The sequence below is a fragment of the Lactobacillus xylocopicola genome (assembly GCF_033096005.1).
In the GTDB taxonomy this organism is placed as follows: Bacteria; Bacillota; Bacilli; order Lactobacillales; family Lactobacillaceae; genus Lactobacillus; species Lactobacillus xylocopicola.
Window position 1 is genome coordinate 57,672 of record NZ_AP026803.1, and the last position, 57,671, is coordinate 115,342.

At 43.6% G+C, this 57,671-nt stretch carries 48 protein-coding genes, 3 tRNA genes, 3 rRNA genes and 4 pseudogenes (2 of these 58 cut by a window edge); 33 read left to right on the forward strand and 25 right to left on the reverse strand.

What is annotated here, in order from left to right; genetic code table 11:
• Positions 1–461, reverse strand: the 5' portion of a protein-coding gene (locus R8389_RS00310; protein WP_317637531.1) for an NAD(P)H-binding protein. It extends 184 nt beyond the left edge of the window; 461 of the gene's 645 nt are visible here — the first part of the coding sequence; its start codon is at positions 459–461; the stop codon falls past the left edge of the window.
• 184 nt (positions 462–645) lie between these two features.
• Between R8389_RS00310 and R8389_RS00315 the strand changes: the two genes are divergently transcribed.
• The 4 genes from R8389_RS00315 to R8389_RS00330 all read left to right on the forward strand — a co-directional run bounded on the left by R8389_RS00315 (position 646) and on the right by R8389_RS00330 (position 4,025).
• Positions 646–1,068 (forward strand): MerR family transcriptional regulator, encoded by a 423-nt coding sequence (locus R8389_RS00315; protein ID WP_317637533.1) that lies wholly within the window; start codon positions 646–648, stop codon positions 1,066–1,068.
• A gap of 114 nt (positions 1,069–1,182) precedes the next feature.
• Positions 1,183–2,046, forward strand: coding sequence for an NAD(P)-dependent oxidoreductase (locus tag R8389_RS00320; RefSeq protein ID WP_317637534.1), 864 nt, complete (start codon positions 1,183–1,185; stop codon positions 2,044–2,046).
• Positions 2,047–2,479: 433 nt separating this feature from the next.
• Positions 2,480–3,190, forward strand: coding sequence for a YjjG family noncanonical pyrimidine nucleotidase (locus tag R8389_RS00325; protein ID WP_317637535.1), 711 nt, complete (start codon positions 2,480–2,482; stop codon positions 3,188–3,190).
• Between the two features lie 70 nt (positions 3,191–3,260).
• Positions 3,261–4,025, forward strand: coding sequence for a pyrroline-5-carboxylate reductase family protein (locus tag R8389_RS00330; RefSeq protein ID WP_317637536.1), 765 nt, complete (start codon positions 3,261–3,263; stop codon positions 4,023–4,025).
• 97 nt (positions 4,026–4,122) lie between these two features.
• On the opposite strand, the gene R8389_RS00335 is transcribed toward R8389_RS00330, so the two are convergent.
• Positions 4,123–5,133, reverse strand: coding sequence for a D-2-hydroxyacid dehydrogenase (locus R8389_RS00335; protein ID WP_317637537.1), 1,011 nt, complete (start codon positions 5,131–5,133; stop codon positions 4,123–4,125).
• A gap of 321 nt (positions 5,134–5,454) precedes the next feature.
• Here R8389_RS00335 and R8389_RS00340 point away from each other — a divergent pair, with 321 nt between their 5' ends.
• Together R8389_RS00340 and R8389_RS00345 are read left to right on the forward strand one after the other, a co-directional pair.
• Positions 5,455–6,282, forward strand: a complete 828-nt coding sequence (locus R8389_RS00340; RefSeq protein WP_317637538.1) for an exodeoxyribonuclease III — start codon at positions 5,455–5,457, stop codon at positions 6,280–6,282.
• A 73-nt stretch (positions 6,283–6,355) separates the two neighbouring features.
• Positions 6,356–9,196, forward strand: a complete 2,841-nt coding sequence (locus R8389_RS00345) for a DEAD/DEAH box helicase (RefSeq protein ID WP_317637539.1) — start codon at positions 6,356–6,358, stop codon at positions 9,194–9,196.
• Positions 9,197–9,241: 45 nt separating this feature from the next.
• Here the strand turns inward: R8389_RS00345 and R8389_RS00350 are convergent, their stop codons facing one another.
• Positions 9,242–10,255, reverse strand: coding sequence for a serine hydrolase domain-containing protein (locus R8389_RS00350; RefSeq protein WP_425604676.1), 1,014 nt, complete (start codon positions 10,253–10,255; stop codon positions 9,242–9,244).
• A 728-nt stretch (positions 10,256–10,983) separates the two neighbouring features.
• On the opposite strand from R8389_RS00350, the gene R8389_RS00355 reads away from it, so the two are divergent.
• From R8389_RS00355 to R8389_RS00370, 4 genes are all read left to right on the forward strand, one after another.
• Positions 10,984–12,545: ribosomal RNA gene (locus R8389_RS00355) — 16S ribosomal RNA — on the forward strand.
• Positions 12,546–12,756: 211 nt separating this feature from the next.
• Positions 12,757–15,667 (forward strand): 23S ribosomal RNA (locus R8389_RS00360).
• 84 nt (positions 15,668–15,751) lie between these two features.
• Positions 15,752–15,868, forward strand: a 5S ribosomal RNA gene (gene rrf, locus R8389_RS00365).
• The 16S, 23S and 5S rRNA genes sit together here with 1 tRNA gene alongside, the layout of an rRNA operon.
• 11 nt (positions 15,869–15,879) lie before the next feature.
• Positions 15,880–15,952 (forward strand) — tRNA-Asn (locus R8389_RS00370).
• Positions 15,953–16,031: 79 nt separating this feature from the next.
• Here R8389_RS00370 and R8389_RS00375 read toward each other — a convergent pair.
• Positions 16,032–16,853 carry a triphosphoribosyl-dephospho-CoA synthase gene (locus tag R8389_RS00375; protein ID WP_317637540.1) on the reverse strand — a complete coding sequence of 274 codons (822 nt, stop codon included), beginning with the start codon at positions 16,851–16,853 and terminating at the stop codon, positions 16,032–16,034.
• 128 nt (positions 16,854–16,981) lie between these two features.
• Positions 16,982–18,172, reverse strand: a complete 1,191-nt coding sequence (locus R8389_RS00380; RefSeq protein ID WP_317637541.1) for a hypothetical protein — start codon at positions 18,170–18,172, stop codon at positions 16,982–16,984.
• 147 nt (positions 18,173–18,319) lie between these two features.
• Here R8389_RS00380 and R8389_RS00385 point away from each other — a divergent pair, with 147 nt between their 5' ends.
• Entirely contained in the window at positions 18,320–19,507 is a 1,188-nt protein-coding gene (locus tag R8389_RS00385) for a metal-dependent hydrolase family protein (protein ID WP_317637542.1), read from the forward strand.
• 10 nt (positions 19,508–19,517) lie between these two features.
• Positions 19,518–20,693 (forward strand): M20 metallopeptidase family protein, encoded by a 1,176-nt coding sequence (locus R8389_RS00390; protein ID WP_317637543.1) that lies wholly within the window; start codon positions 19,518–19,520, stop codon positions 20,691–20,693.
• 75 nt (positions 20,694–20,768) lie between these two features.
• Here the strand turns inward: R8389_RS00390 and R8389_RS00395 are convergent, their stop codons facing one another.
• From R8389_RS00395 to R8389_RS00420, 6 genes are all read right to left on the reverse strand, one after another.
• The gene (locus R8389_RS00395; RefSeq protein WP_317638217.1) at positions 20,769–22,163 is read right to left on the reverse strand and encodes an IS3 family transposase; all 1,395 of its coding nucleotides are present in this window, start codon (positions 22,161–22,163) and stop codon (positions 20,769–20,771) included.
• A 77-nt stretch (positions 22,164–22,240) separates the two neighbouring features.
• A complete protein-coding gene (locus R8389_RS00400; RefSeq protein WP_317637544.1) occupies positions 22,241–22,474 on the reverse strand; it encodes a cytochrome b5 domain-containing protein in 234 nt (77 codons plus the stop codon).
• Between the two features lie 88 nt (positions 22,475–22,562).
• Entirely contained in the window at positions 22,563–23,432 is an 870-nt protein-coding gene (locus R8389_RS00405) for a lysophospholipid acyltransferase family protein (protein ID WP_317637545.1), read from the reverse strand.
• Entirely contained in the window at positions 23,429–24,376 is a 948-nt protein-coding gene (locus tag R8389_RS00410; protein ID WP_317637546.1) for a glycosyltransferase family 8 protein, read from the reverse strand. The genes R8389_RS00405 and R8389_RS00410 overlap by 4 nt, the downstream gene beginning before the upstream one ends.
• Before the next feature lie 23 nt (positions 24,377–24,399).
• Positions 24,400–25,239, reverse strand: coding sequence for a glycosyltransferase (locus tag R8389_RS00415; protein WP_317637547.1), 840 nt, complete (start codon positions 25,237–25,239; stop codon positions 24,400–24,402).
• An 11-nt stretch (positions 25,240–25,250) separates the two neighbouring features.
• Positions 25,251–26,015: a lysophospholipid acyltransferase family protein gene (locus tag R8389_RS00420; protein WP_317637548.1), complete on the reverse strand. Its 765-nt coding sequence runs from the start codon at positions 26,013–26,015 to the stop codon at positions 25,251–25,253.
• A gap of 290 nt (positions 26,016–26,305) precedes the next feature.
• Between R8389_RS00420 and deoC the strand changes: the two are divergent.
• Together deoC and R8389_RS00430 are read left to right on the forward strand one after the other, a co-directional pair.
• A pseudogene (deoC, locus tag R8389_RS00425) lies at positions 26,306–27,012 on the forward strand (deoxyribose-phosphate aldolase).
• Positions 27,013–27,125: 113 nt separating this feature from the next.
• Positions 27,126–27,845 carry a GntR family transcriptional regulator gene (locus R8389_RS00430; protein WP_317637549.1) on the forward strand — a complete coding sequence of 240 codons (720 nt, stop codon included), beginning with the start codon at positions 27,126–27,128 and terminating at the stop codon, positions 27,843–27,845.
• 55 nt (positions 27,846–27,900) lie between these two features.
• Here R8389_RS00430 and R8389_RS00435 read toward each other — a convergent pair whose 3' ends face one another.
• The 5 genes from R8389_RS00435 to R8389_RS00455 form a co-directional block, all read right to left on the reverse strand.
• Entirely contained in the window at positions 27,901–28,626 is a 726-nt protein-coding gene (locus tag R8389_RS00435; protein ID WP_317637550.1) for a DUF4097 family beta strand repeat-containing protein, read from the reverse strand.
• A gap of 265 nt (positions 28,627–28,891) precedes the next feature.
• The gene (locus R8389_RS00440) at positions 28,892–29,674 is read right to left on the reverse strand and encodes a DUF4097 family beta strand repeat-containing protein (RefSeq protein WP_317637551.1); all 783 of its coding nucleotides are present in this window, start codon (positions 29,672–29,674) and stop codon (positions 28,892–28,894) included.
• A gap of 18 nt (positions 29,675–29,692) precedes the next feature.
• Positions 29,693–30,601, reverse strand: coding sequence for a DUF4097 family beta strand repeat-containing protein (locus R8389_RS00445; RefSeq protein WP_317637552.1), 909 nt, complete (start codon positions 30,599–30,601; stop codon positions 29,693–29,695).
• A complete protein-coding gene (locus R8389_RS00450) occupies positions 30,601–31,242 on the reverse strand; it encodes a DUF1700 domain-containing protein (protein WP_317637553.1) in 642 nt (213 codons plus the stop codon). The genes R8389_RS00445 and R8389_RS00450 overlap by 1 nt, the downstream gene beginning before the upstream one ends.
• The gene (locus R8389_RS00455; RefSeq protein WP_317637554.1) at positions 31,226–31,549 is read right to left on the reverse strand and encodes a PadR family transcriptional regulator; all 324 of its coding nucleotides are present in this window, start codon (positions 31,547–31,549) and stop codon (positions 31,226–31,228) included. The genes R8389_RS00450 and R8389_RS00455 overlap by 17 nt, the downstream gene beginning before the upstream one ends.
• Before the next feature lie 141 nt (positions 31,550–31,690).
• On the opposite strand from R8389_RS00455, the gene R8389_RS00460 reads away from it, so the two are divergent.
• Positions 31,691–32,089 carry a zeta toxin family protein gene (locus R8389_RS00460; RefSeq protein WP_317637555.1) on the forward strand — a complete coding sequence of 133 codons (399 nt, stop codon included), beginning with the start codon at positions 31,691–31,693 and terminating at the stop codon, positions 32,087–32,089.
• 143 nt (positions 32,090–32,232) lie between these two features.
• Here R8389_RS00460 and R8389_RS00465 read toward each other — a convergent pair.
• From R8389_RS00465 to R8389_RS00475, 3 genes are all read right to left on the reverse strand, one after another.
• Positions 32,233–32,308: transfer RNA gene (locus R8389_RS00465), tRNA-Lys, on the reverse strand.
• Positions 32,309–32,558: 250 nt separating this feature from the next.
• Complete coding sequence (locus tag R8389_RS00470; protein WP_317637556.1) at positions 32,559–32,840, reverse strand: SemiSWEET family transporter; 282 nt, start codon at positions 32,838–32,840, stop codon at positions 32,559–32,561.
• A gap of 63 nt (positions 32,841–32,903) precedes the next feature.
• Positions 32,904–32,976 (reverse strand) — tRNA-Lys (locus R8389_RS00475).
• Between the two features lie 137 nt (positions 32,977–33,113).
• On the opposite strand from R8389_RS00475, the gene yycF reads away from it, so the two are divergent.
• The 12 genes and pseudogenes from yycF to R8389_RS00535 all read left to right on the forward strand — a co-directional run bounded on the left by yycF (position 33,114) and on the right by R8389_RS00535 (position 47,003).
• Positions 33,114–33,839, forward strand: a complete 726-nt coding sequence (gene yycF, locus R8389_RS00480) for a response regulator YycF (protein WP_317637557.1) — start codon at positions 33,114–33,116, stop codon at positions 33,837–33,839.
• A gap of 63 nt (positions 33,840–33,902) precedes the next feature.
• Positions 33,903–35,759 (forward strand): cell wall metabolism sensor histidine kinase WalK, encoded by a 1,857-nt coding sequence (gene walK / locus R8389_RS00485; RefSeq protein WP_317637558.1) that lies wholly within the window; start codon positions 33,903–33,905, stop codon positions 35,757–35,759.
• On the forward strand, positions 35,749–37,074 hold the full coding sequence (locus R8389_RS00490; RefSeq protein ID WP_317637559.1) for a hypothetical protein: 1,326 nt from the start codon (positions 35,749–35,751) through the stop codon (positions 37,072–37,074). Before walK ends, R8389_RS00490 begins: the two co-directional genes overlap by 11 nt.
• A gap of 1 nt (position 37,075) precedes the next feature.
• Entirely contained in the window at positions 37,076–37,897 is an 822-nt protein-coding gene (locus R8389_RS00495) for a two-component system regulatory protein YycI (RefSeq protein WP_317637560.1), read from the forward strand.
• 14 nt (positions 37,898–37,911) lie between these two features.
• Entirely contained in the window at positions 37,912–38,709 is a 798-nt protein-coding gene (locus tag R8389_RS00500; RefSeq protein WP_317637561.1) for an MBL fold metallo-hydrolase, read from the forward strand.
• Positions 38,710–38,764: 55 nt separating this feature from the next.
• Positions 38,765–39,973 carry a S1C family serine protease gene (locus tag R8389_RS00505; protein ID WP_317637562.1) on the forward strand — a complete coding sequence of 403 codons (1,209 nt, stop codon included), beginning with the start codon at positions 38,765–38,767 and terminating at the stop codon, positions 39,971–39,973.
• Between the two features lie 488 nt (positions 39,974–40,461).
• On the forward strand, positions 40,462–40,941 hold the full coding sequence (gene rlmH, locus R8389_RS00510) for a 23S rRNA (pseudouridine(1915)-N(3))-methyltransferase RlmH (RefSeq protein WP_317637563.1): 480 nt from the start codon (positions 40,462–40,464) through the stop codon (positions 40,939–40,941).
• Between the two features lie 106 nt (positions 40,942–41,047).
• Positions 41,048–42,028: a LacI family DNA-binding transcriptional regulator gene (locus R8389_RS00515; protein WP_317637564.1), complete on the forward strand. Its 981-nt coding sequence runs from the start codon at positions 41,048–41,050 to the stop codon at positions 42,026–42,028.
• Between the two features lie 114 nt (positions 42,029–42,142).
• Positions 42,143–43,567 carry a family 43 glycosylhydrolase gene (locus R8389_RS00520; RefSeq protein WP_317637565.1) on the forward strand — a complete coding sequence of 475 codons (1,425 nt, stop codon included), beginning with the start codon at positions 42,143–42,145 and terminating at the stop codon, positions 43,565–43,567.
• A 6-nt stretch (positions 43,568–43,573) separates the two neighbouring features.
• Positions 43,574–44,992: pseudogene (locus R8389_RS00525) on the forward strand (PTS transporter subunit EIIC); the annotation flags it as partial.
• A gap of 105 nt (positions 44,993–45,097) precedes the next feature.
• Positions 45,098–45,481, forward strand: a pseudogene (locus R8389_RS00530) (PTS sugar transporter subunit IIA); the annotation flags it as partial.
• A gap of 103 nt (positions 45,482–45,584) precedes the next feature.
• A complete protein-coding gene (locus R8389_RS00535) occupies positions 45,585–47,003 on the forward strand; it encodes a glycoside hydrolase family 32 protein (protein WP_317637566.1) in 1,419 nt (472 codons plus the stop codon).
• Positions 47,004–47,035: 32 nt separating this feature from the next.
• On the opposite strand, the gene R8389_RS00540 is transcribed toward R8389_RS00535, so the two are convergent.
• A complete protein-coding gene (locus R8389_RS00540) occupies positions 47,036–47,689 on the reverse strand; it encodes an energy-coupling factor transporter transmembrane component T family protein (RefSeq protein ID WP_317637567.1) in 654 nt (217 codons plus the stop codon).
• Between the two features lie 10 nt (positions 47,690–47,699).
• Positions 47,700–49,061: an ATP-binding cassette domain-containing protein gene (locus R8389_RS00545; RefSeq protein ID WP_317637568.1), complete on the reverse strand. Its 1,362-nt coding sequence runs from the start codon at positions 49,059–49,061 to the stop codon at positions 47,700–47,702.
• A 271-nt stretch (positions 49,062–49,332) separates the two neighbouring features.
• On the opposite strand from R8389_RS00545, the gene R8389_RS00550 reads away from it, so the two are divergent.
• Entirely contained in the window at positions 49,333–50,271 is a 939-nt protein-coding gene (locus tag R8389_RS00550; protein WP_317637569.1) for a helix-turn-helix transcriptional regulator, read from the forward strand.
• Between the two features lie 34 nt (positions 50,272–50,305).
• Here the strand turns inward: R8389_RS00550 and htpX are convergent, their stop codons facing one another.
• From htpX to R8389_RS00565, 3 genes are all read right to left on the reverse strand, one after another.
• The gene (gene htpX / locus R8389_RS00555) at positions 50,306–51,196 is read right to left on the reverse strand and encodes a zinc metalloprotease HtpX (RefSeq protein ID WP_317637570.1); all 891 of its coding nucleotides are present in this window, start codon (positions 51,194–51,196) and stop codon (positions 50,306–50,308) included.
• Positions 51,197–51,210: 14 nt separating this feature from the next.
• On the reverse strand, positions 51,211–51,771 hold the full coding sequence (locus R8389_RS00560; RefSeq protein WP_317637571.1) for a LemA family protein: 561 nt from the start codon (positions 51,769–51,771) through the stop codon (positions 51,211–51,213).
• Between the two features lie 110 nt (positions 51,772–51,881).
• The gene (locus R8389_RS00565; protein ID WP_317637572.1) at positions 51,882–52,982 is read right to left on the reverse strand and encodes an SLC13 family permease; all 1,101 of its coding nucleotides are present in this window, start codon (positions 52,980–52,982) and stop codon (positions 51,882–51,884) included.
• Between the two features lie 184 nt (positions 52,983–53,166).
• On the opposite strand from R8389_RS00565, the gene R8389_RS00570 reads away from it, so the two are divergent.
• From R8389_RS00570 to R8389_RS00580, 3 genes are all read left to right on the forward strand, one after another.
• On the forward strand, positions 53,167–53,520 hold the full coding sequence (locus R8389_RS00570) for an iron-sulfur cluster biosynthesis family protein (protein WP_317637573.1): 354 nt from the start codon (positions 53,167–53,169) through the stop codon (positions 53,518–53,520).
• A 105-nt stretch (positions 53,521–53,625) separates the two neighbouring features.
• Positions 53,626–53,766 carry a hypothetical protein gene (locus tag R8389_RS00575; protein ID WP_317637574.1) on the forward strand — a complete coding sequence of 47 codons (141 nt, stop codon included), beginning with the start codon at positions 53,626–53,628 and terminating at the stop codon, positions 53,764–53,766.
• Between the two features lie 117 nt (positions 53,767–53,883).
• Positions 53,884–54,801, forward strand: a complete 918-nt coding sequence (locus R8389_RS00580) for an HNH endonuclease (protein ID WP_317637575.1) — start codon at positions 53,884–53,886, stop codon at positions 54,799–54,801.
• Positions 54,802–54,875: 74 nt separating this feature from the next.
• On the opposite strand, the gene R8389_RS00585 is transcribed toward R8389_RS00580, so the two are convergent.
• Positions 54,876–55,532 (reverse strand): DUF3862 domain-containing protein, encoded by a 657-nt coding sequence (locus tag R8389_RS00585; protein ID WP_317637576.1) that lies wholly within the window; start codon positions 55,530–55,532, stop codon positions 54,876–54,878.
• 224 nt (positions 55,533–55,756) lie between these two features.
• Between R8389_RS00585 and R8389_RS00590 the strand changes: the two genes are divergently transcribed.
• Positions 55,757–57,442, forward strand: coding sequence for a BspA family leucine-rich repeat surface protein (locus tag R8389_RS00590; RefSeq protein WP_317637577.1), 1,686 nt, complete (start codon positions 55,757–55,759; stop codon positions 57,440–57,442).
• Between the two features lie 43 nt (positions 57,443–57,485).
• A pseudogene (locus R8389_RS00595) lies at positions 57,486–57,671 on the forward strand (replication-associated recombination protein A) (it continues 1,136 nt past the right edge of the window).

The window sequence follows — 57,671 nt, forward strand, 5'->3', positions numbered from 1 at the left end:
TTGAGCCACGGTAAACGCAGGGTGGTATATTTGAGTCCGGAGTCAGCTAATAGCTGGTCGGAATGGATGGCCTCCTGCAAACCAGGCAGTACTTGCTTATAATTCCAGCGCCCAAACTCACCGCCGACTTCATTGTATATTCCGAGAATGTTGGAAAAGATAACCCGCTGGACATCGTGCTTGGTCATGGCTTCTATAACATTGTGCGTGATCACATTGTCAGGACTATGGTCAACCATCCCAACGAAAACTAGGTCTTGCCCGGCGACTGCACTGTCAACGTCTGGGGCACTCAATAAGTTGACTTCTAAGATGCGTGCCCGATCTTGCAAATCAATCAGCCGGCGCCTGTTGCGTAGCCCCAAAGTCAAGTGCACCTCTTTGAACTTAGGTTCCTGCGAAATGCGCTGTTCGACTAGCTGGGCAATTTGTCCGTTGGCTGCTAAAATCAATAAATTCATTATTTGCCTCCTGTTTTTTTAGATTGTATTTATCTTAGGTCATTAGCCTAACTATAAGGCAAGTGGAAAATATAAGGAGTTATTTTCTTTGTTTGATAGTATTAGTTAGCCTCGAAAAAATTTTTGCTTTCGAGTAACTTTACACTGTACTATAAAGATAAATTAAAAGAAGGGGAAAGAGCCAATGAAATATAATGTGCAAGAAGCAGCTGATAAAATGGGTTTGACGACTTATGCATTGCGTTACTACGATAACAATGGGATGTTGCCTTATGTGAAACGCGATGAAAATAATAATCGAATCTTTGATGATGTTGATCTCGAATGGATTCAAATCATTATTTGCTTGCGTGGAACGGGGATGCCGTTAAAGAAGATTCAATATTATTTGCAGTTAGTTACTCAGGGAGAACAGACGGTTCCCGAACGCTATCAAATTATGTTAGAACAACAGCAGCAAACGCTAAGAGAAATCACTGAGCTTAACCAACATTTGATGACGATCAATAAAAAGGTGGCCCACTATGCAGATATCCTAATTAACCCTAAACCGGATTCTTACGTGCCTTCTAATATAAAAACTAAGGCCGCTAAGACCACTACTTAAAACCAACTATGAGTAACTGCGACTTTCTTTAACTTGATAATTGCCGTATTAAAGCAGTGGTTTGGTGGTATGATGAAGCTTATCAGGATAGTATTGCTAAAGGGAGTGATTTTGATGAAAATTGGTTTTATCGGAACAGGCGTGATGGGTAATGCGATTTGCCTAAATTTGCTGAAGGCTCATCACCAATTGTGGATTTATAACCGGACCAAGAGCAAGACGGATAACTTAGTCAAGCATGGTGCAAATTGGTGCGCTAGCCCGCAGGCAGTAGTTGAAAAAGCTGACGTAATTTTTACGATGGTGGGCTTTCCGGCTGATGTTGAGCAAGTTTACCAGGGTACTGACGGTATTTTGGCGGGCGCGGTCAAGGGAAAGTACCTCGTTGACATGACCACCTCGAAGCCGGCTTTGGCCCAGCAACTATTTGATGCAGGTGAAAAAGTAGGCGCTAAAGTCTTGGATGCACCGGTCTCGGGCGGCGACCTGGGGGCCAAGAATGCTACCCTAACTATTATGGTTGGCGGTGATGAAGCGGCATATGAAGATCTGGAACCGGTGTTTAAGGACTTTGGCAAGACGGTGCACTACTTTGGTCCTGCCGGCGCGGGTCAAAACACCAAGATGGCCAATCAGATTATGATTGCGGGCACAATGACGGGGATGACCGAGATGCTGGTTTATGCCGAGAAGGCCGGGCTGGATTTGGCGACCGTTTTAGCAACGGTTGGTGCCGGTAGTGCGGCTAACTGGAGTCTGGCTAATTACGGTCCGCGCATTCTTAAAGGGGACTACACGCCCGGCTTCTTTAGCAAGCATTTCTTGAAAGACTTACGCATTGCGTTAGAAATGGCTCAAGAGATGGGGATAGAGTTACCGGCTACGCAAGAAGCCCAGCGTTTATATGAAATTCTGGTAGATGACCAGGGTCTGGGCGACTTAGGTACGCAGGGGCTGATCAAACTCTGGTGGAAATAACCGTAAATTAACCACAAAAGGAGCGACTTCGATGGAAGTCGCTCCTTTTTGAGTGGCCGGCAAATTTTATTCGGCTGATAGAGCCGGATTAATGTCTAATTAGTGCAAAGGCTAAGCAGCTTATCCCGCCAAGTAGCAGGAGTGGTACCAGCAGGTGAATCAAGAATACCGCCACCAGTCCACAAGCTAACAAGAAAAATAGTATTTTAATCAGGCCCAGACCGAGTTTAGCCAGTAGCCAGATAGAACAACAAAGCAGTATTAGTGTCAACATGCCCAATCACCCCTTCAGTATGTAGTAAGAGCAAGTATAGGATGTTTTGGGTAGAACGAATAGGGAGTAGCGATAAGTTTTAAAAATAATTAATTATCTTGCTCCAAGTTCAAAAATTGATATAATAGTCTTCCACGAAAAATTGGAAGGAGGAGCAATTTGCGTTTTAAACAAATAATTTTTGATGTCGATGACACGCTGATTGATTTTGCTGCTACAGAGCATTTTGCTTTGCACAGTCTTTTTAACGCACATCACTGGCAACTAACAGATGACTTGCAGCGCCGCTATCATGCCTATAACCAGGGATTATGGCGTCAGCTTGAACGGGATCAGATCAGTTATGACCAGTTAAGTCGGACGGTATTTAGGCATTTTTTTAAAGAAAATCTGGGGGTAGAAGTCGACGGCACGGCAATTATGAATGAATACCGGTCCTACTTCAGTCAAGCATACAAGCTGCTCCCGGGCGTTGAAGACACTTTGCATTTTGGGCAGCGGCATAACTACCAGCTGACCGTTCTCAGCAATGGTGAAAGCTATATGCAGCGGCAGCGTTTAGAACTAGCGGGCATCTGGAAGTACTTTTCTTTGATTGTCACTTCTGAAGAAGCGGGCTGCTCTAAACCAGATCCGCAGATTTTTGACTATTTTTTTAGTAAGGCCGAAATTGGCCCCGAAGAAACAGTCTTCTTTGGGGATGGTCTGCAGTCTGATATTTTGGGAGCAGAGAACTACGGTTTTGCCAGTGTTTGGTATAACCATCGTCACCGTAAAAACACGTTGAACTTACATCCACTAGCTGAAGTGGATAATTATCCGCAATTTGTTACCCTCCTCAAAAACGATTTTCGCACTAAACCGGTATAATAGAAGATAAGCGTAGTTAATAACTACCAAGAATAAAGTTGCTTTTAAGATTAGGAAAGTAGGGAAAACTATGAAAGTTGGATTCATTGGAACCGGTAAAATTGGCACGGCGCTTGTTAAGGGATTGTTGCATGCGGGGATAGCAGGACAGGAGATCTTTGTTTATGCTGGCGGTCATGAATCAGCTCGCCAGCTCGCTGCTCAAAATGATCTGCAGGTAGTCAATGATTATGCGGAATTTGCCACCTGCCAGGCGGTAGTTGTGGCGGTGGGCGGCCCGATTATTGAGACCATCATTAAGGAGCTGGGGCAAAGGTACCACGGCATTATCCTGTCAACGGGTGGCGGAGATCTGACTAAGGTCAACCAGGACTTACCAGCTGGTTCTTCTTTTGTTAAAATTGTTCCTAACACACCCGTACAGATTGGTGAGGGCATCACGGCCGTTAGCTTTGTTCCTAATGAACAGGCGGAAGTGGTCGAGCCGGTTAAAGCAATTTTGGCCTTGCTGGGTGAGGTCTATATTGTGCCAGAAAAGCTCTTGGGTATTTATGGGACTGTTGCGGGTTGTGCACCGGCTTATGTGGACTTAATGATTGAGGCCTTGAGTGATGCAGCTGTCCAAAATGGCGTCAACCGCGCTGAGTCTTACCCATTAATTGAAAAGATGCTGCTGGGTACGGCCAAGCTGGCCCTGGCTGAACACAAGTTGCCAGAAGAATTAAAAGACGAGGTTACTACGCCCGGTGGCAGCACCATTAGGGGCGTGGTGAAGCTGGAAGAAATGAACTTTCGCAACGCATTGATTCAAGCAATTAATGCATCAGCTAAGTAATAATTGCTAAACAAATGGCTGAGTCTAATTGGACTCAGCCATTTTTGGTAAAAAAAGACGCTACATCATAGTAGCGTCTTTTTAGAAAAATTATTTTTTAAAACTCTTTGTCCAAGTCAACTGGAGTTTCAGGCTTTTCATTCTTGATTAAATTCAAGTTGTTGTCAAAAGCCTTAATAACCATGTTACGAACAGCGTGAGTTGTGTAGAAGGCAGTATGTGGTGTTACCAAGACATTTGGCCGGGCAATCAAGTCTGCTAGGCGTTGGTCAGGAAATTCTTTGCCACTGAAGTCATTATTGAAGATACCAACTTCGCCTTCATAAGTGTCCATGACAAAACCAAAGATTTTACCGGAATCAAGGCCACGAACTACGGCATCAGTATCAACTAATGGTCCCCGAGAAACGTTAACAATCACGACATCATCCTTCATCTTGCTGATGGATTCATCGTTAATCATGTGAACATTTTCTGGAGTATCAGGAACGTGGACAGAGATAACATCAGCTTGCGCATAAAGGTCATCTAGAGTATCTACATAGTAGCCTTTTTGTTCCAATACTGGGTTTCTGAAGACATCATAAGCGATCACTTTGGCGCCAAAGCCTTCCATAATCCGCATGAAAACTTGACCAATGTGGCCAGTACCGATAACCCCAACAGTTTGGTCGCGTACTTCCCGGCCGATGGTTGGAGCCCAACGCAAGTCATGCTTAGCAAGCTTCATATCCATCTCTTTGTCTTGACGCAGTACTCTGGCAGCTTGAATGGCAGCATGTTCAGCGATTGCATCTGGTGAATAAACCGGAACATTAGTCAACTTAAAGCCGAGTTCCTTGGCCTTCTTCAGGTCAATGTTGTCAATACCGACGTTACGGATAGACCAGTTGTGGATACCTAACTGGTCTAAAGCCTCGATTGTGTCTGCCTTGTAGTCCAGTTGCTGGTAGGTAACAACACCATCAGATCCTTCAGCTAAAGATGCAGTTTCAGGTGTCAAAAGTTTATCGGTAAAATCAACTTCAACGTCTGGGTGAGCTTCTTTCCATTCGTGTACATATGGTTCTTCATCTTTACGGATGGCGTAAGCAAAAATTTTAGTCATAAAGTCTAACCTCCATAGATTATTATTATTATTATTATCCTCTTGTGCTATTATACACTTGTTACTTATGAAATAAAAAGATAAATGATGGAATAATTATGTCCCCTAAAACGCTAATATAGCGGTAATCGCTTACATGGATTGCCGCAGGCTAGTTTGCCTTACGGCCGTTGGCTTAATAAATTTTTTGTTAAAATCGTGAAAATGATAACAGCTCTTGTGCACAGTAAAAAAACCAACGGTAGAGCAAATAATTGCTAGAGTTTTAAGTTAACTAAAAAAATTATATAATAAGGAAGCACAAATAAAAAGGAGAAAAAAATGATCTTAATTTCGTGGAATATCGATTCGCTAAATGCCGCCCTAACTGGTACTTCTTCAAGAGCGGTTGAAACGCGCAAAGTACTGCAGAAAATACATGACCAAGCAGCAGAGATAATTGCCATTCAAGAAACCAAGTTACGTGCAACGGGACCGACTAAGAAACACCAGGAAGTTTTGGCAACAGAGTTTCCAGAGTATGAGTTGGTCTGGCGGTCAGCGGAAGAACCCGCCCGTAAAGGTTATGCTGGCACAATGTACTTGTACAAAAAAGACCTTAAGCCTAAGGTCACTTACCCTAAAATCGGTGCACCAGCACCAATGGATGATGAGGGCAGGATTATTACTTTGGAATTTCCGAAGTTTTTTGTAACCCAAGTTTACACGCCTAATTCGGGAAATGGCTTAAAGCGGTTGAGTGAGCGGCAGGTATGGGACGAGCAGTATCTTAACTATCTGAAAGAATTAGATCAGCAAAAGCCGGTTCTGGCCAGTGGCGATTACAATTGTGCCCATACAGAGATTGACCTGAAGCACCCGGACAACAACCACCATTCCGCTGGTTTCACGGATGAGGAGCGGGCAAACTTCAGTCAGCTCCTCGAGGCCGGTTTTACCGATACCTTTAGAAGGGTAAATGGCAAGGTCGAAGGTGTTTATTCTTGGTGGGCTCAGCGGGTAAAAACCGCCAAGGCCAACAACTCGGGTTGGAGAATCGATTATTGGCTTACTAGTGACCGGATTGCGACTAAGGTGAAGCGGTCTGAGATGATGGACACCGGTGTCCGTGCCGATCACTGCCCAATTTTACTAGAAATTGACCTGTAAAGTTGTTAATTAAAGAAATCCAAGGTTTGGGTTTCTTTTTCTTTTGTGTAAAATGAGTGCAGAGGCGATAAGAATGAATGAACCGTTACAAGATGCCATACTGAGTGGCTTATATGATTCTACCTATCCAGGTCACGAACTACTCAGCCCCAAACTACTACAAAATATGAAAGATGATAATATTTGGTTGACTTTGCGGCAAGAACTGTTGTCTTGTCAGAGTTTTACGTGGGCGATTGCCTTTGTGACCCAGGATATGCTGGTGCCTTTTAAGGTGGTCATGGCTGATTTGGCTCGCCAAAAAGTTGCCGGCACCCTGATCACCGGCAATTACTTGGCCTTTAATGATCCAAAAGTTTTTCATGAATTGCTGAAAATTCCTAATTTAAATGTCCGGATTGCCCAAAAGGATGGCTTTCATGCCAAAGGCTATCTCTTTGAGCATGAAGACTGGCAAACTATTGTGATTGGTAGTGCCAACTTTACCCGCTCAGCCCTGCTACGTAATTATGAATGGGCGCTAAAAGTTAGCTCAAGAGAAAATGGTGCATTAACGCAGCAAGTTGCCAGCCAGCTGCAAGAACTATCAAAGGACAGTCAGCCCCTAACGCTTGATTGGCTTAAAGAATACGAAAGTGGTTGGGTAAGACCGCAAGTACAAGCGCGTCCTAGACAGGCACCTGCTCCTGAAATCACGCCCAATCAGATGCAGAAAGCGGCTTTAAAAGAATTACAGGGTTTACGTGAAGCGGGCCAAGAGCGCGGCTTAATTGTATCGGCAACCGGTACGGGCAAGACTTACTTGGGTGCCTTCGCTGTTAAGGACTTCAAACCGCGTAAGTTCTTATATCTTGTTCACCGCGAGCAGGTTGCTAAAAAAGCCCTAGCTAGTTTTTATCGGGTAATTGGCGGCGACCGGCGTGACTATGGCCTGCTTACGGGGCATAAACATGAACTTCAGTGTAAGTATCTCTTTGCGACCGTGCAAACTTTAAGCCAGGATGATCTGCTGGCCAGTTTGGCGGCGACTGAATTCGACTATATCTTAATTGATGAGGCCCATCGAGCTGTTGCTCCGAGTTACCAAAATATTTTTGCTAAGTTCAAGCCGGCTTTTTGGCTTGGCATGACGGCAACACCTGAGCGAATGGACGATCAAGATGTTTACCGGCTTTTTGACTATCATCTAGCCTATGAAATTCGTCTGCGGGGTGCCCTAGAGGAAAAGATGCTGGCCCCATTTCATTATGTTGGGGTGGAAGACTATGAAGTAGACGGACAAAGCATCGACGAAACGACCAACTTACGCAACTTACTGAACCCTGAACGCGTGGATTATGTACTTCAGCAACTGGACTACTATGGTTATTGCGGTGATTGCGCCAAGGGGCTAGTTTTTTGTAGTCGGCAAGCAGAGGCGCGGGAATTAGCACGGCTTTTTTCGGCGCGCCAGCATCCTGCTGTTGCCCTTACTAATGAAGACAGTGAAAACCGGCGCGCTCAAGTTGTTGACCAGTTGGAACAAGGAAAGATCGAATATATTATTACGGTTGACCTCTTCAATGAAGGTGTCGATATTCCTGCCCTTAACCAGATCATCATGCTTCGTAATACTCAATCCAGCATTGTTTTTATCCAGCAGCTGGGCCGGGGCTTGCGCAAGTATCCTGGCAAGGACTATGTGACGATAATTGACTTTATTGGTAATTATAAAAATAATTACCTGATTCCAATTACCCTAAACCAGGATCCCAGTCGTAGTATTGATCGGGCTCGGGCAGAAAGTAAACTGCCGGGTTTTATTGATGTGTCGACCATTAACTTTAGCCAGGTTGCATCAGAAAAGATACTGGCTTCACTTGACCGCATTAAGCTCGATAGTATCAAGGAATTGCGCCAGTCCTACTTTGATCTAAAGAAAAAGCTGGGGAGGATCCCCTTACTACTAGACTTTGACCGGTATGGTTCGACTTCGCCAACAGTTTTTGCTAATAATCAGAGCCTGGAAAATTATGGCCAGTTTTTAGTGAAAATGGACGAGCAGGTCCAGCTTAGCCGAGCTGAAAATGCGGTTCTGTCTTTTGTGACCAAGGAACTTTTGAATGGCAAAAGGCCACATGAGCTGGTGCTTTTGCACTTGTTATTAACTCAAGACAAGGTTAGTCAGAACGAATTTGAGCAAGCTCTACATAATTGCGGCGCTTACGTTGACGCAGCTGTTTTAAACTCGGTTGATGCCATCCTATCGCTTAGTTTTTTTGATATTAAACAGGGGAAAACGACGAAAAAAGCCCAGTACGGCAACCAGGCTCTGGTTGAGCGACCAGATTTGTTTACCTACAAGTTAAATCCTCAGCTTGCCCGTTCTTTGCGGGAGCATGATGCCTTTAAACGGCTGTTTAACGACGCCGTTGAAACGGGCTTAGCCCTAAATCGGGAGTATGACAACCAGCAACAATTTACGCTTTATCAACAATATGATCGCAAGGACGTGTGCCGCTTACTAAATTGGCCCAAGGATGTTTCAGCACCGATGTATGGTTATCGGGTAGGTAAAGGGGAAACTCCAATTTTTATCATTTACCGTAATGAGACGAAGCAGCAACGCAGTGCCTTATACCACAATACCCTTGAAGATGGGCGGAGCTTGCGTTGGTATACTCGAACACCGCGTCATTTGCAATCAGATGAGGTGCAACGGCTGTTGACAACGCCGCAGATGAAGCTCCACATATTGGTCAAGCAGAGTGATGCGGTCGGCAAGCAGTTCTTCTACTTGGGCCAGGCCGATATTTTGCAAGAGACTGTGAGAGAAGAGGAATTAGGTCCCAAGAAAAAGGCTGCCGTGGGGATGGATTTGCTACTCAGGCACCCCTTACCTGCTAAAATGTATGAATTACTATTTGTAGAATAAAAAAAGCTGCGATAGATTTATCGCAACTTTGGTTAATTGTACACGTTAACGTGCACTGAAAGTGTTGGGTTTAATGTGTTGTAAAATTTTGTAGCCGATATCTTTTTCATCGTTTTCGCGGTCATTAGTTTGATTCAAAAACATGACAATTCCGTTCTGATTATCGGTGGTCAGCTGTACCCAGGAGCCAAAGTGGGTTGTTCGAAGACTGCCGTATGCCAGTTTTAGCGAGTCATTATTTTTCAAATACATTCCCCCGGAATAGTTATTTACTTTACTCTTTAAGTGGGTTAGGTAATGAAAATCAGTCTGACTAAGAATAGTTCCGTTAGTTAAGCCAACCTGGATTTTGTAATACTCGTCCGGTGTAGTAAATAGGTTGGCTGCACCAGGAACCTGTGAAACAACAAATTGTTTAAGGTGACTTGATTTTTGGTAATTCTTGCGACCATTTGAGAAGTAAGAAATTGGGTCGGTTTTGCCACTGGGGATGTTTTGATAAAGGTAAGTGTTCTGTAACTTCAGCTTGTCAACGATGCGGGTCTGGAAGTTGCTTTCATAAGATTTACCAGTAATCTGCCTGATGATCCCGGCCAGCAGAATATAATTACTGTTGTTGTAAAAGTAACTTCCGACGGCATTCGACTTAGATGAGTTAATATTGTTGGTGACCCAATTAATCGCGTCTGGTTCAGAATAGACATAGTTGCGGTTGATTTCAGTACCGATTGCCGTGATTCCCGAGGTATGGGTCAATAAGTTGCCGACTGTGATTTGCTTGGCGTTTTTTAAAGTGGGGTACCACCGCGAAATCTTGGTATCTTGATCAAAAGCCTGCTTAGTATTGCTTGTTTCATTGATTAGCTGAACGATCATGGCCCCGGTAATTACTTTTTGTAAAGAAGCAGTTGGGTAAACGATCATCGGATTACCGTTGCCAATCCGCTTGCCATACCAGGCATAACCATAACTAATGGTTTGGGGGACACCGTTTTTGACCACGGTAACGACGCCGCGAACATGATTTTGTTTAAATACCTTTCTGACGAAACGATACATTTCGGTTTGATCAGCCGTAGTTGTCGCTGCTTCTGTTTTAGCAGTTCCGGTAGTTATTAAGGTAGTGGCTGCCAAAATAAATGCGGTAATTAGTGTAAAAGACTTGTGTTTCAAAATATTAGTTTCCTTTCCGTAAGTGGTGTTAGATATATTATAAGCTAGTAACAGTATGCAAAAAGATTAAGTTTGTTTAACAATCTTATTTTTATTTGTTACATCATAAATAAACAAAATTGATTTTGCTGATCGAAGGTACCGCAAAGACAAGAACAGTCTCCGTACTGGTGCGATATTAATATATCAAAGGCTAAAGTGTTAAATCCGATAATGATTAAAAATAGAGCACGTTAAGAATACTTTCAAAATAATATCTGCACGCAAGATAGCTCTATTGAAAAAATGTCAGAAAAAATAACTAAAAAAGCTTGCAAAAGGGAAAAATAGTTGCTAGTATTAATAACTGTCGTCAGGGCAAGAAGCAGTATAGCGCAGAGCCAGGCGACGAACAAAAGCCCAACTAAAAGAGTTGACAAAGAGCAACCGGTTAGGTAAGATAAGAAAGCTGTTTTGCAAGAAACAGGGAAGTAGTACCTTGAAAACTGAACAATGTTTTCGCAAAGTGTGCGGGTTATAAAAACCCAAAACAAAAGAGCGAAGTCAATTTCGCAAGCAAATAAATCCAAGATTAACATCTTGGAAAACAAATGAGCAAACATCAAACCGAATGTAAAAATGAGAGTTTGATCCTGGCTCAGGACGAACGCTGGCGGCGTGCCTAATACATGCAAGTCGAGCGAGTGAAGCAGTAGAAGTCTTCGGACGGAAACAGTGGAACGAGCGGCGGATGGGTGAGTAATACGTGGGCAACCTGCCCTCTAGCTTGGGATACCACTTGGAAACAGGTGCTAATACCAAATAAGAAGTAAGAGCGCATGCTCAAGCTATAAAAGGCGGCGTAAGCTGTCACTAGAGGATGGGCCCACGGTGCATTAGCTAGTTGGTAAGGTAACGGCTTACCAAGGCGATGATGCATAGCCGAGTTGAGAGACTGAACGGCCACATTGGGACTGAGACACGGCCCAAACTCCTACGGGAGGCAGCAGTAGGGAATCTTCCACAATGGACGCAAGTCTGATGGAGCAACGCCGCGTGAGTGAAGAAGGTTTTCGGATCGTAAAGCTCTGTTGTTGGTGAAGAAGGACGTGAATAGTAACTGATTCATGTTTGACGGTAATCAACCAGAAAGTCACGGCTAACTACGTGCCAGCAGCCGCGGTAATACGTAGGTGGCAAGCGTTGTCCGGATTTATTGGGCGTAAAGCGAACGCAGGCGGGAAGACAAGTCAGCTGTGAAAGCCCTCGGCTTAACCGAGGAAAGTCAGCTGAAACTGTATTTCTTGAGTGCAGAAGAGGAGAGTGGAACTCCATGTGTAGCGGTGGAATGCGTAGATATATGGAAGAACACCAGTGGCGAAGGCGGCTCTCTGGTCTGTAACTGACGCTGAGGTTCGAAAGCATGGGTAGCGAACAGGATTAGATACCCTGGTAGTCCATGCCGTAAACGATGAGTGCTAAGTGTTGGGAGGTTTCCGCCTCTCAGTGCTGCAGCTAACGCATTAAGCACTCCGCCTGGGGAGTACGACCGCAAGGTTAAAACTCAAAGGAATTGACGGGGGCCCGCACAAGCGGTGGAGCATGTGGTTTAATTCGAAGCAACGCGAAGAACCTTACCAGGTCTTGACATCTCCTGCAAGTCTAAGAGATTAGATGTTCCCTTCGGGGACAGGAAGACAGGTGGTGCATGGCTGTCGTCAGCTCGTGTCGTGAGATGTTGGGTTAAGTCCCGCAACGAGCGCAACCCTTATTATTAGTTGCCAGCATTAAGTTGGGCACTCTAATGAGACTGCCGGTGACAAACCGGAGGAAGGTGGGGACGACGTCAAGTCATCATGCCCCTTATGACCTGGGCTACACACGTGCTACAATGGTTAGTACAACGAGGAGCAAGCCTGTGAAGGCAAGCGAATCTCTTAAAGCTAATCTCAGTTCGGATTGCACTCTGCAACTCGAGTGCATGAAGCTGGAATCGCTAGTAATCGCGGATCAGCATGCCGCGGTGAATACGTTCCCGGGCCTTGTACACACCGCCCGTCACACCATGAGAGTTTGTAATACCCAAAGCCGGTAGGATAACCTGCAAAGGAGTCAGCCGTCTAAGGTAGGACAGATGATTAGGGTGAAGTCGTAACAAGGTAGCCGTAGGAGAACCTGCGGCTGGATCACCTCCTTTCTAAGGAAGCAAATAGGTGGAGAGTAGGAATACTAAAAGAAGCCTAGGAGCAGGAAGCACACTTTGTAAACATTGTTTAGTTTTGAGGGTAGTACCTCAAAGAGTTAGTACATTGAAAACTGAATATAATCCAAGAAAAAACCGAGAAACAATCAAATCAAAAGAGAACAGATTGCACGAGCGACCGAGAAGAGTAAGATCTTAGAAGTAAGGTCAAGTAAAGAAGGGCGCACGGTGGATGCCTAGGCACAAGCAGGCGAAGAAGGACGTGACGAACCACGAAAGGCTTCGGGGAGCAGTAAGTAAGCGATGAACCGGAGATATCCGAATGGGGGAACCCAATGCATGAAGATGCATTACTAATAAGTGAATCAATAGCTTATTAGGGCGAGACGCAGTGAACTGAAACATCTAAGTAGCTGCAGGAAGAGAAAGAAAAATCGATTTCCCAAGTAGCGGCGAGCGAAACGGAAAGAGCCCAAACCAGATGATTTATCATGTGGGGTTGTAGGACTGCAAGCAGGTAGCGTAAGTGATAGCAGAATTACCTGGGAAGGTAAGCCAGAGAGGGTGAGAGCCCCGTAAGCGAAATTGCAAGCGCGCCGAGCAGGATCCTGAGTAGGTCGGAACACGAGAAATTCCGATTGAAGCAGCGAGGACCATCTCGCAAGGCTAAATACTAGCATGTGACCGATAGTGAACCAGTACCGTGAGGGAAAGGTGAAAAGAACCCCGGAAGGGGAGTGAAAGAGAACCTGAAACCGTGTGCCTACAAGTAGTCAGAGCCCGTTAAGGGGTAATGGCGTGCCTTTTGTAGAATGAACCGGCGAGTTACGTTAATTAGCGAGGTTAAGTCCAGAAAGGACGGAGCCGGAGCGAAAGCGAGTCTGAAGAGGGCGAGCGAGTTAGTTGATGTAGACCCGAAACCAAGTGACCTACCCATGACCAGGTTGAAGGTGCGGTAAAGCGCACTGGAGGACCGAACCCACGTAAGTTAAAAATTGCGGGGATGAGTTGTGGGTAGCGGTGAAATTCCAAACGAACTTGGAGATAGCTGGTTCTCTCCGAAATAGCTTTAGGGCTAGCCTGGTGCGAGGATGATCATGGAGGTAGAGCTCTGTTTGGACGAAGGGCCCATCAAGGGTTACTGAATTCAGATAAACTGCGAATTCCATGGATCAAAGCACTGGAGTCAGACTGCGAGTGATAAGATCCGTAGTCGAAAGGGAAACAGCCCAGATCACCAGTTAAGGTCCCAAAATCTATGCTAAGTGGAAAAGGATGTGGAGTTGCGTAGACAACTAGGATGTTGGCTTAGAAGCAGCCATCATTAAAAGAGTGCGTAATAGCTCACTAGTCGAGTGACTTTGCGCCGAAAATTTACCGGGGCTAAGCATAGTACCGAAACTGTGGATGTGTAGTAATACACGTGGTAGGAGAGCGTTCTAAGCGCGGAGAAGCTTAACCGAGAGGATAAGTGGAGCGCTTAGAAGTGAGAATGCCGGTATGAGTAGCGCAAGATAGGTGAGAATCCTATCCGCCGAAAGACTAAGGTTTCCTGGGGCAGGCTCGTCCGCCCAGGGTAAGTCGGGACCTAAGGCAAGGCCGAAAGGCGTAGTCGATGGACAACAGGTAGAAATTCCTGTACTGCGTTAGATCGTTAAAAACGAAGGAGGGACGCAGGAGGCAAAGAACGCATGGCGCTGGAAGCCCATGTTTAAACGATAAGTGTGGAGAAGAGTCAAATGCTTTTTTCCAGAAAGCACAAGTCGTGATGAGGAGCGAAATTAAAGTAGCGAAGGTTCTAGAGTCACACTGCCAAGAAAAGCTTCTAGTGAGAGCTAACGTACCCGTACCGCAAACCGACACAGGTAGTCGAGTGGAGAACACTAAGGTGAGCGAGAGAACTCTCGTTAAGGAACTCGGCAAAATAGCCCCGTAACTTCGGGAGAAGGGGTGCTGGTGTAAGAGCCAGCCGCAGTGAATAGGCCCAAACAACTGTTTATCAAAAACACAGGTCTCTGCAAAGTCGAAAGACGACGTATAGGGGCTGACACCTGCCCGGTGCTGGAAGGTTAAGGAGAGAGGTTAGCGCAAGCGAAGCTTTGAACTGAAGCCCCAGTAAACGGCGGCCGTAACTATAACGGTCCTAAGGTAGCGAAATTCCTTGTCGGGTAAGTTCCGACCTGCACGAAAGGTGTAATGATTTGGGCACTGTCTCAACGAGAGACTCGGTGAAATTATAATACCCGTGAAGATGCGGGTTACCCGCGACAGGACGGAAAGACCCCATGGAGCTTCACTGCAATTTGATATTGAGTAGCTGTTAAACATGTACAGGATAGGTAGGAGCCAGAGAAGATAGTACGCCAGTATTATCAGAGGCAATGTTGGGATACTACCCTTGTTTGATGGCTGCTCTAACCAGGGCCTCTAAGCGAGGCATGGGACAGTGTCAGATGGGCAGTTTGACTGGGGCGGTCGCCTCCTAAAGAGTAACGGAGGCGCCCAAAGGTTCCCTCAGAATGGTTGGAAATCATTCACAGAGTGTAAAGGTATAAGGGAGCTTGACTGCGAGAGCGACAACTCGAGCAGGGACGAAAGTCGGGCTTAGTGATCTGGTGGTACCGCATGGAAGGGCCATCACTCAACGGATAAAAGCTACCCTGGGGATAACAGGCTTATCTCCCCCAAGAGTTCACATCGACGGGGAGGTTTGGCACCTCGATGTCGGCTCGTCGCATCCTGGGGCTGAAGTAGGTCCCAAGGGTTGGGCTGTTCGCCCATTAAAGCGGCACGCGAGCTGGGTTCAGAACGTCGTGAGACAGTTCGGTCCCTATCCGTCGTGGGCGTTGGAAATTTGAGAGGAGCTGTCCTTAGTACGAGAGGACCGGGATGGACATACCGCTGGTGTACCAGTTGTTCTGCCAAGGGCATAGCTGGGTAGCTACGTATGGAAGGGATAAGCGCTGAAAGCATCTAAGTGCGAAACCCCCCTCAAGATGAGATTTCCCATACGAAAGTAGTAAGACACCTCAAAGACGATGAGGTAGATAGGCTAGGAGTGGAAGAGCCGTGAGGTTTGGAGCGGACTAGTACTAATCAGTCGAGGACTTGACCAAAGTGAGTGCAAGCTAAAGATTGCGGAAGGTAAATTTCGAAGGATTATATTTAGTTTTGAGTGTAAAAACTCAAAAAGAGAAAAGTACGGTGGCAAGAGCAAGAAGGAAACACCTGTAACCATGCCGAACACAGCAGTTAAGCTTCTTAACGCCGAGCGTAGTTGGTGGGAGACTGCCTGCGAGGGTAGGACGCTGCCGTGCTTTTTTAATATTCCGGCTTAGCTCAGTTGGTAGAGCGCTTGACTGTTAATCAAGATGTCGTCAGTTCGAGTCTGACAGCCGGAGCAAGTGAGAGAAGAGGACCTGGGGGTCCTCTTTTTTGCGTGGATAAATAAGTTGCGGAGATAAAGTTAGCTTCGCTTTTTCAGATATAACCACGCTCAAGGGCAACAAAAATTGTGACAATTAAAAGATCGGCACAGCCGCCTAGGCTGTAATTATTAGCCAAACATTCAGCGTTAAGTTGTAAGAGTTTTTGCCTTCCTTCAGTAGTGGCATAGCCGCCTGCGGTTAGATATGCTGCCGCTTTTTTGTGCAAGCATCGAATTGAGTCATAACTACCAGCGCGTTTAATAAAGTTGCTGTCCTCTGTTATAGTGGCAATCTTCATCAGTGTATCTAGGAGCCTGGTCTGAAAGCTTCCCGTGCTGTTTTTTAGGAATGGTAGAGCTGTATCACGGACGACTGGATAGCCCTGTTCAGCTTGAGCGCGAGCACCACCGGCTCCGTACTTGTAAAATTCCTGTTCGCCAGCGGTTTTAAGTTGGTTATTTTGCACTAAGTCGTGTTTCACTAAGCCGTTGCACATCTTCTGAATAGTAGTAAATAACTCGGTATGGTTTGTTGTGCAGTAACTTTCAGCACAGACAAAAATGCCCAGAGCGAAAATCGCACCTTTATGAGTATTGATTCCATTAGTTGCAGTTACCATTTTTTGTTCAGCTGTAATGCCTTTTTGCCGCAATTGGAAAAACAATTGGGTAAGGTCCGTCTTAGTGAAGGTTCGTCCAAGCGTTTCTGCGTTGGCAAAGTATTCTTCTAGGCTCAGGCTACTATTGACGAAAGTATAAACATCCATGTCTGGGTGTGGCCCCTGGTTGAGTGGATCAACTAGGCCAGGCTTGGGTAGAGTAACAAGTTCGTATAGAAGTGCTTTCAGCGCATTTTGGGTAATTGAATTAGTCATAAGGGTATTTTAACTTTTATTTTACAAAATTCAATAAATAAAAACACCAGCTAGATTCATACTAGCTGGTGTTTACTAATTGGCCTGTTTAGGAATTTTAAAAGTAGTACTCTTGTTTATGCGGTTTTTTACAGCAACTTTAAAAAGATTGAAGCAATAATGATCGAAGCTACTGATACCGTGGCAAAACCGCCAACTAGCATTTTAGGCATCATGTGATCAATCAGGTAAGCTTCTTCGTTCTTGCTGCCAGCAACTTCATGGGAAACCTCCTTAGTAATGATGTAGTCCGCTGGGAAGCCGCACAAGGACGTAAGTGAACACGCATAGGCCATTTGCCAGGTCATTTTAAAGGGTTTGGCTAGTAAACTGGAAGCAATCAGCATCCCCAGTAAGCCAAGAACGATTAAAACAAGAATTTGACCGATAATTGTGCCCATTTGCTGAGGCGTGGTAATACTCAATTGAGCAAAGATATATGCCATTAGACCATACATCAACCAATTAAAGACGCCGGCCTTATTTAAAACATCTGACTCCAAAAAGCCAAATTGGTGGGCCAGAACACCAAAGATTAAGCAAACTACGTTCGAATTCAGGTCAATATGAGCGTAGTTTTTTAGCAGAAAGGAAAAACCGTTACTTAATAAGGCAATTAAGGCGACCTTTGCCAAAATAAAGGCAGAAGTCTGATATTTTGCTGGTAATTTTTGGAAGAGACTTTTATCTTGCACACTTGTTGTTGAGGCGGTATTGGTCGCTTGCTCTTTCACTGGGTGTTTCTGATATTCAGTGACTAAGCGGCCCCCCTCTTTTTTCAATAACCAAGAAATGAGCGGATAACCGAATAGGGAGTGGAGGACAAACATAGAGACTGGCAGGGCCACAAGGTATTGAATACCTTGTGCTTTTAAACCGTCAGTCATGAGCAAGGCTGAAACCAGCCCCCCAGTCAATGGCGGAATAGCAGCGACAACAGTATGCCAGTTAAAAATCGCCGTGCCAATCGTCAAAGTTAAGATTAAAGTTCCGCAAACACCTAGCAGGGCGATACAAACAGCCCGCCACTGTTGTAAAAGCTCTTTTAGACTCATCAAAGTACCCAGGTGGACAAGCAGTAAGCCAACACAAATTGTGCTAAAGTTGGTGTTAAATGAGGCTGTTGCGACAATATCTTTGGGCAAAATCGTCCAGTAACCTATTACAAACAAGGCAGCCGTCAAGAAAACGGAAGGAATATATGTATGTGTCAACGAAGATACCCATTCTCCAAGCATTAGGAACAACATTACGACTAAAAATGCGATGATATATTGCATAACTGTGACCTCACTATCATTCATTCGAAATTGAACATATGATACCTAACTCAAAAAGTTAAGTCAATGAAAAATTAAAATAAAATTGACTTTATTTTAAAACAACATTATCATTAGTTAAAATATTTAATAATAAGGAGAATATTTATGACAAGTATACTTTTTCACCATTTCTCGTTATTTGACGGGACTAAAGAAGAACTTCAATCAAATTCCTGGATGGTGGTTGACAATCAAACTGGAAAAATCATCGCCGCAGGAGTGGATAATCCACCAGTGGCTGAGCAAAGTATCGACTTGGAAAATAAGTATGTGATGCCGGGACTAATCAATTGCCATACTCACGTTACGATGGATCCGGCCACTAGCGATGGTGGCACAACTGCCAATATTGTAGCTTCCACCGTGCGCGCAATTCATAATTTACATACACTACTAAAGTCAGGCGTTACTTATATTCGGGAATGCGGCAGTACTTATGATATTGACATTACTTTAAGCAAGTTAGTTGCAGACGGCACGATTGGCCAGGCACCAGAGATTATGCCGTCTGGGCAAGCATATTCAATGACTGGCGGTCATGGTGATTTCCCTAACTTTGGCCACTTAGTTGACTCGCCCGATGAAATGCGCAAGGCTGTTCGTCAGGGTCAAAAACGCGGCGCCAAAGCGATCAAGGTAATGGCCACGGGTGGCGTGATGACTGAAAATGACTTCATGCACGATCCGCAATTAAGCACAGCTGAAATTCAGGCTGCTGTTGAGGAAGCCCATCATAAGGGTAATATTGTTGCAGCTCACGCTGAGGGTAATCCTGGTATTTTAAATGCCATTAAAGCGGGCGTTGATTCGATCGAACATGGTTTTTACGTTAATGACGAGGAGATTGACTTAATGTTGGCGCAGAAAACTTATTTGACGCCAACAATTATTGCCGACTGGGCGATTCCCAAATATGGTCACGGTATTCTACCTGAATGGGAAATTAAAAAGGCTGCTGATGCCTATGATGACCTATGCCAAAATATTGCTCACGCTCACCAACGCGGAGTTGCAGTTACTTTGGGCACGGATGCGGGTACGCCGTTCAACGATTTTTCTAAGACTCCAATAGAATTTGAACTGATGGTTAAAGATGGCTTTAGCAATTACGAGGCCTTAATCACGTCCTGCCAAAATTCAGCTAAGTTGATGAAAATCGATGACGAATATGGCACGCTCGAGACGGGCAAGTATGCCGATTTTATTGTGTTAGATGAAGATCCACTAGAAGATGTTAAGGCAGTTCAACAAGTAGACAAGGCAGTTTACAAGAAGGGTCAACGGGCTTATTAAGGAGCAAAAAATGGAACAGCAATCATGGTTTGAACTCATTCCCCAAGAGGATCTAATTAAGTGGCGGCGGTATTTTCACCAGCATCCTGAATTGTCCTTCAAGGAAACCGCAACAAGCAAGAAAATCACCGAGATTTTAGAATCATTCGGTCATGTTGAAGTTACCCACCCCACATCGACTAGTGTATTGGGGACGATTACGGGTAACTACCCTGGCAAAAAAATCTTGCTGCGTGCTGACATAGATGGCTTGCCTGTAGCCGAAGAAACCGGGTTATCATTTTCCTCCCACAATGATGGTGTAATGCAGGCCTGCGGCCACGATACCCATACCGCAATTTTACTCGCGACCACCCAGGTTTTAACACAATTGCGTTCTAAGTTGCATGGGACTGTCCAGGTAATTTTTCAGCATGCCGAAGAACAGGTCCCGGGTGGTGCAAAAGAAGTTGTCGCGAGTGGTCTATTGCATGATTTAGATGGTGTTATCGGCTTACACATCATGACAGGATTAAAAACTGGTAGTATCAATATTGTTGATGACGGCCCTGTTTCCACGGGGGCGGATGCCTTTGAAGTAACGATTCAGGGCCGTGGCAGCCATGGTTCAATGCCCCAAGAGGGTGTCGACCCGATTACTGTAGGTACTGAGATTGTTAACCAATTGCACACGATTACTTCTCGGTTCACTCCACCTAAGGATCTTAATGTTGTCACGGTTGGCAAGTTCAATGCGGGCACAGCCGTTAATGTTTTGCCTGACACAGCTATCTTCGGCGGAACTGTACGGACTGTTGACGAAAGTACTAGACAGGCTATTGCTGACAGGATTAAGAAGATTATCAAGAATACATGTGATACGTACGGTGCTACTTACAAGCTAGACTATCAATTTGCCTATGCCGCAGTGCAGAATGATGCTCTACTGGCACAGTTAGTTAAAAAGAGTGCACTCAAGGTCTTACCTAAAGAAATGGTGCCAGAAGGCGCAATGATGAGCGGCAGCGAAGATTTTTCGGCCTATGGTAAGGTGGCACCGCTTTGCTTCTTTCTGCTTGGCGGGGGAACGGCTGAAGAGGGGTACCCTTATTCCAACCATAGTCCGAAGTTTATAATTAATGAAGCTGCCCTAATCAACGGGGTCAAGACCGAGGTTGCCAGTGTCTTAGAATTGCTAAAAGAATAGTTGCTATTTCCAGTTAAAATAAAAAACAGGTATGCATTTGATGTGAACCCCAAAATTAGGACAGTTTAATAAATTTTAGCTGAGGACTAACTCCCGATATTCAAGCGGGGTTAGTCCTTTTAGTTTGGTCTTGATTCTTTTGGTATTGTAGTATGTAATATACCTTCTGATTGCTTCTTCTAGTACAGTTATATTCTTGAAACTTTGTTCAAAGCCGTAGAACATTTCCCTTTTTAAGATGCCAAAGAAGTCTTCCATCAGTCCGTCATCTAAGGAATTGCCCTTGCGTGACATGGACTGGTCGATGCCGTGGTCTTTAAGCCAGGCTTGGCATTGCGGGTGCTGGTATTGCCAACCCCGGTCCGTGTGAAAGACCAGACCGTTCAGACCGGGGTGCTTGAGCCAGGCCTGCCTTAACATGTCCATGGTCTGTTTGAGGTTAGGGCTACGTGAAATGGTATAAGCAATAATCTCCTGCGTGCAGCCGTCAATGATGGGTGACAGGTAAGTCTTCTGACCCTTTAATTTAAATTCAGTCACGTCTGAATACCACTTGTGCTCAGGGTAAATCGCCCCCAAATTGCGTTTAACCAAGTCGGGCTTGATTGGTCCTTGGATACCGCGGTAGCTCGAATACTTGTGCCAGCGTTTACTGACTAAGCCAAAGAGTTTTAGCTTGCTCATCAGTCGTTGCACTTTCTTGTGATTGATTATTAGGCCACGCCGCCTGAGTTCCAGGGTAATGCGGCGGTAACCATAACGATGTTTATGTTCTTCATAGATGCCCTTGATTTCTACCATTACGGCTTTGTTGTCTTGATCCTGATGGCTCTTCTTAAGCGTGTAGTAGTAATTACTGCGCGACAAGTGTGGTAGGTCAGGATTGGCATTAATGGTATCAAGAATAAAGGTCACACTAACTTTGAGTTCGTGCCTTAGTTCGGTAACTGCCTGAGCTATTTCCGCGGCTTGCGGTTCTTGGCCCGCTGGTCGACTAAGACTTGCAATTTTTTTACGAATTCGTTCTCGATGGTCAGCTTTAAGTTCTGCTGGCGTAAGCGCTCGTTCTCTTGCTTTAAGCGGTGGTTCTCCTGCTTGATCAGTTGCTCTTTTTTGGTCATGGCGTCGTCGTCCTTTCTGGTGGTTAACGACATTATACCCATTTTCACGGTATTGGCGCAGCCAATTAGCCAACATGCCGGAACTTTTTAGTTCCAGATCAAGTGATACTTGATACGTGGACTCGTGTTTGACTAGCACCCGCCTAATCGCCTGCGCTTTAAACGCAATTGAATAGCTTGTATATGGCTGATCCAAAATAACTAAGCCATGACGCTTAATGGGGGCTAAGAGATAATTAATAGTCGATGGATTAACCCGGTAGCGGTGACTCAATTCCTTAGACCCAACCTGATAGTTTTGCCAAAGATTAAAGATATCAATTTTGTCTTGTTTAGATAATTTAGTCATCATAAAAACCCCGAAGTTGTCTTAACTTCGGGGTTCACATCAATTGCATACCTGTTTTTTATTTGGTTAAGTGGTAATTAACCTTCGTAAGTACCAACTTTTTCAAGTTTGTCCAAAACTGCCTTACCATGAGGTGCTTGGTTAATTAAATCAGTCATGTCGCTACCGGCAACAGCACCACCAAAGTGAGCACCGTTAGTCCAGTATGAGTTACCGGTTACGTCGTAAACGGCACCATCAATTGCTACATAAGCGGGATTACCGTTCTTACCATCATATTTTGCTAAAGTTTCTTTTGTGAATTTTTCCATTTGAAAAACATACCTTTCTGTAATTAGATTAAAAGACATAATCTAGTAACAGGATAGTCTATATAGAGTGTTAAGTCAAATTATCTGTTTAGTTAGTTGACTGCCGCCAACCGGCAATGTCCCAAGCCGTGAAGCTGTAATCGAGTTTGCGGTGGTAAACTTGCTCGTAAGCGGTGACCTTCTGCTGGTAATCTCGCTCCATCATCCATTTGGAATTTTCGTTGACACTTAATTTAGTATTGGGATAAATTGGTGGTAAAACATGTACAATATACTTTGTTTTCAAAAAATCGGGATGTCCCTTTTCCAGCTTATTGCTAGTTTTAATTTCGATAAAAGTGGAAATAATAGGAACATTTTGCAGGGCGGCAAAGTAGTAAGCACCGCGTTGAAACTTGCGCGGCTTTCGGTAATTCCACCACATTTCCTCTTCAGGATAAATCAATACCCAATGGTCATCATTAAGCGCCTCCCGGAGGTGATTCGGAAATTCATGCCCAACGTAGCTGGGACTTTGGACCAGTGGGATAGTACCAACGTAGTTCATTAAATAGCACAGCAAGCCGGGCAGCTTGAGGTTAGTATCCTCAATGGTAATTGATAGGCGGTGGTGTGTCTTACTGGCTAAATGCTTAATAGGGAGCGAGTCGAACTGGTTAAAGTGATTAGCAGTGATAATTGCGCCGCCGCGTGGCAGATCAGCTAAGTTTTCGACCCCCGTAAACTTGGTCGTGGCCGTAAAAAAACGCATTAAAGCGGCAAAAAACAAGTGACCAATACGGTCATTTACTTTGCCTTTAAGGCTGGCTTGATCCTGCCAAAACGCCTCAACCAGCTCCTTACGTTCGTCTAAGGATAGTTCTGGATCACCAACTTCAACCTTGGCATTCCAGTCACCACGTTCGACAGCCGCTTTAATATTTTTAATTACTTGTTCACGGTTGGCACCAATAATCATAAACTGACGGTTCCTTGTTTCTTTACTTGTGCCCAATTGAGCGGATCATTAACAATTTTGTCTTCTTTAGCTAACATCTGGTCGAGCTTGTGGCGGTCGACAGCACGCTGCTTGTCGGTATAGTCTGCCAGTTCGGTCTTTAATTCCTGATAGAAGTGGGTTTCTTTCGCACTGTCCCAGAAATATTGTTCATATTGAACACCAGTGAAGTGCCATGGCTTAAAAAATAAATTGTAGTGAATGATGCTGGGGGAGGTTGACGGGACGGTATGATCGTTAGGCATTGCATCCCATTTGGGGTCGAGGTGCAGAATACGCTGATCACAAATTTCGTTTAAATAGTCTTGGTCAGGCGCAATACAGTCAAAGTGATACTTTTCTAAGAGAGTAGTGAAGTGGTTGATAAAGCCTTCGTTCCGGAGGGCCTGGCAGTTCAAAAGGAGGACGCCAGAATTGATGTATTGCTTGGGATCAAGGCCTAAGACGGCCTTAATATAGATAAGCATCTTGTTAACGTACTGAATTGATGAGTCGCTGCAGGCGGCCAAGAGCTGGCTGCCTAAGTGGGTGTCATATAACTTGCCGAGGTCATCATTGATGATGGTATCACTATCAAGGTAAATTGCTTTGTCGTACTGCGGAAAAAGATTGGGAATAAACAAGCGGAAAAAGATTGACATTGTAAAAAAGTCACCCCGCAAGTAGTTCTCACTGCGGTTTTGGATGGTGGTAACAAGGTCGTCATTAATCGTAAAAAATTCGATATGAACGTTTGGGCTACCAAGCTGGCGTAAGTCCTGCATGTGTCGGTCGGACAGGTCCTGACTCAGGAAATAAACGGTGTAGTCACGCTGGGAGCTGGCATGTTTGACCAAGGAGTTGAGTGAAACTGCAGCATATTTGGTATAGTCGTCGCTGATAGCATAGAAGACAGGTATGGTCATAGATTATTTTTCTCCAATCAAGGTTATTTTTTGACGAGGTTGCCCCTTAAATCAAGGTAACGGTTTAGCAAGTTGTCGTACTCATGCAAATTTAAGACCTCATGGACCCGGTCAACTTCCCAAGGCTTAACGGTTTGGGTATGAAAAACGGGCCAGAAACGAAAGCTGGTAGTAAAGTGTTGGATGACGGTGTCTGCCTGCAATTTGTACTGTTCGTTATAGCGCCGAGGAGCAATTTTCTTTTTTCGGGCAAAGTAATTGAGTGCAGACTGGTCTGGCATCAAGATAGTGTGGGTTTGCAAGAGGCGTCGGACCTTGGCAAACAGCTTGGTCTGGCGAATTTCAGCTAAGTTGAGTAAAAGGACCCCGGAATTGACGTAGTCAAACATTCGATGCTCATGGATGTTGTGGAAAAAGAAGCGGCCCCAATAATCTAAAACGCCAATGAATTCCGTGTCGCTCAAGTCCTGCTGGTAAAAGCTGATGAGACTGCGGCGGACAATTAGGTCAGTGTCAAGGTAAAGGAGATGGTCAGGAAGCTGTGGTACTTCATCTGCAAAAAGTCTGAGCATAGCATAGGGCGTAAAGTGAGTACTCATGTTAGCTAGTAGGGGTTCTTGGACAAACAAACCGGTACAATCGATTAATTTTAGCGTATTTTGGGAATTTTGTTTAAGCAAAAGCGTCTTTAAGTAGTCGGCGGCATGTTTGGAAAAGGGACTAAATTTTTTCTTAGCACTTTGGGTATACATGGTCAGGATGTAGATATGAAGCTCTTTTGCTCCGCTGTTTTTTAACAGGGAAAGAATCGCAATCAGAACGCCATCTTCTGCGTTATGGTCGCCGCAAAAAAGAATGTTCATTATATAACTCCTTAAACTAATCTTTGGTATGTGTAGTATTGATAATTGCTCAAGTGTGCCCGCCTTTGCATTGCTGCAGAGATTTGCGTATGAAGCTGTACCTGTGCCTGTTTTTTGTCTAAGTGTCTATCTGGATAAAAGGGTCCGTCAATGTAGACGGTTATCCGCGGTCGTTTGCCCAAATGGAGACGTGAGTAGGTTGTGGTCATCGTAAAGCTGGGCGCGTGGAGCGCAACGGGGAAGTGCATACTGGTTTTCGTAAATGGCCGAATTTTGGTGTAGTAAGGCCAAACATGCGCTTCAGGATATATTACCACGGTCTTTTTAGCTTGGATAACCTGGGTCACGGCGCTGATTAATTTACCAGATTGCTTAAGGTTTTGTCCTACTGGCAAAGCAAAGTAAGGCAATACCAACTTTCCCAAAATTGGTATGCCCCAATTTGCTGGCGCGCCAATTGCGTAATAATTTTGCCAAGGAACGAGGCTGAGTGGTAGCACGATATCGCCAAATGGCTGAGTGTGGTTGCCATAAATGAAGTAACCCTGGTCGCTGACCAACTGCAGTTTTTCCTTGCCGACAATCTGAATGCGGGCAATTGCCCTCACATAGACCAAACTGATTAAGCCACCGCTTAGCCGGATAATTTTAGCCCAGGCCTTGCTTGCGCTCGTCGTCGGAAAGATAGAGTAGTTGTCAGGCAGTTGATAATCCTGCTGCCGACTGACGACTAAGTCATCGGTTAGGTGGTGATAATAGAATTTGCGCTCCGCCATGAAACCCTTCTTTCAATTAGACTATTAAGTAATTTTATCATGAAATGCACGGGATTAAAAAGAGCTACTACTGTGGTAGTGGGTAAAGAGAAATACTTAGCTTTGCGTGCGCAGCGCCAGCTAAGTTGAGTATTCTTATTTTTGTAATTACATATTATTAAATTTATCAAATCAGTGAAGATTTATTTTTGCTAAAATTTCAATATTTTTTGAATTTTTAAGCTGCATTGACAAGATATATTTTTAAGCTTAAAATTATTTATGTAATAACAAAAATGAGAACGAAGACGATGAAATACAGCATTGATGACTTTGCCCAATTAATTGATCATACTAACTTGCATGCCGCTGCCACTGAAGCTGATATGGAAAAGCTTTGTGAAGAAGCCCAAAAATACCATTTTAAGATGGTGGCAATTAACCAGGTCCAAACGAAATATTGTGCAACACAGCTCAAAGGAACCGATATCCATACGGGTGCAGCGATTAGCTTCCCTTTGGGCCAAACAACGATTAAATGTAAGCTGACTGAAACTAGCACCGCCTTGCAAGGTGGAGCAAATGAAATTGATTATGTTGTTAATGTGACGCAAGTACGGGCCCATAACTGGGATTATGTTGAAAGGGAAATGAAGCAGATGGTGGATTTGTGCCACGAACACCAAGTACCATGTAAGGTGATTTTTGAAAATTGCTATTTGACTAAAGCTGAAATAAGCAACTCGCCACAATTGCCAAGCGCATTAAGCCTGATTTTATTAAAACTTCGACTGGCTTTGGTGTTTCCGGTGCAAAGGTAGCAGATGTCAAGTTAATGAAAGAAATCGTTGGCCCGGATGTAAAAGTTAAGGCTGCCGGCGGTATTCGTAGTACAGATGATTTTTTGGCCATGATTGCGGCAGGAGCTGAACGAATCGGTACCAGTGCGGGCGTCAAAATTATCGAAGCGCTCAAACAACGCTTTAATGAAGACGACATTACAACAATTGAAATTTAAATTAACGAGTAGCCCAAAAAAGTCAGTGTTGGCAAAGACTAATTTTGCTTTACACTGACTTTTTGCATGGTATAGTAATCATATAATGTCATCAGGAGTAGCGGAGGGTCAAATTGTCAGAAAAAGAAACACCCAAATATCAACTAATCGCTAACGATCTTTTACATAAAATTCAAACTGGAATTTATCCGCAAAACTCGATTATTCCGCCTGAAGTAGAGCTGGCTGATCGTTATCAGGTGAGCCGGCCGACTGTCCGGCAGGCGATTTCAACCCTGGTTAACCAGGGTTATTTGGAACGCCGCCGTAAGCGGGGGACGCTAGTCAAGAAGGTCAAGATTGAACAGGAATTTACGCATTTAATTGAGAGCTACAGCACGGAAATGAGTGCCAAAGGCATTTATCCTAAGACTAACCTACTCTATTTTGATGAAGAGCCAGCAACGGCTGAAGTCAGCCAGAACCTGCAAATCGGTCTCAAGGCACCAGTGTTTAAGCTAGTGCGGTTGCGGTATGCTAACGATCAGCCGATTGTTTTAGTCACGACATATGTACCCCAAGAACGAATACCGCAACTGCTTGACTATGACTTTGCCCAGGCTTCCTTATATCGTATCCTCGAAAAGTACCAACTGAAAGTAACCCGAGTGGTACGGAAACTAGAGGTCATGGAGGCCGACGAAACAACCGCTAATCTGCTAAATATTGCGGTTCACAAACCAGTTTTTTACTTTCATACGCAAGGTTTAACTGCTGATGAGCGGCCGATTGAATTTTCAATTGCTGAATATCGCGGTGATCTTAACTCCTTCGTCATTGATGTGCAACGCTAACAACTAATTAAAGGGTCCAAACTTGATTAAGTTTGGACCCTTTAATTGGCATGACCTAGTTGATCTTAACCGAACCAGCTGCTGCTAAGACCGTAAGTTTGTTTACACTTGACAGATTCTTACTAAAATGGTGACCGACCCGCTGGCCGTGATAAGTGATTGTGCCGACTGAAGCTGCCAGGTCGTAACCAACGTCTGGACTTTCGGTCAACGAAAGGGAGCCAGCAGTTAGCGTAAGGCGATTTTGTCCGCGTAATTGATGGGTGTCTAACTTGACTGAACCGGCATTTACTTCTGCTTGGATGGTTAGGGCACTATCGCTGATTTTTAAACTGCCAGCATTAAGGACAGCAGTAGTCTTGCGCTGCACTGTCACCTTAGATAAGGTACTCGAGCCGGCATCCATGTCAATATTTAACTCATCAAAGGCAAGTTCGGTCAAGCTGAGGCCACCAGCAGAATTGGCAAAGTCAGCTTGTTTCAGTTGAGCTGCTGCAGGTACCGTGATGATGATACGGGGATAATCGATAAATGACTGGGATTGCAGGTGCTGTCTTTTTTCGATAATCACCAGCTTCTGGTCCGCAACCTCGACCTTAACGGCATCCTTATTTTTACCCATAATAGTGACATGGTATGCATTGCCAGCATGCATATCGATGCTGAAGGCGGTTGTCTTGACAGCAATATCGGTAAACGCGGGTAGGTTCATCTGCCGGGGATGAGGATCGGTAACTTTATGATGGTCGCTGCTTGAAAAATGATTGATGATTCTGAACATGGTTGAAATTCCACCTTTCTAAGTGATTAATTGATGATACTTTTATTAAACACTTATTTTTCAGCCATTACTAGCTCATTTTGGTAAGCGGTCGATATTAGTAACTAAGCGGTCGATAATTACCGTCATCAACCAATTTAGTGTAAGTAAAAGAGCTTGAAACCAACTAAAGCTGATTCGCAAGCCCAAATAGCCACTAACATGTTTAGCCCGATTTTGGGGACTGTTTTTAAGCTAACTTTTGTCCTGGTCAAGTTTGCGGCAGCTAGTTAATCTTGATTGAACCAAAATCCGTCTCTGCTACTAGCTTGTTTTTAGCCGAGGCCTGCACTTCAAAATGGTGCCCCTGATTTTTGCCGTGGTAGGTGATGGGACCAAATGAAGTGGAGAGGTCATAACCGATGTCAGGAGCCTCTGTCATTGATAAGGAGCCCGCATTTAAACTAAGTATACTAGTACCATGGAATTTACTATGATCAATCTTAACCGCTCCGGCATCAACTTGAGCCTTAAGGCTCAACTTACTGTGACTAATCTTTAGACTACCGGCATTCATGATTGCCCTTGCCCGGTGCTTCACCGCGATGTCGTTTAAGCTAGCCGCTCCGGCATTTAAGTCTAACCGTAATTCTTGCATAGTCAGGTGGGCGAGGTCGACGCGCCCCGCATTGGCAGTAACCACAACCTGCTTTAGGTGAGTGGCAGCACGTGGCACCGTAATCGTAACTTGAGGCTCATCGTTTGCTGGTTGCCGGTGGTAATTTTGCTCGCGAATGACCAGTGTTTGGTTCTTAACCGCTATTTTCAACTGATGCTGGTATTTACCAGAAACTGTCGCATGGTAGCTAGAACCGGGACGTAGGTTGATGTTATAGGCTTTAACGTCAGCGTCAACCGTTGAAAACTTGGTCAAACTAACTTGCCGCCCAGCTGTCTCTACTGGGCGGTCATTCATTCTGCCCCAGCCCGGGATAAAGGCGGTACCAATGCCTAAGAAAATGACCCCAATAATTAGGATAATTAAGGCAAATTTACCAAATTTTTTCATGGTATTTTCCTTCCTGGATTAATATATCTTAATGTCGCCGTCACCGCTGGTAACCTTCAGGGTCGGTGCCCGCGTTATCTTCTTGCTATAGTGCCCGCGATAGCGGCGATTACCCAAGCGAATATCGTCATCGTCATCAGCTGAGAGGTCATAACTGATACCGGAGCTTTTATCCATTTCGAAATCACCGTCATCCAACTTAAAAGAGGTATTGCCAAGGAGCTGGGAGTTGCTGATTGTAGCATCGCCATCAGCAAGCGAGGCTATGAGTTGAAGCTGGCTGCCGGTAATGTTTAGGTCCCCATCACCCAAGTTAAGCCCACCTATTATCGTTGAATCGGTTACCTTCATGTCGCCCTCTTCTAATCTGATGTTGGCTTTTTTGACTTTGACATTGTTCATAGCAAGGTCCCCATCATTTAGGGTTAAGTCAATTGTGGAGATAGCTAGATTGTCTAAGTAGAGGTCACCTTCTTGAGTTTGCCCGGTCAGGTCAGTCAACCTAGCAGTAGCTGGGATGGTAATGGTTATATCGTAGCCGTGATGCCACCTAAAGAAAGAATTTTGGGCTGCATCAGAAATAAGCAGTTCTTGGTTTTTGACTTTTGCAGTAATTCTTTTGCCTGCGGGGCCGCTGATAGTTACCTGATATTTTTCTCCCTTGGCAATATGAACATCTGGGCGGGAAAGATCAAGGGTGATTTTAGTGAATTGCTTGACTTTAAAGCGCTTATTTTCGATTTTGCGCTTGTCCCAGTCATCATCATCGTCATCGTGATCGTGATGATGATGGTGATGTGAGTGAACTCGAAATTCGCTTGCTCCCCAGTTGCTAATTTCGCGGTTATGGTCGTGCAGTTTGCCAAAAATTAGTAAAATCAGGCCGATAATTAAAATGACACTGCTAATTTGGTAAAACTTCTTCATTATTTTTTCTCCTGCTCTTTTTTGTTGGTCCTATAGTACTGATTGTTGAAAACTTTCTTGCCTAAATAGCGAATCAGTCTAGTACATTCTGCGATGATAAAGTCAATGGCTTTTCCAATGGCCGGTGTGACAACCATGACCAGACTGCAGATAATTAGCACCGCCCCAATATAGAAGCAGCCGGCAGCCCATTTGCTGGTAAAGAGCAAGGTAAAGGCTTTGACTAAAATGGCACCGCCGCTGACAATTAAAGCTAGGAAGATAGCAACGATTCCGCTGAACAGCCCCAAGCAAAGAGCTAGAACAGCTAGAATAATTGCAAAGAATGCAATCACTATGGGAATGCCAATCGGTGCAGCACAGATACCAAGCAGAATGTACCAAATTGCTTTGAGATTGAGCTTGGAAGCGTGGTGGGTAGCTTCTTGGCGGGGTTCATCGGTTGTTGAGTAATCAGCTAAAATCTTGTGAGCTAGTTGACGCGGGCTACCTAGCTCTTGTTCAATTGTCGACCGTCTGACGAAGTCACCATCAAGTAAGAATTCTCGGTAAAATTCAATCACATCCTGACGATCTTCAGCAGGCAGATCAGCTAAATATTTTTCTAGTTCAAAAATGTAGTCCTCAATTGCTTGTGCCATTGTCTTCTCCTAAGGTCTGGTCGATATTATTACTGAATTGCTGCCATTCAGTTTGAATGGTTTGTAGTAAGGCAATGCCATCATTAGTGATGTGGTAATAACGCCGATTACGCCCCTGGTAGGGCTCATCATAAGTTTCCAGGCAGCTTTGGCGCTTTAACCGGCGCAGAATTGGATAGACGGTTGATTCGGAAATATTGAAAACCGATTGCACCTTTTGGGTCAGCGCATAGCCATATAGGTCATCCTGCTTGAGGAAGGCCAGGACGGCACCGTCTAGTAACCGCGTTGGGATTTGGATTGCCATGCTTTCGCTCCTTTGACATTATAGATAATATAATATTGTATTTTTTAAAAAGCAAATATGCAAGTTTAAATTGCATTTTTGTGATAAAAACATCAAGATGTTACCGACCACCATAAAATAAGTGGTTAAAGAGGTGAAAAAATGAAACCAATTCTGATCGTAATTAGGGGTAATTCGGGTAGTGGTAAGACAACCGTAGCCAATATGCTGCAGAAACATTTGGGCTATCGTAAATGTCTGCTTTTGCATGAAGATACGTTACGGCGAGATATTCTACATGAAAATGAGAACGCTGCTGCACCAATTGTGAATATGATTAGATTAATGATTGATTTTGGGATAAGAAATTACCAAGTAACTATTTTAGAAGGAATTTTGGTCAACAAAAAATATGGTGAGTTGTTAAAAGAATTAGAAATTAAACTTGGCGAAAACTTTCGGGCATATTATTTAGATGTTCCATTTGAGCAAACAATTCTAAATAATGCACAAAAAAAAGCAGCCATTCTCAAGTCAACAATTAAAAAAATGGTGGCTTGATAACGACTACTTGGGTAATTATGAATGCAGGTTGCAAAATCTGGATAAGATTAAGGTGGTACAAAAAATCAGCACGAATATTGCTAAACAGTAAGAAAAAGCGCAATAAAAAAGCACCGCCTTCTCGCAGTGCTTCCTTATTTTGGTGGGTGGCCAGGGGCTCGAACCCTGGACCCACGGATTAAGAGTCCGTTGCTCTACCAACTGAGCTAGCCACCCAGGTCAACTTCGTTGACAATTAAACATAATAGCAATTATTTGATTGTTTGACAAGCTTTTTAAGTAAAAATACTGTAGCAATAGTTGAGACAGGCATGCGTTTTTTGTGTAGTGCGCCAGTAACTAATCTAAGTCTGATCATAAAGCAGCAAGGGTTCAACTGCTTACAAGTTAGTGAACTGAATCGCAAAAATCAGCCATTCATTAGTAAGAAATCTGTTAAATGACTGATTTTGATAATAATTGGCTCTTATAATGCGGTCAAAAAAGTTACAAGTCCTAAGACAATTCCGGGTAAATTAGCAATGATCACTGGCCAATCTTTTTCAGCTTTGATTAAGCCATAGCTCACCCATAAGGCACCATTCAACGTAGCACATAATGGTTGAATTGGATTTCCCTTAACCCCAGTAAGATTATTCATAATTTGAGGAATATATGAAACGTACATTAGGATTGAAAACAAGGTGGCACAACGACTGACATAGTAGAGTAAATCATGTTTAATTCGTTTTGTTTTTGGTGGTTCCATTATTTCTTCCTTTTGTTAAACTAAAAACAGCAGCTTTTAGACTGCTGTCTTTTTTAATTATGATGGGTGGCCAGGGGCTCGAACCCTGGACCCACGGATTAAGAGTCCGTTGCTCTGCCAACTGAGCTAGCCACCCAGGTAAGTTTGATAAATTACCAACGAGGACTATTATGCTATTATTTTACTTGAATTGCAAGTTTTTTTATTAAGTTTTCGTGACTTTTTTGGCTAATAAGCCAAAAAACAGTATAATGTAAACAAAGGAGGCTTTTGATGTCAAAGAAAATTCTTGTTGTTGATGACGAAAAACCAATTTCCGATATCATTAAGTTTAATCTGACTAAAGAAGGCTTCGACGTCGACACCGCATACGACGGGGAAGAAGCTATCAAAAAGGTTGATGAGTATAATCCTGATCTGATGATTTTGGATTTGATGTTGCCCAAAAAAGACGGCCTGGATGTTGCCCGCGAAGTCAGGCAAAGCCACGATCTGCCCATCATTATGGTGACAGCTAAGGACACTGAGATCGATAAGGTCTTGGGGCTTGAGATGGGGGCGGATGACTATGTTACCAAACCTTTTTCTAACCGCGAACTGGTTGCCCGGGTCAAGGCTAATTTGCGGCGGCGCAATATTGCAGAGAAAGCTGAAAAAGGCGAAAATGCTGCTGAGGGTGCTGCGACTAAGAATATTACGATTGGCAACTTGGTGATTATGCCCAATGCCTATATTGTTGAAAAAGAGGGTAAAAAGATTGAACTTACCCACCGGGAGTTTGAACTCCTCTATTACTTAGCCCAGCACATGGATCAGGTAATGACCCGGGAGCACTTGCTGCAAACGGTCTGGGGCTACGACTACTTTGGTGATGTCCGTACTGTTGATGTGACGGTCCACCGACTACGTGAAAAAATTGAGGATAATCCAATTTTACCGCAGATTTTGGTTACTCGTCGTGGTGTCGGCTACTATGTTAAGCAGCCTACTGAAGACTAATGAAGAAAGCCCGCAGAAAATCTTAGTGCGCGGCTTTCTTTTTATATTGAACTTAGCAAAATCATGAAAAATCTCAAAAAAAAGTTTAAACATCTAACTATTTCTATTAATACCACCATGGCTATTGTGTTCATGGCGATGATTATTGCCACGATTGAGGTGATCGGGGCTTATTTTACGAGGCAGCTGGAACAAAACAGTATTGAAAACTTTCAGTCGTCAATTCAAGTATTGCCAATCGTATCTAATCAGTTGTCGATGCAGCTGTTAAAAGATGACAAGCATTCAGATAACAAGTTAAATCAAATTGTCAACGATTACAGTAACGGAATTGGCACCATTAGTGAGATTATCGTGGTTGATAATAAGGATATTATTCGGGCGGTTTCAAATTTAGATGATAAAAACCGGATCGGTCAACGGGTCAACAATTCGCTCGTCAAACAGGTAACGTCAACCGGCCGGCAGGTTACCAAGGTAGTCAATGACCAAGGCGATTACATGATCCAGGTTACCCCCCTGAATGCTGGTAATGGGTCGACTAATAACGTTGGTGCAATCTATGTCCGGGCCTCAATGGGGGGCGTTTTTAGCGAATTGCGGAACATTTCGCTGATGTTTCTGATTACCTCCTTGATTGCGGCGCTGATGGGTGCGGTACTGTCACTCGTTGTTTCGCATGCGATTACGAAGCCGATTGAAGAGATGCAGCGACAAGCATTGAGTATTGCTGATGGTGACTATTCCAGCCAGGTGAAAATTTATTCTAATGATGAACTGGGTCAGCTGGGCCAGGCATTTAATACTTTATCCATCCAGATTGAGCGGTCTCAGGAGGAGTCAGAAAGTGAGCAGCGCCGGCTAGACAGTGTTTTGTCCCATATGAGCGACGGGGTTTTGGCGACGGACCGGCATGGCAATGTTAATGTTGTTAACCAGATGACCCTTAACTTTTTGGATACAACGGAAGAAGCGGTTATTAATAAGCCTATCTCAACGGTCTTAGGGTTAACGGAGTCATCGCAAGACCTGATTGCCAGTCAAAAGGGAATTGCCATTACCGTTAATGAAGGTACGCGGGACGAAGTGATCTTGCATGCCAGTTTTTCCCTGATTAAAAGGGTGACAGGCTTCGTTTCGGGTAGTGTTTGTGTGTTGCACGATATTACTGAACAGCAAAAGAATGAGAATTCGCAAAAGCAGTTTGTATCTAACGTGTCGCACGAATTGCGCACGCCGTTAACTAGTATGCATGCCTATATTGAGACGCTAAATGAAGGGGCGTGGAAGGATCCCGAAATTGCTCCCAAGTTTTTGCAGGTTACTCAAGAAGAGACTGAGCGGATGATTAGGATGATTAGCGAACTATTAAGCCTGTCTCGCATGGACCGAGGAGTTTCTAAGCTTGACTTTGAATGGGTCAACTTTAACGACTTTGTGGCGCATATTTTGGATCGGTTTGACATGATTGTGAAGACAAATGAAAAAGAAGGCAAGAAAAAGTATACCATCAGGCGCTATTTAGGTTCACAGGCCTTGTGGGTTGAAATCGACACTGACAAAATCGCCCAAGTGATTGACAATATTATGAATAACGCCATCAAATATTCACCTAACGGTGGCGTCATTACAGTTAAATTGAGTAGTGAGCAGCACCGGGTTGTATTAAGTATTGCCGATCAAGGTCTAGGCATCCCACGTGAAGATTTGAAAAAAATCTTTGACCGCTTTTACCGTGTTGATAAGGCTCGTTCTCGTGCTCAAGGTGGTACGGGCTTGGGCCTGGCGATTTCAAAAGAAATAGTAGAAGAACACCACGGCCAAATTTGGGCAAGCGGTAGTGAGGGTAAAGGGTCAATCTTTTACATTACGCTACCGTATGAACCGATGAGTGAGGGGGATGATTGGGATGAAGTCTAAGTTAAAGTTAGGAGATTTTATACTCTTGCTGGGAACGGTAGCAGTCTTTCTGCTATCAATCTTTTTATGGATTTTTATCATGGTTAACGACCAGTACTTCAGTCATGTTGAGCAGACCAGCAGTGTGACGGAACACTCGCGGAGCCGCATCGTATACAATCTATACATCCCCACTAGCTCCTATAGCTATCAAAACGGGCAACTCTACCGCCTTTACGATGCAAAAAAGAATCTGCCGATTGAGTTCATCAGAGAACTAAAAAACACGAAGTATCAGGGTGTTGAAAAAATCAGTACCAGCCCTAAAAAATATGAGCAACTACTTAACAATCATGACAACCTTCAGTTGACATTTCCTAACGAAGTCAGCATGAACTTGTTTACCAAGACTAGTCCACAAAAAAATGAGCCTAAGTTTCGGCGGGTCTTCGTTACTGCTAGTGACCGTTACCTTTACTTGGGTAATGACCGAACTTATACTATCTACCGAGTGAACTTTACCAAAGCTGATTTTTCTCGCTTACGCAAATATGCCCGCAATGCTCATGGTAGGTCACCAGTTGAATTGGTGCGTTTAAAGGATGGCTATGAAGTCTTCTATACTAAGCTGGGTCACTGGCGAGTTTATAGCTATTTGACCAATAGCCAGACCGACTCATACTTCGTTTCGCGACTCTTTGGGACCAGCAATGTGACTTCGAGCTCAAATAAAAAGGGCTGGACTACTTATGCACTCAACTATTATACGAAGCTTCGTGTACCCGATGCGAAGAGTAAGCACCATAACTTTCTTTATTCACGTTATGAAAAGCAAAAGAGTGAGTCGACTAGTAAGCGGCAGCTAGACAGTGTTGAATATGTGCACAAGCTTGGCTTAAGTGAGCAAGATTTACGCTACTTTGATACGGTTGGTAATTCCGTAAGTTATATTAACTACATTGAAGGGATTCCGGTTTTCTTAGATAGCCATAATCCTCAAGTAAAGGCGACTTTTTTACAGGATGAAGTGGAACTTGCCTTTAATAACATTGATTTACAGATTCCGATCCCCTTTGACGGGCAAATGCGGACCTTGCCAACAAGTGGTGAAGTGATGAAAAAAATGCTCAATGTGGGGCTCAAGCGCTCTGAAATTCAACGGGTGATTGTTGCTTATCGCGTTGAACAGGACAATACTCGGAATAATTTGATCAATTTGGTACCAATCTATTACGTTAAGGCTTATAACCAATGGAAGAGCGTGGTTGAATGGGCAAAGCAGGATCCTAATGCGTTAGCTAAACTACATCAGGCAATGGCAAAAGAGGAGAAATAAGATGGATCGAAGAAGGATTGAATGGTTATTCTTCATTGTTTTCTTGTTAATCGACCTATACCTTGGGATTGAAATATGGCGTTCGCCGATTAAGCTAAGCAATACAACGGGAACAACCGCAATTAGTATTCGTGCTGAAATGCGCGCCGACGGGATTGATGTGCCACTCCATATTTCGCATAAGCAACAGTCAGGTTACTACTTAGCAGCTAAAAACAGTGATTATTTATCACGTAAGACGAGCAGTCTGACCAAGGTATCAGCGCATTATGCAAAGGCTGAAAACGCACTGACGGGGACGCCTAAGTCGCCCCAGTTACTTAATGGCAATCATAAAAAAATCTTAGAGCAATTGGACGACTTTAAAAATGATCCAACCTGTGTTCCCTACGGTAAAAAATTCAAGTATGATCCGAGTACTTCAAGCGGTAATACCTATTGTTATGTCCAAAATTCAGATTATGGCCAGATTTATGACAATAATGCCCAACTAACGATTAACCTGCGCGATAATCGCATTGTTGATTACAAGATTACTTACATGGGACCAATAAATGCGGTGCGTGAACCGCAACTAATTATCAGTGCCTGGCATGCGGTTAAAGCAATGTACACTGATAGTGAAATTGCCAATAATTCGCGTGTAATCAAAGTTAGTCTAGGTTATTCCAAGCTGACGGAAGTCCGGGGTAATACCATTCTGCTCCCGACATGGTTGATTTTAGTTGAAAATAAGACAACTAAGAATATTATGATTAAGCGGGTTAATGCTTTTACAGCACAAATTCTGCAAAGTAGCTCCTATAATGTAAGGAAAAACTAGAAAGGAAAAATTGAGTGCGAGTTTCTATTTTAGCTAGTGGTTCCACAGGTAATAGCAGCCTAATTGAGACCGCCCAGCATAAGATTTTGATGGATGCGGGCCTTTCTGGCAAAAAGATGAAGTTATCACTGGCTGAAGTAGGTGTAGACATTGCCGATATTGATATGGTCTTTTTAAGTCACGATCATGCAGACCACAGTAAGGGACTAGGAGTATTGATGCGGCGGTATCCGCGGCTTGCAGCCTTTGCCAATAGCGGCACCTGGGAATATTTGGCCGAATCCCACAAAATTGGTCAAATTCCCGTTGGCCAAATTAACGTAATTGAACCAGGACAAACGCAAACCTTTGGTGACCTTGAAGTTACTGCCTTTGCCACCAGTCACGATGCGGCTGATCCGCAATACTATGTTTTCACTAGTGGCGGCAAACGGATGGTTTTTTTAACTGATACGGGTTATGTCTCCCAGCAAGTGAAGGGTGTGATCGCCGATGCGGATGCATATCTAATGGAGTTTAATTATGATGACCTGATGCTGCGGAACGGGCCTTACTCCTGGTCCTTAAAGCAGCGGATTTTGTCAGATGTTGGTCACTTGTCCAATGAGGACGCCGGGCATGCACTTGTAGACGTGGTAAGTAGTAAAACTAAACATATCTTTTTGGCCCATCGCAGCCAGCATAACAACACGGCTAAGTTGGCCTATGCTGCTGCTAAGAAAATTTTGCTTAATGCAGACACGGCTTTACCTAGTGATGTTAAAATTGTGCTAGCTGATGCAAGTGTGCCAACTAACTTAGTACAAATTTAATAATATCTTTTTACGGTTTATAGTATATTAAATAAAGATGGATAAAGGAGATTATATGATGGAACAAAAAAATCCTGATCACAGACAAAATGGACTTGTTAAAACGGTGATTGTCGGCGTTGTAGCCGGATTGATTGGGGGCGGTGCCTCTTATGTCGCCCTAGACCAACTTAACAATGCAAATCAGAATAATAATGCGCAGGTCAGCATTAGTTCCGGTAGCGTCAAAACTTCCAAGAATAGTGCCAAAACTAGTGGAGCGATGACACCAGCGTATAACAGTGTTAAGGGGGCGGTCGTTTCGGTCATCAACATGAAGCGGCAGTCAGCTGGTAGCAATTCTTTATTTGATATTTTTGGTGAGGGAAATGACCAGAAGAAGGATAAGGGCAAGTTACGGACTTACAGTGAAGGCTCTGGCGTCATCTACACAAAAACTGGCAATAAGGGTTACATAGTAACTAACAACCACGTTGTAGCAGGTAGTGACAAGGTTCAAGTCATGCTCTCAAATGGGAAGACGGTAAATGCAAGTATCGTCGGGACGGACGCTACTACCGACTTGGCAGTATTGGCGATTGATGGCAACTACGTTACGCAGACGGCTGAATTCGGCGATTCTAAGAGTCTGCAGGCAGGTCAACCAGTAGTTGCGGTTGGTTCTCCACTTGGTAGTGAATATGCCTCAACGGTTACCCAAGGCATAATTTCAGCACCAGCTAGAAATATCACGACCGCCTCAGCCAACCAGCAAACGGTCATCCAAACCGATGCAGCTATTAACCCAGGCAACTCGGGTGGAGCATTAGTCAACTCGGCCGGTCAAGTTGTTGGGATTAATTCAATGAAACTCTCTCAGTCAAGTGATGGAACTTCAGTCGAAGGAATGGGCTTTGCCATTCCCTCAAATGAGGTGGTAACAATCGTTAACCAGCTGGTCAAGAAGGGTAAGATTGTGCGTCCCCAACTGGGTGTCAAAGTAGTTGCTCTTAATGGGATTCCAGCGAGTTACCGGAAACGGCTTAACATTAAGTCAAACCTGAAGAATGGAATTTACATTGCGAGTGTCACCAAGAATGCTGCAGCTGATAAGGCAGGACTTAAGACCGGTGATGTAATTATCAAGGTTGACAATAAGTCAGTCACCGATGTCGCTTCGTTACACAGTATTTTGTATAATCACAAAGTGGGCGATGATGTTACTTTAACGATTAATCGTGGTGGAAAAGAAAGAGATGTCCACGTTAAGTTGGGAGAAAATTAGATTAGATAATATTCTTTAATTAGGCAATAAAAAGGCTATACTGGGCGATTTTTCTCCTAGGTATAGCTTTTTTGCTAACAATATTGATGAGAAACATAAAATAGTTCGGAAATATTGTTTGTCAAGGGTGAAGCCAAGTACAATTCCTTGTTGATAATTGTGGATAATTTTGTGGATTGTGCATAAAAAGGGCTAAAATCAGCTTCAGCAATTGTGGATAAGCTGTGACTTGTGTGTAAATACCAGTGCAGATTTTTTGTTCAAACAGCTGTTCAAGCTATGATATCAATGTTTTGGCGTCAAAGTTTGTGAATCTGGCCGCAACGTAAAGTAATGTGGGTAAATTTACTGACTAAAAATAAAGAAAATTGTCAAACACAACTTGTGCGTCTCAATCAGCTGCTAACCACAAAATCTAGTTTCAACTTGTGCACAACTGTGGAAAAAGCAGGTGGAAACAATGCGAATAGGGGGATAAAATAAAAATTATGAATATTAAGCTTGTTTGTGTCGGAAAACTAAAGGAAAAGTACTTTAAAGATGCGATTGCTGAATACCAAAAGCGGCTGGGCCGCTTTGCCAAGATGCAAATTATCCAAGTGCCAGATGAAAAGGCACCTGAAAAGTTTAGTGCAGCTGAGCAAGAGCGGGTTAAAGAAATAGAGGGGCAACGGATCCTAAGTAAAATTAAGGAAAAGGAATACGTCTACGTTACCGCCATTAAGGGCAAGGAACGCAGCAGCGAGGACTTTGCCCGTGAATTAAAGGATTTAACGACTTATGGCCACTCTGACCTAACCTTTGTCATTGGGGGCAGTCTTGGTACTAGTAGTGCAGTTAATCAGCGAGCGGATGATCTGATTAGTTTTGGCAAGTTGACGATGCCGCACCAGTTAATGCGGGTGGTACTAATTGAGCAGATCTACCGCGGCTACATGATCAATAGCGGCAGTCCCTACCATAAATAACTTTTTCGGCAGGTCAAATAATGGTGAAAATCAAAATTTTATTTTGTTAAGTTTACTTTATGGTAAAGTAATGAATATTAGAAGTTGATTTTGAGATAGGTTTTGTATGAAAAAAGTTGGTATTCGCGAAGTTGCACAAGAGGCTGAAGTCTCTACTGCGACAGTCTCTCGGGTTTTAAATAATCGGGGCTATATTAGTCAAGAAACACGGAATAAGGTGCAGTCCGCTATGAGCAAGCTGGAGTACTACCCTAATGACTTAGCTCGAGCTTTGTATAAAAAAAGAACCTATACAGTGGGATTGATTTTTCCCTCAAATGTTCATCCGTTTCAAGCTGAATTGATTCAAGATATTGAATATTTGCTATCCCAACAGGGATATAAGGTTTTGCTTTGCAATAGTCTTAATAACCCCCAAAAAGAAATTGCTTATTTAACCATGCTCCGAAAAAATCAAGTAGACGGAATAATTGTGGGAACGCACAATAAGCATATTGGGGATTACAACGGTTCTAACTTGCCAATTGTGGCAATTGATCGTGACTTGGGTAAGAACACTACGACCGTGGCTTGTGATAATTATGCTGGCGGTGAGCTGGCGGTACAACTGTTAATCAATCGTGGGTGTAAGCAGATTCTCGATATTAGGGGGGACAGTTCAATTAAGTTACCAGCCAATGACCGGACAGTCGCTTATCAGAATTTGATGAAGAAATATGGACTAAAAACGTATATTTTAGAAGTTCCTTTTGTGTTACCAGCAGAAGAGAAAAAGGCGCTAATTGAAACGTATCTGCATGATAATCCTGAGATTGATGGAATTTTTGCGGGTGATGATTTGCTAGCTTCGATAGCTATCTTTTATCTAGAAGCTCACCACAAAAAAGTTCCCACAGATGTCAAGGTTATTGGTTTTGATGGAGCTAAACAAACATTACTATACAATCCCCGGTTAACCACAATTAGACAGCCAATTGATCAGATAGCTGAGACAGCAACTACCAAGTTAATTAATAAAATAAACGGAAAAAAAGAAAAAGATCAATTAAAATTACCTGTTAGTCTAGTTTTAGGCCATACGGTATAAAAAAAGCCAGTTAAGCTCTGGCTTTTATTTTTAAGTTTATGTAACCGGTTGACATATGTAACGGGTTGCATTATATTTTATTAGTAATGAAAGTGCTAACAAGGAGATAAGTGAATGGAAAAGAAAGCGACTAATAATCATCAAATATATTATCAACCAAAAAATGTTTGGGTTGGTGACATCATGCCTTATGCGAACGACGGAAAATTTTACATTTATCATCAGCGTGATCAAAGGGTTCATGGTCCGATTACGGATCCTTTTGGCTGGGCACTCGCAACGACAAAAGACTTTGTTAATTATCAGGATTACGGGGAGTCACTAAAACGGGGAAGTGATCAAGATTGGGATCAGTTTGTCTATGCAGGTTCTGTGTTTGAAGCTAATGGAACGATTCATGCTTTTTACACTGGTTATAATAAGGAATTTTTACAGGCAGGAAAAACATCACAAATCTTGTTACATGCGACTAGCAATGATTTTATCCATTGGAAGAAGTCGATTAATGCCCTAAAATTAACACCACAGCCAGGCTATGATATCCGTAATTGGCGCGATCCATCAGTTATTTGGGATGAACGTAAACAAGAGTATCTGTTAATTCTCGGTGCACGTAAGGGTAAAGACAAGCATAAATTGACTGGCCGTCTGGTTAAGTACACGTCAAAAGACTTAGAAAATTGGCAGTTTGAAGGCGATTTTTGGGCACCCAATTTGTACACGATGTTTGAGATGCCCCAGTTGTTCCAAATGGGCGACTGGTGGTACTTGGTTTATTCAGAATATAGCGTTAAAAATAAGGTTTTTTATCGAATGAGCAAGAGTTTAGACGGCCCCTGGCTTAAACCTAAAGACGAGGCCTTTGATGGACGGGCTTATTATGCAGCTAGGACAGCCTTTGACGGGAAACGGCGCGTTCTTTTTGGTTGGGTACCAACTAAGTTAAATGAAGATGATATGAGCAATTACGAGTGGGGTGGTACCTTTGTACCACAAGAAGTATACCAACGTCGGGATAAAACGTTAGGTGTTCGACCAATTGCAGAAATTTGTGAAGCCTTTACCAGTAAGCAAAAAATCCCGGCGCAAAAAATAGGCGCGGTGGATACGCTTCAAGAAAAAACACTTGTAGAAAATACTGGTTATCATTTTTATTTTCATACGACAATTAGCTTTAGTGAAAGTACTACGGATTTTTCTATCCGACTTTATAAGAATAATGCTACAGATGAATCGTATGAGTTCAGATTTAACCTAGATGAGAATCAATTAACATTAGATAAGAATCCTTGTTATCGTTGGTATCAGATGATGGATAAAGGACTTAATCGGCCAATTAATTTAGAGGCTAACCAAGACTATGATTTAAAAGTAATAGTTGATGATAATATTTTATCGCTTTATCTAGATGGGGTTGCACTCAACACGAGAGTTTATCACAAGTTTGGTACGTCCTTAGCACTGACCGCTACTAATGGCAACTTAAGTTTGAGTAATATTGAATTTTCGAATAAGTATCAAAATGCTAAAAAGGGGTAGAAACTAATGCTAGATTATAAAAAAATTGCCCAAGCGGTTTTAGACAATGTGGGCGGATCTGATAATGTTGTTAGTGCGACACATTGTGTAACGCGATTAAGGTTAGTCCTAAAAGATATCGATAAAGCTGATCAAGAAGCCTTAAATGAAATTGACGGAACGCAAGGAGTTATTTATAATAGCGGCCAATTACAGATTATTTTTGGTCCAGGTGCGGTTGAAAAAGCTTATGACGCTTTTATTACAGTCTCTGGTACTAAAGAAGTTTCAGTTGATCAAATTAAGGATGAAGGTGCCAAAAGCAAGAATAAGTTCCAACAAGCCTTTAAGGTTTTCGGCGACATTTTCATTCCAATAATTCCTGCCTTCATAGGCGCTGCTATGATTCTTGGCTTGAGGTCACTATTAACAACGCCAGGAATGTTTGGCATGACTAAGTCGTTAGCTGCACAAAGTATCTATGTTGGTGATTTTTGTAAGTTTTTAAACGTAATTGCGACTACTTTTAAAATTTTGCCTGTACTAGTAATGTATACTGCAACAAAGCGGTTTGGTGGTAATCCAATTTTAGGGATTTTAGTTGGATTTGTAATGATTTCGCCTGATTTAGCTGACCGTAACGCGTTTGTGTTAGGCCAGGTTCATCCGGCATACTGGAACCTGTTTGGTTTGAAAATTGCAGCTGTTGGCTTTCAAGGAGGAGTCTTTGCCGCAATTTTGACGGCATGGTTTCAAGCAAAGGTCGAAAAAATCGCTACAAAGTACGTACCGCAAGTTGTTTCGTATATTTTGGTGCCAACAATTACCTTGTTGGCTGCTAATCTCTCGCTATTTTTGCTATTTGGCCCACTGGGATTATGGATTGGTAATGTTTTAGGTGGTATCATTAACTTCCTTTACATGAAAGTAGGCGCTCTGGGTGCATTTGTTTTTGCTGCTGGTCTACAACCACTAGTTGTTACAGGAACGCAGCATGCCATTCAAGGTATTGAAGCTAATTTAATTGTTCAGACGGGATTTGATTATATTCAACCAATCTGGTCGGTTTCGATTATTGCTCAAGGGGGTGGCTGTATTGGCATGTACCTGATTTTAAAACAAAAATCAAAAGATCGTGATATAGCTATCTCAAGTTTTATTCCGACTTTAGTGGGAATTACTGAACCAGCAATCTTTGCAGTTAATCTTAAATATAGTATTGTACCTTTTGTCTGTTCATTTATCGGGGCAGGCTTTGGCGGATTATATATGAAATTGTTCAATGTGAAAGGTTTAGCCCAAGGATTAACTGTACTTCCCGGGTTGACAGTTGCTCGACCGATTGAGCCGTACATTGTTGGCAACTTGATTGCATTTGTGTTACCAATTATATTTATTCTGGTTTGGAACAAGTTTAGACCAATTTTGCCTGAAAGTAAGAGACGTGTTAACCATCGTGAAAGTCAGGTATTAGTTGCAACTGATGATAACTCAATTTTAGCTCCTGCAGATGGAGAATATCTGCCATTAGAAAAAGTTAAGGATAAGACCTTTTCTAAAAAATTAGTTGGCGATGGTTTTGCGATTGAGCCAGATACGGGTGATATCTTTTCTCCAGTCAATGGTAAAGTTATTTCAGTTTTTCCAACTAAACATGCGATTACCCTAGAAAGTGACAATGGAGTTCAAATTTTGCTTCACTTGGGGATCGATACCGTTGATTTAGGCGGAAAAGGATTTACCGTCTTGGTTAAGGATGGTCAGGAAATAGCTGCTGGTGATCCGCTCGCCAAAATGGATTTAAAAGTGATCCAGGCTGCTGGTAAACAAACAACGGTAATGGTTTTATTCCCGGAATACCAGAAAAACTTTACGCTAAAAAATAAGGCGGTTGAAGTGAATCACGGTAACCTGATTTTGCAGTTAGATAAATAAAGTGATTTTAAATAGCTGAGGCGCAAAAATAATTTTGTGCCTCGTGATAAATTTTATAGTATTTAAAATCAGCTGCGGTGTTATTAATAAAAGGAAATTTGTTATGCGAAAAATTGCTAAAATTATTAATGATCGTTATCGATTGAATTATCATGTTTCGACCCCTGGGGGATGGATGAATGATCCGAATGGGTTTTCTTATTTCAATGGCTATTACCATATTTTTTATCAATATCACCCCTATTCGGCTCAAAAGGGTCCGATGCATTGGGGCCATTATCGTAGCAAAGATATGATTCATTGGGAAGAATTGCCAATAGCCCTTGGCCCTAATAGTCAGGCAGATGAAAACGGGTGTTTTTCAGGCAGTGCGATTGTCAAAGATGGTCGGTTATACTTAATTTATACAGGTCATCATTATTTTGACAAAACTGATCATAGTGATTTTTATCAAACACAGAATATTGCATATAGCGATGACGGCGTTAATTTTAAAAAATATGAACATAATCCAGTAATTAAATTTCCTCCCCAAGATAATACCAAGCACTTCCGTGATCCGAAGGTATGGCGTAATGATAATGATTTTTATATGATTCTGGGTAGTCAAGATCAAACAGGCTTAGGCCGCGTTATTATGTATAAGTCCCCCGATTTACTCCATTGGGAATATCTAGGGCCGCTCGCTAATTCGTCAAGTGTTGAAAAAGAAGGTTACATGTGGGAGTGTCCAGACCTATTTTCTTTAAATGGACAAGATGTTTTGTTGTGTTCACCGCAAGGAATCGAGGCTACAGGAGAAAAATATTTGAATCAGTTTCAGACAGGTTATTTTGTTGGTGAAATGAATTACAGTAAAAATAGCTTTACCCATGGTGCTTTTAGCGAGCTGGACCATGGCCATGACTTTTATGCTGCACAAACCACATTAACGCCTGATAACCGTCGTATTGTAATTGCTTGGTTCGGTATGTGGGATGCTGAGTTTCCGGAACAAGCTGATGGCTGGGCAGGCGCACTAACCTTGCCACGTGAATTAACGTTAAAAGATAATCACTTATACATGCGTCCAATTACTGAATTAAAGAGTTTGCGAAAAGAAAAGTTTGTTGATCTGAATAGGATTTTAACAAATGAACAAATTTCAGTCGCGGATGCTCAGCATATCGAGCTTTTGTTAGAGGTAGCGGTAAGTGAATGGAGCGGTAAAGAATTTGCTCTAACTATGAAAAGTGGCCAACAAAACTTAATTACAGTATTGTTTAAAAAGCAAACTAGCAAAGTAATAGTAAAACGAGCGGATAAAGCCGAGAATGATTCAGACCGTTATGGCAAATTAAAGAATTGTACTAAATTGAAGATACGGATATTTATTGACACTAGCTCGATGGAATTTTTTTTCAATGATGGAGAACTGGTATTTTCAGAGCGTTATTATACAGAAACAAAACCTAGCCTTTATTTTAAGGCTGATCAAGCAATTTGTTTGAAAATGATAGGTTATACACTAGTTAATAATTAGTCAAAAAAGTGGGTGGCTGCCCACTTTTTTATTTATGTTAATGTGAACAAGGCCAGGTTAAAAGATAGGAGAATAAATGCAGCAAGTAGCCAGTCTCGCTGCTTAACCGGTACAGTAACGATGACGGACCTGCTAGCCGCCTCATGAAAGCCATGTGATTCCATACCCTGAGCCAGGTTTTCGGCCGAATTCAGCGCAATCAGGATGGCCTTGAAGTAGAGAATGGGTGACCAGAAGCTGAGGTAGACACCGCGCATCATACCGGCCGTTCGGATCTGTTTGACCGCTTGCCGCATTCGCGGAATGATGTTGAGTGCCGCCAGTACCCCGTAGGCGAACTTACTGGGTAAGTGGAAGTTTTGTTCAAACGAGCGTGCCAAGTTCTCCGGGCTAGTGTCAATCGACACGCAATAGATTGTCAGCGTGTAGACGTAAATCCTGCTGGCCAAACTAAACGCGTTATAAAGATCAGGCTGGGGCGCAAACCAGTAGAGCGTGGCAAAGACGGTAAACGCGGCTATAAGCGGGACTGCTAGTGTTAGCAACAGTTTTACGGGACTAATGTGTTTGTAGACGAGGTAAAGAAGCGCAAAAATAATGATAAGCAGGTTGGTGGTCAGGCTGGTCTTGAGCGATATCTCAAGGGAAATAATTAGTGCTAAAACAAACTTAAAACTAGGATTCACTTGGGGTACCTCACTTGTTAACATAGGTTAAATGTTGGTCACTGAAAACGAGGTGGTAGTCGCACCAGTCCGCTAGGCCCGCAAGTTCATGGCTGATGATTAACAGGGTCTGCCCTCGCTGTTTCTGACTTTCCCTGAGCAGCTTCATGACCTTGCGGACAGATTTTGGGTCAAGGCCGCTTAGGGGCTCATCAATCAGCAAAACGTTTGAGTCTGCAATCAGCATCAATAAAATCTGTAACTTTTTTTGCTGGCCGCCGGAGAGGGTGTAGACAACCTGGTCGAGTAACTGGTCTAATTCCAAGTAGGATAGAGCTTCCGTGATCTTTTGACCGGTAAAGAAGCTGCTGGTTTGCTGCTTCTTGCTCAAGGCAATTTCGTCCTTAACCGTAATGTTGATGAACTGGTCGCTCGCGGTCTGGAAAATTTGCCCGACGCGGCGCAAATAGGTGCGGGCCACCTGCTTTTTTATTTCCTTGTCGAGGTAGCCCAGGCTGCCAGAATACGGAATCATCTTGGTGAGCGCACCAAACAGCGAGGTCTTGCCGACGCCATTGGCTCCCGTGATGAGTGTGACCTTACCGGACACAATATCCAGGCGATCCTGGTCAAGCAGCAGACGGTTTTGCGCAATTTTCGTTTTCTTTAGGGTGAAGCAGGCGGATTCACCCGGCTGCGGTAGAGCGAATGTATACGTGTCATTGTGGTGATCGCTTTGCACCAGCAGCTGGTGCATGTCCGCTGCATTAAGCAGAGCTACGGTTTTGTCGTTGAAGCGAAACAAGCAGTCGCAGACGCTCGCGTAGCCCGTCAGGACGTGGTCGCTGAGAATAATGGTTTTGCCCTGGTCACGCAGGTGGGCCAGCTTGGCAATTAAAAACTTCCGTGCCTCGGGGTCGCAGCTGGCAAAAGGTTCGTCGAGCAGAAATAAGTCGATATCCATTGCCACTAGCACGGCCAGTGCCACCCGTTGTTGCTCACCACCGGACATGGTATTGATCTTTTGGTCGAGTAAGCTTTCAATCTGAGTGAACTGCACCGCCTCTTGCAGTCTTTTTGGGTAGTGGGCTGCATTCACCTGCAAATTCTCTAAGGCAAAGATGATTTCTTCGCGGGGAGTCGCCATAGTAAATTGCTCTCCGGCATTTTGAAACATCATCGCCCCTGTAAGCCCGTTTAGGTTGAGTTGCCCGCTAAGTTGACCGGCGTACTTAGGATAGAGGCCGGCCAGTACCTTTAATAGAGTCGACTTACCACAGCCAGTAGGTCCGATTAACAAGGAAAATTTGCTGGTCGGAATGGTTAAGTTGAGGTCAACCAGAATTTTCTTGCCTTCATCGTATGAAAAAGTGAGATTTTTGCTTGTAATCAATGTTTTCACCAATATAAAAAGTCGTCATGGCACCAGCCTGACGACGTAAAAATTGTTCGTTTTCCCTTCGCTGGTATTGTCCATGCAGGTTCAGTGGGTATATTCTCAGCCTAACGGCACCCCAATAGTTCAGGTCAATTATACCTAAAGGGTATTTTTTTGTCTAGTAACAAGGAAGAGCACGAGCTGAAATGCTGAAAAGTCGGTCTGGGCATGTTTTTTAAGTTATAATGAAGTTGTGCAAATAAAGTACTAATAAGAAGGTGAACTTATGGTAGCAGTTAAACTTGAACAGTATCTGGCCAGCATCTTGGCTTCAGCTAAGAATGATACTAATGAAGTCTACTTGGAGCCAGGCAACAAAAACTTGGACTTGCTGACGATTTTTTTGGAAAAGCATAATCAAAATACGCACCGATATCAAGCCACTAATGCGATAATGCTGTATGTGGCGGAAGGGACAGCTAGGATCAAGGTTAATGGGCAGGCTTTCTTAGTTGAAGCAGGTAATTTAGTATTGCTACAGAATAAGTCCAATTATGAAATCGAAAGTCAAAATAGCGGGGATCTGCTGGTTAAGTTGGTCTTTAATTCCAACTTAACCTACCAGAACTTGTTTGCTAAGTTAGCATCGGGGGCAGAGCGTGAACAGCAGGCGGTTGAGCAGGTATTGACTGTACTTAGAGCTAAGGGACTACTCTACTTGAAGAGCACGCGAGTTTCGCAGCCAGCGCAGTTACTAAAAAAGATAATTGATGAATACCTTAACCAAAGTTTGTTTGCTAGTCCAATGATTAATGCTGAATTAACGGTGCTCTTGGCTGAGGCACTTAGAAACCAGTCTCTAACTGAAGCTGCTACAAGCAGTTATGGTTTTGCCCAGACTGCCTTTGATCAATACATTGAAGCCAATTTTGCTAATATTACTTTAGCGCAAGCTGCCCAGCACTTCGGTTTTAATACCAACTACTTTTCTAGTCTGGTCAAGCAGAAAACGGGTAAGAGTTTTGTTGAACACGTTGATGAGCGCCGCATGGAGGAGGCGCGAACGTTGCTGGCGCGGACGGATATCTCGGTTAAGGAAATCATTGCTCGAATAGGTTATTCCGGTAAGTCTTTCTTTTATCGCAAATTCAATGATTATTACCATGAAACGCCGATGCAGATGCGGGCAGAGTTGTTTAGGCAGGCTAAAATTAACTTAAAATAAAAAGGCACCACTAAGGTGCCTTTTTGAATAATAATTACATTTTTTCTAGCCGTTTGATGCGATCTGCGGTCGGGGGATGACTGTCAAACAAATGGCTGAGGCCATTCTTTTTGCGCAGGGGATCTTCAATATACAGTCCAGCGCTGCTGGCATCGGCCTTTTTCATTGGCCCAGTACCTGAAATTTTTTCGAGGGCTGAAATCAGACCCTGCGGGTTACGCGTTAATTCTACTGCTGAAGCATCAGCTAGATACTCTCGATTGCGCGACAGAGCCATCTGAGCCAGGCTGGCACAAATCGGTCCCAAGATCAAAACAAAGATAATGGCAACGACTTTAAAGACGACCACGAAGGTGCTGTCACTATCGCTGTCATTGTCGTCATCAGCCCACCAGATGAAGTGGCTAGCCAGGCCTGAGAGATAGGAAATGACCCCAACTAAAACAGCTGCCACAGTAGAAACTAGGATGTCATAATTACGAATGTGAGAAATCTCGTGGCCTAGGACGCCCTCCAGTTCCTCGCGATTCATCAAATCGAGCAGGCCTTGGGTGACAGCAATCGCAGCATGGTCGGGATCACGTCCTGTTGCAAAGGCGTTAGGACTTTGATCAGCAATGATAAAAACGCGTGGCATGGGCACCCGGCCCACCATCGCCATATCTTCAACGACGTGCCACAAGGTTGGATTGTCCTGTTCGCTGATTTCTTGGGCATGATTTAGGCTCATGACCAAGTTAGCCGGATTGGGCAAAACAAGTAACATATAGATAACACTGAGCACTAGTGCAATACCTAAGCCTAACCAAGGTCGATTGCCGAAGAGATAGCCTAAACCTGCACCAGCCAGCGCCAAAATGACGGCAAAGACGGTCATGATGCCGACCGTTTTGCGCTTATTACGAGCAATTTGTTGAAATAACATAAAGCACCTGATACTTAAAACTTAACTTTAGGTACTTCCTTTTCTGCTTCACTGGTTTGCAGGTAGTCAACCTTCATGAAACCATGAATTTTAGCAATGATGTTGGAAGGGAAAGTTAACAGCTTTTGATCGTACAAAGCTGCAGATGAGTTGTAAAGCTGTCTAGCATAAGAAATCTTATTTTCAGTATTGGTCAATTCTTCCTGTAACTCGGAGAAGTTTTGGTTGGCCTTCAGGTCAGGGTAATTTTCTGAGAGGGCAAAGATTGTCTTCAAGGAATCGGAAAGTTGGTTTGAAACTTTCATAGTCTCAGCCCGGTCGCCGCTAGGTATATGGGTCAACTGGTTACGTAATTGAACCACGTTTTCCAGGGTTTCCTTTTCGTGTTTGGCATAGCCCTTGGTGGTTTCAACCAAGTTAGGAATTAGGTCGTTGCGCCGCTTTAACTGCACATCGATTTGGCTCCAGGACTCATCTGTGTATACTTTAGCCTTTTGTAAGCTGTTGTAGATTGTAATGTAGAGCGCAACTAATAGAACAACGATAACGATAATAATTATCCAAGTTAAATTCATTATTTTCCTCCTAAATGATATTAATTAATTATAACTGATTATGCTTAATTTTGATATAAAAACAAGTTTCGTATGGCTTTTGCAAATAAAACTTAATAAAATAGTCACTCCTAGATGAGTAATAATAACCAGCCCACAACAGTTAAAATAAGTAACCCGGTGAATTGCATGATTGACCACTTTTTGAAAAATTCGAGTCGTGAAACCGTACCGTTCTGGTTAAAAGTCTTGAGCACCAGCATATTAGCCATCGAACCGATGGGCGAACCAAAGCCGCCAATGTTGGTTCCCAAAAACAGGGCTTGAGCGTATGGGGTGAACTTACCAACTAAAATAGTAGCGGGCACGTTGCTAATAATCTGGCTAGAAAGAATGGAAGTGAAGTAGGTTGAATTCTCCGAATTGATCATAGTGTCGATAACCGTGACAATGAGGGGGATTTGCTGAATATCACTAATAAAAATAAAGAAGCAGGTAAAGGTCAACAAGAGGGCATAGTCGATCTTTAAAAGAATGCGGGGATTGATTAAGACGGCCAAGAAAATGGCGATTACCATGGGGATGGCGACGTTGATGACTTTGAAGACACCCAAAAAGAAGAGGGCAAAGACGATGGTGGTGATAACGGTTGGTCTAATACTGATGCTAATTTGCTTAACGTCCTGCATGGGAATCTGGGTGCGCGGGATAAAGTGGAAAATGATAAAAGTGATGACTAGTGCAGACAACAAGTATGGTAGTGACCAGGAAAAAAATTCAAGGGCCCCAACGGAGTACTTACTCACTAAGAAAATGTTGTGAGGATTGCCCCAGGGCGTAAAGGCAGCACCAATGTTAGCCCCCATGCCAATTAAAGTAACGGGCAAGATTTGCGGCAAGTCACACTTTTTAGCAATGTTAAGGTATAGGGGAATCAGGGTGAGGGCAGTAATGTCGTTGCCTAAAAACATCCCGGAAATGATGGCTAGCAAGGTAAACAAAATATTTAGTTTGCGCATATTGTCGGCAATACTAGTCAATTTGTAGGCTAGGACATCGAGAACGTGCAGATAAGCATAAATTTGGATGATGATTAGCATCGCGGCAACGGAGAAGATGGTATGTAGGTTAATATCCCCAAGCCGCGGTCGAGCAAAAAAAAGGCTGATAATCGTTACTAGTACAGTAATTTGTAGGATTTTATCGCTAAAAATCTTTTTTAAGACGGTCATCAAGTGTCCCCTTTCACAAGATCCAATCATCGTAAACACTACGCTTATTTTGAGCTTTTTTTTGATTGTGTGCAATAAAAAACTATTATCCTAGATTACTAAGAAAGGTAAACAACTTTTTTGACGGTATGACTAGAGTGACCTATAGTTAGAGCAGATAGTAAGAAATTAAGGAGTTTTGTGCATGAGTGATACTAAAACAATCCAGATGAAGATTAAAGCAGCCGCGGCTGAGAAGATTAATAGTGTAGCTAAGACGGGCCAAGTGATTATCTTGGCCTTAAATGATGGTTCTAATAAGTATTCTGATCTTGGCGGTAGCTGTACGATTGGTGCAAATTTTCAGTTTGTGGTTTTGTCCCAAAGAGACCCTGACTTTGCAGTTAAGGTTGCTAACAACGCTGGTCTCAATCTTTACACCAGTGCAGCCGAGCTTCAGTTTTTGGAAGATAATTTAGTGGTTGACGAAAAAAACACCGTCCTCACCCTTGCCGATGATAGTGGCATTATTGATAATGCGGTAACGATCAAGCATTAATTGAGCCTAAATTAAGGCGCAATTGTTGGGTCAAACCTTGCTTGAACAGGCCTTCCGTGGTAAACTAAAAAAGATTTTCGAAAATCTGAAAGGAAGTATAGTACTATGCGTAAAGGTGAAAATTACAACACCGGTTGTGAACCGGGCCAAAGACCTAAGAACAAGAGAAATGGTAAAAGACGCGTTGCTCACGTAGCAGCAGTTGTTGCTTTTTTGAACAAGGCTAAAGCAGACGAAAACAAGTAGTTTGTGATTAATCAATAAAAAGTGGGTTACGATGATAATCCACTTTTTTTATTGCCGCATTTTGGGTAGAATGAGGTCAACGGCTGGCTATTTGCCCCCTAAAGGAGAAGTCTAAAAGTGAAATTTCAATGTAGTAGCTGTGGCTTGCGTATGAATTCAGGTCATTTTAAGCAGGCGGGCCAGGTTAATCCCCGACTGACTAGTATCTGTGATTTGTGTATCCAGCGCGGGGAGAACCCGGAGGACTTTGCTAACGAAACTGTCAGTGTGTTCGCCCAGTGTCTACTCTATAGCTTTATCGGCAAGAGCGGTGAAGACGTCGCAAATGCGTTCCTAGTTGCCGCAAAAGAAGCGCGTAAACGCTACGAGGCCTTCATCCAGGACTATGACGGCAACAGCCTAGCCCGGCAGCAGTTGGCCCGGCAAGACTTTAACCAAGCCGTGATTGACAGCGAAAAGGGGCAAATTGACTTTGTTCCTCAGCTTGATCTGACTTTTGCAGAAAATTTGCAAAAACTGGGTCTGAAGGTTGACTTTAAGCTGAACGAGGTTGATTACATTGATCGTGAGCGAATTCGCGTCAAGTATAACTACCGTTGCCAATATTGCGGCCGGCGCGGTCGCAGCGTCGACCACAAGAACCCGGTCTCGTTGTCCCGCAACAACGACCTGGACAACCTTATTCTGTCCTGTTCTGAGTGCAACCGGATCAAGTCCAACATGCCCTACGAATTATTCGTTGAATTAAATAAGCAAATTCCGCAGGCCAACCGTAAACTAGTTAGGTATGAGAATGCATTGGCAACGCTAAAGGGTGAGTTTGAGCAGAGGCGGCGTGCATTAGCGGCGCAGATGCACCTGAAGGGTGTCGTTACCGACCCTGAATTGAACCAGCTGCGTAGACAGAACAAAAAGCTGCAAGATGCCATTGACAGCTTGACCAGCGACTATAATGCGCTGCGGAACGTGCGCGAGCAGCATTTTATGACGGGCTGGCGGCTGAGCCAAATAAGTAAACGAGAAGACATTGTTTAAAGTATTGTAAGCTAAAAATAAGTAATTAAAGAAGCAGGCACAATCACCTTAAAATGATCAGTGCCTGCTTTTAGTTATTTGTTGCCTAAACTATCTTGGTGCTTGCCACTAACTTTGCCATCTGAGATATGAATTATAATCATTGTCAACTTTCCGGAATTTGGCTCCTTGTGTGCTACGCCGATAGCGTAAGAAATAATTTCATTAGAGTGCTCACCAATAGCAGTATCAGGCAAGTCCGTACTATAGCCATCAGGTCGACCTAAAATGCGATAAACTTCCTTTTTGGTCTGACCTTTTTTGATCTTCTTGTAGTCTGTCGTGGTTAATTTGGTCGGCCTTTTGACCGCCAGATTGTTAAACTGCTTGCTTACAACATTTCCCTTTTTATCCGCCGTGACGGAAATTAGTCCGTTAGTAGTGTGCTGGACCTTAGTCCACTTCATAGTAGAGAAGTCCCCGTATGTAGCACTTTGTCCAGGAGTAGGTTTCCCCAGTAGAGTTATTACATCCTTTAACTTGGCCGGGTGCCGCTGATCGATCCGGATTGCCTCATACTTCTTAAAAGAAATGCCCGTTTTCGATCCGCCGATTGATTCATGACCTCTGACTACCGTCTTTTTCCTGGTGATGACTGTCTTGGTATTCTTGGTTTTATCGTTAGTATTTGTACATGCAGTTACAGAAATTGCAGTAAGAAGAGCGATAATGGTTAAAGTTGCTTTTTTCATTTATTTTCCTCTAACATCATTTATGATTATTATTAAACAATTCTTTTAAGTTGCCGTCAATTTCATTTGGGAGAAGACTTGCCATTAATGGCGGATAATTAAACCGCAACTACTAAATTTATAGTACGCTTGGTGCTGAAGATTAACTAGTATTAATCCTAAAGTAGAGCAAGAAAATAAGAAATTTAGAATGTAATCTGTTTTACTCGTTAAAGGGTCTATAATTGAAGCAAGGAGAAAAGGTGATAATAATGAAGAATAAAAAGAAGGTCCAATTTGGCCTTAGACTTAACAAAGGTGTCCTTAGTTTGGCCGCAGCTTCCTTAAGCGCCCTGCTTATCACTAGTCTAGTAGCGGTTAAAACGACTGCCGACACTATAGCACCAGTAACTCAGACCGACAATTCTAACTCAGGTTTGTGGACGGGCAAAGACGGTGACTGCGACTGGAACTACGATCTGGTCACGCGGACGCTGACCATTAGCGGCAGTTCGGGCAGCCAGCTGTCCAGCACGCCGCTTGCCCAGGAATTACCCTGGCACTACAACGTTAACCACATCGTAATCAACGGTCCAATCAAGCTGCCCGTGAACGCGCAGGGCAAGTTTGCTAATTTCGAATACCTGCAGGACATCAGGGGTATGGACCAGGTTGATACCAGCGCCACGACCAACATGGCTAGCCTGTTTGAGAAGGACGAGTTTCTGACCAGCGTTGACACCAGCAACTTCGACACGCACAACGCGACAGATATGTCTAAAATGTTTTCTCAGACTGCAATTAAAAGCCTGGCCTTGGCCAACTTTGACACGCGCAAAGTGACGAATATGGCCGGCATGTTTGCTGGCACCAAGACCCCGCAGCTGGACCTGACGCACTTCGATACTAGCAACGTCACCGACATGTCCAACATGTTCATGAATAACGCGACCCAGACGCTTGACGTAGCCGGCTTCAAGACGGACAAGGTGACCACGACGGCCGGCATGTTCCAGGGAGCCGCAGCCTCAAAGCTGGATGTCAGTTCCTTTGATACTAGCAGGGTAACAAACATGTCTAACATGTTCAGCCGGATGGGCAACCTGACTAGCCTGGATCTGCACAATTTTGATACTAGCAACGTGACCAACATGGACAGCATGTTTCTGTATGATTCAGGTTTGACGGACTTGAATATCGCCAGCTTCTCCACCAAGAAGGTGACCATTATGAATCACATGTTTGCCGGTATGGGTAAGATAGAGCGCCTGGACCTGCGGGGTCTGGACACGCGCAACGTGACCAACATGGTGTCTATGTTTGCGGAGGATGCCAAGTTAACCGACCTAGACGTGAGCCATTTTAAGACCGGCAAGGTCACAGACATGGGCTTCATGTTTAGCAAGTGCGCTAGCCTTACCAGCTTGGACGTAAAGAACTTCGACACGCGCAACGTTGATAGCATAGCGTACATGTTTTCCGGCCTGAAGCGGGTCAAGATGCTGGACCTGCATACCTTCAAGACGGGCAAGCTGCGGTTCATGACCGGCGCGTTTGCCGATGATGCCGTGCTGACCAGCGTCAACCTGAAGAGCTGGGACACGAGCATGGTGAAGATGATGTACAGCCTATTTGAAAACGACCCGAGCCTGGTTAAGGTGGACCTGAGCAACTTTAAGACCAATAGCCTGACTGAGGCTGACCGCATGTTTAGAAATGACCCAAACCTGATGCAAGTCGACCTGCACGGCTGGAACACGCGCAAGCTGACCGGGACTAGCGAGATGTTCAAGAACTGCACCAGCCTGGTCAAGGCCAACCTGCGGGGCTGGCACACGCCAAACTTAATCGACTCAACGGAGATGTTCAGGAACACCCCGCAGCTGGCCGCCGGCAACTTTAATATGCTTTATCCTTCTGTGCTTGTATAATAAAGAAAAGATTGTTTATGGACTAGCAAAGAAGATGTCATTAATGAAACAAGAATCATTGTTTGCAGGGAACGGTGAAAATACGCCGCTAGCCAGCCGTGTGCGACCGCGCACGCTGGATCAATTTGTGGGCCAGAAGCAATTACTGGGGCCGGGTAAAATTTTGCGGGATTTAATTGACCACGACCAGGTAACCTCGATGATCTTCTGGGGTCCTCCGGGCGTAGGC

Excerpts from the sequence above, each read along its gene's own strand:
- R8389_RS00435 (WP_317637550.1), bottom strand. The coding sequence starts at position 28,626 with ATGTTCAGAATCATCAATCATTTTTCAAGCAGCGACCATCATAAAGTT.
- R8389_RS00450 (WP_317637553.1), bottom strand. The coding sequence starts at position 31,242 with ATGGCACAAGCAATTGAGGACTACATTTTTGAACTAGAAAAATATTTA.
- R8389_RS00550 (WP_317637569.1), top strand. The coding sequence starts at position 49,333 with ATGGTAGCAGTTAAACTTGAACAGTATCTGGCCAGCATCTTGGCTTCA.
- R8389_RS00520 (WP_317637565.1), top strand. The coding sequence starts at position 42,143 with ATGGAAAAGAAAGCGACTAATAATCATCAAATATATTATCAACCAAAA.
- R8389_RS00575 (WP_317637574.1), top strand. The coding sequence starts at position 53,626 with ATGCGTAAAGGTGAAAATTACAACACCGGTTGTGAACCGGGCCAAAGA.
- R8389_RS00415 (WP_317637547.1), bottom strand. The coding sequence starts at position 25,239 with ATGAACATTCTTTTTTGCGGCGACCATAACGCAGAAGATGGCGTTCTG.
- R8389_RS00515 (WP_317637564.1), top strand. The coding sequence starts at position 41,048 with ATGAAAAAAGTTGGTATTCGCGAAGTTGCACAAGAGGCTGAAGTCTCT.
- R8389_RS00535 (WP_317637566.1), top strand. The coding sequence starts at position 45,585 with ATGCGAAAAATTGCTAAAATTATTAATGATCGTTATCGATTGAATTAT.
- R8389_RS00410 (WP_317637546.1), bottom strand. The coding sequence starts at position 24,376 with ATGACCATACCTGTCTTCTATGCTATCAGCGACGACTATACCAAATAT.
- R8389_RS00460 (WP_317637555.1), top strand. The coding sequence starts at position 31,691 with ATGAAACCAATTCTGATCGTAATTAGGGGTAATTCGGGTAGTGGTAAG.
- R8389_RS00390 (WP_317637543.1), top strand. The coding sequence starts at position 19,518 with ATGGAACAGCAATCATGGTTTGAACTCATTCCCCAAGAGGATCTAATT.
- R8389_RS00455 (WP_317637554.1), bottom strand. The coding sequence starts at position 31,549 with ATGGCAATCCAAATCCCAACGCGGTTACTAGACGGTGCCGTCCTGGCC.
- htpX (WP_317637570.1), bottom strand. The coding sequence starts at position 51,196 with ATGTTATTTCAACAAATTGCTCGTAATAAGCGCAAAACGGTCGGCATC.
- R8389_RS00350 (WP_425604676.1), bottom strand. The coding sequence starts at position 10,255 with ATGTATCGTTTCGTCAGAAAGGTATTTAAACAAAATCATGTTCGCGGC.
- R8389_RS00440 (WP_317637551.1), bottom strand. The coding sequence starts at position 29,674 with ATGAAAAAATTTGGTAAATTTGCCTTAATTATCCTAATTATTGGGGTC.
- R8389_RS00400 (WP_317637544.1), bottom strand. The coding sequence starts at position 22,474 with ATGGAAAAATTCACAAAAGAAACTTTAGCAAAATATGATGGTAAGAAC.
- R8389_RS00405 (WP_317637545.1), bottom strand. The coding sequence starts at position 23,432 with ATGATTATTGGTGCCAACCGTGAACAAGTAATTAAAAATATTAAAGCG.
- R8389_RS00330 (WP_317637536.1), top strand. The coding sequence starts at position 3,261 with ATGAAAGTTGGATTCATTGGAACCGGTAAAATTGGCACGGCGCTTGTT.
- R8389_RS00320 (WP_317637534.1), top strand. The coding sequence starts at position 1,183 with ATGAAAATTGGTTTTATCGGAACAGGCGTGATGGGTAATGCGATTTGC.
- R8389_RS00385 (WP_317637542.1), top strand. The coding sequence starts at position 18,320 with ATGACAAGTATACTTTTTCACCATTTCTCGTTATTTGACGGGACTAAA.
- R8389_RS00345 (WP_317637539.1), top strand. The coding sequence starts at position 6,356 with ATGAATGAACCGTTACAAGATGCCATACTGAGTGGCTTATATGATTCT.
- R8389_RS00490 (WP_317637559.1), top strand. The coding sequence starts at position 35,749 with ATGAAGTCTAAGTTAAAGTTAGGAGATTTTATACTCTTGCTGGGAACG.
- R8389_RS00560 (WP_317637571.1), bottom strand. The coding sequence starts at position 51,771 with ATGAATTTAACTTGGATAATTATTATCGTTATCGTTGTTCTATTAGTT.
- R8389_RS00315 (WP_317637533.1), top strand. The coding sequence starts at position 646 with ATGAAATATAATGTGCAAGAAGCAGCTGATAAAATGGGTTTGACGACT.
- R8389_RS00375 (WP_317637540.1), bottom strand. The coding sequence starts at position 16,853 with ATGACTAATTCAATTACCCAAAATGCGCTGAAAGCACTTCTATACGAA.
- R8389_RS00565 (WP_317637572.1), bottom strand. The coding sequence starts at position 52,982 with ATGACCGTCTTAAAAAAGATTTTTAGCGATAAAATCCTACAAATTACT.
- R8389_RS00335 (WP_317637537.1), bottom strand. The coding sequence starts at position 5,133 with ATGACTAAAATTTTTGCTTACGCCATCCGTAAAGATGAAGAACCATAT.
- R8389_RS00570 (WP_317637573.1), top strand. The coding sequence starts at position 53,167 with ATGAGTGATACTAAAACAATCCAGATGAAGATTAAAGCAGCCGCGGCT.
- R8389_RS00495 (WP_317637560.1), top strand. The coding sequence starts at position 37,076 with ATGGATCGAAGAAGGATTGAATGGTTATTCTTCATTGTTTTCTTGTTA.
- R8389_RS00505 (WP_317637562.1), top strand. The coding sequence starts at position 38,765 with ATGATGGAACAAAAAAATCCTGATCACAGACAAAATGGACTTGTTAAA.
- walK (WP_317637558.1), top strand. The coding sequence starts at position 33,903 with ATGAAAAATCTCAAAAAAAAGTTTAAACATCTAACTATTTCTATTAAT.
- rlmH (WP_317637563.1), top strand. The coding sequence starts at position 40,462 with ATGAATATTAAGCTTGTTTGTGTCGGAAAACTAAAGGAAAAGTACTTT.
- R8389_RS00585 (WP_317637576.1), bottom strand. The coding sequence starts at position 55,532 with ATGAAAAAAGCAACTTTAACCATTATCGCTCTTCTTACTGCAATTTCT.
- R8389_RS00340 (WP_317637538.1), top strand. The coding sequence starts at position 5,455 with ATGATCTTAATTTCGTGGAATATCGATTCGCTAAATGCCGCCCTAACT.
- R8389_RS00470 (WP_317637556.1), bottom strand. The coding sequence starts at position 32,840 with ATGGAACCACCAAAAACAAAACGAATTAAACATGATTTACTCTACTAT.
- R8389_RS00380 (WP_317637541.1), bottom strand. The coding sequence starts at position 18,172 with ATGCAATATATCATCGCATTTTTAGTCGTAATGTTGTTCCTAATGCTT.
- R8389_RS00420 (WP_317637548.1), bottom strand. The coding sequence starts at position 26,015 with ATGGCGGAGCGCAAATTCTATTATCACCACCTAACCGATGACTTAGTC.
- R8389_RS00445 (WP_317637552.1), bottom strand. The coding sequence starts at position 30,601 with ATGAAGAAGTTTTACCAAATTAGCAGTGTCATTTTAATTATCGGCCTG.
- yycF (WP_317637557.1), top strand. The coding sequence starts at position 33,114 with ATGTCAAAGAAAATTCTTGTTGTTGATGACGAAAAACCAATTTCCGAT.
- R8389_RS00395 (WP_317638217.1), bottom strand. The coding sequence starts at position 22,163 with ATGACTAAATTATCTAAACAAGACAAAATTGATATCTTTAATCTTTGG.